Annotated in this window: 55 protein-coding genes and 1 tRNA gene (2 of these 56 cut by a window edge); 15 read left to right on the forward strand and 41 right to left on the reverse strand. The window is 65.9% G+C overall.

Annotated elements, in window-relative coordinates; translation table 11 throughout:
• From rpsB to rpsP, 18 genes are all read right to left on the reverse strand, one after another.
• Positions 1-370 carry the 5' end (the start) of a 30S ribosomal protein S2 gene (rpsB, locus tag J2S71_RS10395; RefSeq protein ID WP_307391589.1) on the reverse strand. It extends 422 nt beyond the left edge of the window, so 370 of the gene's 792 nt are visible here — the first part of the coding sequence; it begins with the start codon at positions 368-370; its stop codon lies beyond the left edge, outside the window.
• A gap of 210 nt (positions 371-580) precedes the next feature.
• Complete coding sequence (locus J2S71_RS10400; RefSeq protein ID WP_307391593.1) at positions 581-1,525, reverse strand: tyrosine recombinase XerC; 945 nt, start codon at positions 1,523-1,525, stop codon at positions 581-583.
• Positions 1,525-2,856 carry a methylenetetrahydrofolate--tRNA-(uracil(54)-C(5))-methyltransferase (FADH(2)-oxidizing) TrmFO gene (gene trmFO / locus J2S71_RS10405; protein WP_307391595.1) on the reverse strand — a complete coding sequence of 444 codons (1,332 nt, stop codon included), beginning with the start codon at positions 2,854-2,856 and terminating at the stop codon, positions 1,525-1,527. Before trmFO ends, J2S71_RS10400 begins: the two co-directional genes overlap by 1 nt.
• Positions 2,835-3,797 (reverse strand): DNA-processing protein DprA, encoded by a 963-nt coding sequence (locus J2S71_RS10410; protein WP_021726045.1) that lies wholly within the window; start codon positions 3,795-3,797, stop codon positions 2,835-2,837. The genes trmFO and J2S71_RS10410 overlap by 22 nt, the downstream gene beginning before the upstream one ends.
• Positions 3,790-5,292 carry a YifB family Mg chelatase-like AAA ATPase gene (locus tag J2S71_RS10415; RefSeq protein ID WP_021726264.1) on the reverse strand — a complete coding sequence of 501 codons (1,503 nt, stop codon included), beginning with the start codon at positions 5,290-5,292 and terminating at the stop codon, positions 3,790-3,792. Before J2S71_RS10415 ends, J2S71_RS10410 begins: the two co-directional genes overlap by 8 nt.
• Positions 5,292-5,858 (reverse strand): YraN family protein, encoded by a 567-nt coding sequence (locus J2S71_RS10420; RefSeq protein WP_307391600.1) that lies wholly within the window; start codon positions 5,856-5,858, stop codon positions 5,292-5,294. Before J2S71_RS10420 ends, J2S71_RS10415 begins: the two co-directional genes overlap by 1 nt.
• Positions 5,859-6,038: 180 nt before the next feature.
• Positions 6,039-6,824, reverse strand: a complete 786-nt coding sequence (gene rnhB, locus J2S71_RS10425) for a ribonuclease HII (protein ID WP_307391603.1) — start codon at positions 6,822-6,824, stop codon at positions 6,039-6,041.
• Between the two features lie 55 nt (positions 6,825-6,879).
• The gene (gene rplS, locus J2S71_RS10430; protein ID WP_021726065.1) at positions 6,880-7,221 is read right to left on the reverse strand and encodes a 50S ribosomal protein L19; all 342 of its coding nucleotides are present in this window, start codon (positions 7,219-7,221) and stop codon (positions 6,880-6,882) included.
• A gap of 616 nt (positions 7,222-7,837) precedes the next feature.
• On the reverse strand, positions 7,838-8,893 hold the full coding sequence (locus tag J2S71_RS10435) for a deoxyguanosinetriphosphate triphosphohydrolase (protein ID WP_307391609.1): 1,056 nt from the start codon (positions 8,891-8,893) through the stop codon (positions 7,838-7,840).
• Between the two features lie 78 nt (positions 8,894-8,971).
• Positions 8,972-11,737 carry a pyruvate, phosphate dikinase gene (gene ppdK, locus J2S71_RS10440; RefSeq protein ID WP_307391612.1) on the reverse strand — a complete coding sequence of 922 codons (2,766 nt, stop codon included), beginning with the start codon at positions 11,735-11,737 and terminating at the stop codon, positions 8,972-8,974.
• Positions 11,738-11,927: 190 nt separating this feature from the next.
• The gene (locus J2S71_RS10445; protein WP_021726223.1) at positions 11,928-12,335 is read right to left on the reverse strand and encodes a kinase/pyrophosphorylase; all 408 of its coding nucleotides are present in this window, start codon (positions 12,333-12,335) and stop codon (positions 11,928-11,930) included.
• A gap of 45 nt (positions 12,336-12,380) precedes the next feature.
• Positions 12,381-14,480 (reverse strand): glycine--tRNA ligase subunit beta, encoded by a 2,100-nt coding sequence (gene glyS, locus J2S71_RS10450; RefSeq protein WP_021726200.1) that lies wholly within the window; start codon positions 14,478-14,480, stop codon positions 12,381-12,383.
• Entirely contained in the window at positions 14,481-15,392 is a 912-nt protein-coding gene (locus J2S71_RS10455; protein ID WP_307391616.1) for a glycine--tRNA ligase subunit alpha, read from the reverse strand.
• Positions 15,393-15,414: 22 nt separating this feature from the next.
• A complete protein-coding gene (lepB, locus tag J2S71_RS10460; protein ID WP_021726064.1) occupies positions 15,415-15,990 on the reverse strand; it encodes a signal peptidase I in 576 nt (191 codons plus the stop codon).
• A 13-nt stretch (positions 15,991-16,003) separates the two neighbouring features.
• Positions 16,004-16,735 carry a tRNA (guanosine(37)-N1)-methyltransferase TrmD gene (trmD, locus tag J2S71_RS10465; protein WP_021726020.1) on the reverse strand — a complete coding sequence of 244 codons (732 nt, stop codon included), beginning with the start codon at positions 16,733-16,735 and terminating at the stop codon, positions 16,004-16,006.
• On the reverse strand, positions 16,732-17,253 hold the full coding sequence (locus tag J2S71_RS10470; protein WP_307391621.1) for a ribosome maturation factor RimM: 522 nt from the start codon (positions 17,251-17,253) through the stop codon (positions 16,732-16,734). The genes trmD and J2S71_RS10470 overlap by 4 nt, the downstream gene beginning before the upstream one ends.
• A 3-nt stretch (positions 17,254-17,256) precedes the next feature.
• A complete protein-coding gene (locus tag J2S71_RS10475; protein WP_040651756.1) occupies positions 17,257-17,532 on the reverse strand; it encodes a KH domain-containing protein in 276 nt (91 codons plus the stop codon).
• 32 nt (positions 17,533-17,564) lie between these two features.
• On the reverse strand, positions 17,565-17,870 hold the full coding sequence (gene rpsP, locus J2S71_RS10480) for a 30S ribosomal protein S16 (RefSeq protein WP_307391623.1): 306 nt from the start codon (positions 17,868-17,870) through the stop codon (positions 17,565-17,567).
• Positions 17,871-18,148: 278 nt separating this feature from the next.
• Here rpsP and J2S71_RS10485 point away from each other — a divergent pair, with 278 nt between their 5' ends.
• Genes J2S71_RS10485 through dinB form a run of 3 tightly spaced genes read left to right on the forward strand, consistent with a single transcriptional unit; the run spans position 18,149 to position 21,424 of the window.
• On the forward strand, positions 18,149-18,829 hold the full coding sequence (locus tag J2S71_RS10485; RefSeq protein WP_307391626.1) for a response regulator transcription factor: 681 nt from the start codon (positions 18,149-18,151) through the stop codon (positions 18,827-18,829).
• A gap of 30 nt (positions 18,830-18,859) precedes the next feature.
• On the forward strand, positions 18,860-20,122 hold the full coding sequence (locus tag J2S71_RS10490) for a sensor histidine kinase (RefSeq protein WP_307391629.1): 1,263 nt from the start codon (positions 18,860-18,862) through the stop codon (positions 20,120-20,122).
• 21 nt (positions 20,123-20,143) lie between these two features.
• Positions 20,144-21,424 carry a DNA polymerase IV gene (gene dinB / locus J2S71_RS10495; protein WP_307391632.1) on the forward strand — a complete coding sequence of 427 codons (1,281 nt, stop codon included), beginning with the start codon at positions 20,144-20,146 and terminating at the stop codon, positions 21,422-21,424.
• A gap of 24 nt (positions 21,425-21,448) precedes the next feature.
• On the opposite strand, the gene rsfS is transcribed toward dinB, so the two are convergent.
• From rsfS to acnA, 20 genes are all read right to left on the reverse strand, one after another.
• Positions 21,449-21,856 carry a ribosome silencing factor gene (gene rsfS, locus J2S71_RS10500; protein WP_307391635.1) on the reverse strand — a complete coding sequence of 136 codons (408 nt, stop codon included), beginning with the start codon at positions 21,854-21,856 and terminating at the stop codon, positions 21,449-21,451.
• Between the two features lie 12 nt (positions 21,857-21,868).
• Entirely contained in the window at positions 21,869-22,501 is a 633-nt protein-coding gene (gene yqeK / locus J2S71_RS10505) for a bis(5'-nucleosyl)-tetraphosphatase (symmetrical) YqeK (RefSeq protein WP_021726233.1), read from the reverse strand.
• Complete coding sequence (gene nadD / locus J2S71_RS10510; RefSeq protein ID WP_021726256.1) at positions 22,501-23,220, reverse strand: nicotinate-nucleotide adenylyltransferase; 720 nt, start codon at positions 23,218-23,220, stop codon at positions 22,501-22,503. The genes yqeK and nadD overlap by 1 nt, the downstream gene beginning before the upstream one ends.
• A gap of 8 nt (positions 23,221-23,228) precedes the next feature.
• Positions 23,229-24,356 carry a glutamate 5-kinase gene (proB, locus tag J2S71_RS10515; protein ID WP_021726011.1) on the reverse strand — a complete coding sequence of 376 codons (1,128 nt, stop codon included), beginning with the start codon at positions 24,354-24,356 and terminating at the stop codon, positions 23,229-23,231.
• Positions 24,353-25,687, reverse strand: coding sequence for a GTPase ObgE (gene obgE / locus J2S71_RS10520; protein ID WP_370873243.1), 1,335 nt, complete (start codon positions 25,685-25,687; stop codon positions 24,353-24,355). The genes proB and obgE overlap by 4 nt, the downstream gene beginning before the upstream one ends.
• Positions 25,688-25,785: 98 nt before the next feature.
• Positions 25,786-26,532, reverse strand: coding sequence for an energy-coupling factor transporter transmembrane component T family protein (locus J2S71_RS10525; RefSeq protein WP_307391643.1), 747 nt, complete (start codon positions 26,530-26,532; stop codon positions 25,786-25,788).
• Positions 26,533-28,299 (reverse strand): ABC transporter ATP-binding protein, encoded by a 1,767-nt coding sequence (locus J2S71_RS10530; RefSeq protein ID WP_307391646.1) that lies wholly within the window; start codon positions 28,297-28,299, stop codon positions 26,533-26,535. It abuts the gene before it with no gap.
• 54 nt (positions 28,300-28,353) lie between these two features.
• On the reverse strand, positions 28,354-28,914 hold the full coding sequence (locus J2S71_RS10535; protein ID WP_307391648.1) for a hypothetical protein: 561 nt from the start codon (positions 28,912-28,914) through the stop codon (positions 28,354-28,356).
• A gap of 228 nt (positions 28,915-29,142) precedes the next feature.
• Positions 29,143-29,394 carry a 50S ribosomal protein L27 gene (rpmA, locus tag J2S71_RS10540; protein ID WP_021726043.1) on the reverse strand — a complete coding sequence of 84 codons (252 nt, stop codon included), beginning with the start codon at positions 29,392-29,394 and terminating at the stop codon, positions 29,143-29,145.
• Positions 29,395-29,428: 34 nt separating this feature from the next.
• On the reverse strand, positions 29,429-29,767 hold the full coding sequence (gene rplU, locus J2S71_RS10545) for a 50S ribosomal protein L21 (protein ID WP_307391652.1): 339 nt from the start codon (positions 29,765-29,767) through the stop codon (positions 29,429-29,431).
• A gap of 106 nt (positions 29,768-29,873) precedes the next feature.
• Complete coding sequence (locus J2S71_RS10550; protein WP_307391654.1) at positions 29,874-30,716, reverse strand: hypothetical protein; 843 nt, start codon at positions 30,714-30,716, stop codon at positions 29,874-29,876.
• Between the two features lie 10 nt (positions 30,717-30,726).
• Complete coding sequence (locus J2S71_RS10555; RefSeq protein WP_307391657.1) at positions 30,727-31,968, reverse strand: FtsW/RodA/SpoVE family cell cycle protein; 1,242 nt, start codon at positions 31,966-31,968, stop codon at positions 30,727-30,729.
• 3 nt (positions 31,969-31,971) lie between these two features.
• Positions 31,972-34,005, reverse strand: coding sequence for a penicillin-binding protein 2 (mrdA, locus tag J2S71_RS10560; protein WP_021726135.1), 2,034 nt, complete (start codon positions 34,003-34,005; stop codon positions 31,972-31,974).
• A gap of 6 nt (positions 34,006-34,011) precedes the next feature.
• Positions 34,012-34,569, reverse strand: a complete 558-nt coding sequence (gene mreD, locus J2S71_RS10565; protein ID WP_021726158.1) for a rod shape-determining protein MreD — start codon at positions 34,567-34,569, stop codon at positions 34,012-34,014.
• A gap of 11 nt (positions 34,570-34,580) precedes the next feature.
• The gene (gene mreC, locus J2S71_RS10570) at positions 34,581-35,594 is read right to left on the reverse strand and encodes a rod shape-determining protein MreC (RefSeq protein WP_021726206.1); all 1,014 of its coding nucleotides are present in this window, start codon (positions 35,592-35,594) and stop codon (positions 34,581-34,583) included.
• Between the two features lie 11 nt (positions 35,595-35,605).
• Positions 35,606-36,652, reverse strand: coding sequence for a rod shape-determining protein (locus J2S71_RS10575; protein WP_021726092.1), 1,047 nt, complete (start codon positions 36,650-36,652; stop codon positions 35,606-35,608).
• 47 nt (positions 36,653-36,699) lie between these two features.
• On the reverse strand, positions 36,700-38,103 hold the full coding sequence (locus J2S71_RS10580; RefSeq protein ID WP_021726013.1) for a tetratricopeptide repeat protein: 1,404 nt from the start codon (positions 38,101-38,103) through the stop codon (positions 36,700-36,702).
• Positions 38,104-38,136: 33 nt separating this feature from the next.
• A complete protein-coding gene (locus J2S71_RS10585) occupies positions 38,137-38,682 on the reverse strand; it encodes a peptidylprolyl isomerase (protein ID WP_021726088.1) in 546 nt (181 codons plus the stop codon).
• A 105-nt stretch (positions 38,683-38,787) separates the two neighbouring features.
• A complete protein-coding gene (locus tag J2S71_RS10590; protein WP_021726150.1) occupies positions 38,788-39,834 on the reverse strand; it encodes a zinc ribbon domain-containing protein in 1,047 nt (348 codons plus the stop codon).
• A 22-nt stretch (positions 39,835-39,856) separates the two neighbouring features.
• Positions 39,857-42,547, reverse strand: coding sequence for an aconitate hydratase AcnA (acnA, locus tag J2S71_RS10595; RefSeq protein WP_307391666.1), 2,691 nt, complete (start codon positions 42,545-42,547; stop codon positions 39,857-39,859).
• A gap of 115 nt (positions 42,548-42,662) precedes the next feature.
• Between acnA and J2S71_RS10600 the strand changes: the two genes are divergently transcribed.
• The 9 genes from J2S71_RS10600 (at position 42,663) to J2S71_RS10640 (ending at position 51,758) form a co-directional block, all read left to right on the forward strand.
• A tRNA-Arg gene (locus J2S71_RS10600) sits at positions 42,663-42,739 on the forward strand.
• A gap of 81 nt (positions 42,740-42,820) precedes the next feature.
• Entirely contained in the window at positions 42,821-43,843 is a 1,023-nt protein-coding gene (gene aroF, locus J2S71_RS10605) for a 3-deoxy-7-phosphoheptulonate synthase (RefSeq protein WP_307391669.1), read from the forward strand.
• 3 nt (positions 43,844-43,846) lie between these two features.
• Positions 43,847-44,731: a prephenate dehydrogenase gene (locus J2S71_RS10610; protein ID WP_307391673.1), complete on the forward strand. Its 885-nt coding sequence runs from the start codon at positions 43,847-43,849 to the stop codon at positions 44,729-44,731.
• Positions 44,728-45,822: a 3-dehydroquinate synthase gene (gene aroB, locus J2S71_RS10615; protein WP_307391676.1), complete on the forward strand. Its 1,095-nt coding sequence runs from the start codon at positions 44,728-44,730 to the stop codon at positions 45,820-45,822. The genes J2S71_RS10610 and aroB overlap by 4 nt, the downstream gene beginning before the upstream one ends.
• Positions 45,819-47,120: a 3-phosphoshikimate 1-carboxyvinyltransferase gene (gene aroA, locus J2S71_RS10620; RefSeq protein ID WP_307391679.1), complete on the forward strand. Its 1,302-nt coding sequence runs from the start codon at positions 45,819-45,821 to the stop codon at positions 47,118-47,120. The genes aroB and aroA overlap by 4 nt, the downstream gene beginning before the upstream one ends.
• A 4-nt stretch (positions 47,121-47,124) precedes the next feature.
• Positions 47,125-48,243 carry a chorismate synthase gene (gene aroC / locus J2S71_RS10625; protein ID WP_307391682.1) on the forward strand — a complete coding sequence of 373 codons (1,119 nt, stop codon included), beginning with the start codon at positions 47,125-47,127 and terminating at the stop codon, positions 48,241-48,243.
• Positions 48,244-48,252: 9 nt separating this feature from the next.
• Positions 48,253-49,398 (forward strand): bifunctional chorismate mutase/prephenate dehydratase, encoded by a 1,146-nt coding sequence (locus J2S71_RS10630; protein WP_307391685.1) that lies wholly within the window; start codon positions 48,253-48,255, stop codon positions 49,396-49,398.
• A complete protein-coding gene (locus J2S71_RS10635) occupies positions 49,398-50,702 on the forward strand; it encodes a shikimate kinase (protein WP_307391688.1) in 1,305 nt (434 codons plus the stop codon). The genes J2S71_RS10630 and J2S71_RS10635 overlap by 1 nt, the downstream gene beginning before the upstream one ends.
• A gap of 96 nt (positions 50,703-50,798) precedes the next feature.
• A complete protein-coding gene (locus tag J2S71_RS10640) occupies positions 50,799-51,758 on the forward strand; it encodes a type II 3-dehydroquinate dehydratase (RefSeq protein WP_307391691.1) in 960 nt (319 codons plus the stop codon).
• On the opposite strand, the gene J2S71_RS10645 is transcribed toward J2S71_RS10640, so the two are convergent.
• Positions 51,755-52,369 (reverse strand): 5-formyltetrahydrofolate cyclo-ligase, encoded by a 615-nt coding sequence (locus J2S71_RS10645; RefSeq protein ID WP_307391694.1) that lies wholly within the window; start codon positions 52,367-52,369, stop codon positions 51,755-51,757. The two genes, J2S71_RS10640 and J2S71_RS10645, sit on opposite strands and share 4 nt — an antisense overlap.
• A 131-nt stretch (positions 52,370-52,500) precedes the next feature.
• Here J2S71_RS10645 and J2S71_RS10650 point away from each other — a divergent pair, with 131 nt between their 5' ends.
• From J2S71_RS10650 to J2S71_RS10660, 3 genes are all read left to right on the forward strand, one after another.
• On the forward strand, positions 52,501-53,190 hold the full coding sequence (locus J2S71_RS10650; RefSeq protein ID WP_307391696.1) for a M48 family metallopeptidase: 690 nt from the start codon (positions 52,501-52,503) through the stop codon (positions 53,188-53,190).
• Between the two features lie 66 nt (positions 53,191-53,256).
• Entirely contained in the window at positions 53,257-54,306 is a 1,050-nt protein-coding gene (trpS, locus tag J2S71_RS10655) for a tryptophan--tRNA ligase (RefSeq protein ID WP_307391699.1), read from the forward strand.
• Between the two features lie 94 nt (positions 54,307-54,400).
• Entirely contained in the window at positions 54,401-55,399 is a 999-nt protein-coding gene (locus tag J2S71_RS10660) for a LacI family DNA-binding transcriptional regulator (RefSeq protein WP_307391701.1), read from the forward strand.
• A 25-nt stretch (positions 55,400-55,424) separates the two neighbouring features.
• Here J2S71_RS10660 and J2S71_RS10665 read toward each other — a convergent pair whose 3' ends face one another.
• Together J2S71_RS10665 and araA are read right to left on the reverse strand one after the other, a co-directional pair.
• A complete protein-coding gene (locus J2S71_RS10665; protein ID WP_307391704.1) occupies positions 55,425-57,032 on the reverse strand; it encodes a xylulokinase in 1,608 nt (535 codons plus the stop codon).
• Positions 57,033-57,118: 86 nt separating this feature from the next.
• A protein-coding gene (gene araA, locus J2S71_RS10670) for an L-arabinose isomerase (RefSeq protein ID WP_307391706.1) crosses the window boundary here: on the reverse strand, positions 57,119-57,536 show its final stretch. 1,079 nt of this gene lie beyond the right edge of the window; only the last 418 of its 1,497 coding nucleotides appear in the window; its start codon lies beyond the right edge, outside the window — the gene reads right to left on this strand; the stop codon is at positions 57,119-57,121.

The following is a 57,536-nucleotide window of genomic DNA, read 5'->3' on the forward strand; positions in this document are numbered from 1 at the left end:
CCTCGACCATGGCCTCGAGCTCCTCCATGCGATCGATGCGGGATCGCATGGTCACGAAGTTGGTGAGCATGCCGCCGAGCCAGCGCTGGTTGATGTAGGGCATGCCGCAGCGCTCAGCCTGCGTGGCGATGGGCTCCTGGGCCTGCTTCTTGGTGCCCACGAAGAGCACGCGCCCACCCTTGGCGGCGGTCTCCTTGAGGAAGGTGTACGCCTTGTCCGCATCCATGACGGTCTGCTTGAGGTCGAGGATGTAGATGCCGTTGCGCTCGCCGAAGATGTACGGGCGCATCTTGGGGTTCCAGCGACGCGTCTGGTGGCCGTAGTGGCAGCCAGCCTCGAGCAGGGTGCGGATGTTGATCTTGACAGCCATGTGCCTACCTCCGTTGGTTGTGCCTCCGCGTGGTGTCGACCCCGGAACATCCACCCAAGTCATGGCTTGTGAGCCTGGGCACCATGGACACCGAGTAGTCACGCGTGCGAATTGATGCCGTGCGGACGCACGACAGCCCAGCATTGTACCAGCAACCAGCAGCGTGTGCCAGCTTCGATGCGGGCACACACAACCTGCGCCATCCCTGGGCTACTCCGCTCGCGGATGCGCCTGCCGCGCGGCATCCTTGAGGCGCTCGATCGAGAGGTGCGTGTAGATCTGCGTCGTGGAGAGGCTGGCATGCCCCAAGAGCTCCTGCACGCTCCTGAGGTCTGCGCCGCCGCCCAGAAGCTCCGTCGCAAAGCTGTGGCGGAGGGAGTGCGGCGTCACGCTGGCGTCCAGCCCCGCCTCCCTGACCCGTCGCTCGAAGGCGTCGCGCAGCGCGTCGGCGCTCATGGCGTTGCCCCGCGTGGAGACGAAGAGGGCGTCGGTTCGCCGTCCCTTGGCATGTGAGAGCAGCTCCTGGCGCGCGCCCGCGACATAGGCGGACAGCCGCCCCATGATCCCCTGATACAGAGGGACGATGCGCTCCTTGGAGCCCTTGCCAAAGAGGTGCAGCTGCGCTTGGGAGGCATCGATGTCCCCCACCGTCAGATGCGCCGCCTCGGCGATGCGCGCCCCGCTGGCATACAGCAGCTCTATGAGGAGCGCATCGCGCCCGCCGGCGGCATCGCCACCGCAGGCATCCAGCAGCCGGGTCACGTCCCCGTCGGAGACCGTATGGGGCAGACGTTGGGCGACTTTGGGTCCCATCAGGGCATCAGCGGCCCCATTCGCGACAAGGCCCTCGCGCTCGAGCCACGAGAAGAACGACCGCACACTCGAAAGGTGGCGGTTGATGGTCTTGGTGGCATAGCCGGCACGTGAGAGCTCGCCAAGGTACCCCCTAAGGTCACGATGGGAGAGCGTGGCGAGCCCGAGACCCCTCCTGTGCAGCCATGCCCCAAATGCCGTGAGGTCACTGGCATAGGCACGCACCGTGTGGGGAGACAGCCTGCGGACGCGCGTCAGAAACGAGACGAAGCCATCCCGCAGGCGTGCGAACTCGTCGGTGGGGGCCAGCACTGGCTCGCGCATGGAGGTCGAGGCGGCCATCAGAAGGTCCCGAAGAGGTCGGGACGCGAGGCAACGAACGCCAGGAGGTCCCTGGTGGCGCGGTCGGCATAGGCCCGGTAGCGTGCGCGCTTCTTGAGGTGAGGACCCTCAAGGGGCGGCACGAGGCCAAAGTTGACGTGCATGGGCTGATAGGGATCCGTGGCCGGGTTGGTGGCATAGGCGACGAGCGACCCGAACGCCGACGTCACGGGCAGTGCGGGACGCTCGAGCCCCTTGAGGTCGGCATAGGTGTTCAGGGCGGCAAACAGCCCCGACGCGATGGCCTCGGTGTAGCCCTCCGTGCCCGTGATCTGCCCCGCAAGGCGCACCGTCGTGCCGGGGATCGCAAAGCTCCCGTCCAGCGCACGGGGCGAGTCCACGAAGGAGTTGCGATGCATGACGCCATAGCGGAAGAACTCGGCGTGCCCAAGCCCGGGGATGAGGCGAAAGACGCGCCGCTGCTCGCCCCATGTGAGGTTGGTCTGGAAGCCAACGAGGTTATAGGCCGTGCGCCCCCTGTTCTCAGCCCTTAGTTGGACGGCCGCCCAGGGACGCCTGCCGCTGCGTGGATCCAAAAGCCCCACCGGCTTGAGGGCACCGAAGCGCAGCGCGTCACGACCGGTGCGGGCGACCTCCTCCACGGGCTGACAGGCACTGAAGAGGTCCCCCTGCTCGAAGTCCCTCAGGATCGTACGCTTGGCACCAAGCAGCTCGTCATAGAAGCGATCATACTCGCCCCTGTCCATGGGGCAGTTGAGATAGTCGCCCGCGCCGGCGTCCTCATAGCGCGACTGTACGAAGGCCACGCCTCGATCTATGGACTCCGCGTCCACGATGGGGGCGGCGGCATCAAAGAACGAGAGGGACGTCGTGCCCAGGCGACGGCAGAGCGCATCGAAGAGCGCCTGCGAGCACAGGGGCCCTGCCGCGATGACGCAGGGGCCATCCGGGACGGCGATGGCCTCGCGGCGCTCGACCTCGATGAGCTCATGCGCACTGATGGCCTGGGTCACGAGGGACGAGAAGCGTACCCTGTCCACCGCCAGGGCCCCACCAGCCGGGACGCTCGCTGCGTCCGCCAGCCCAATGAGCGTCGACCCCATCGCCCCGAGCTCCTCCTTGAGGAGGCCCGCGGCACTGTCATGCCTCAGGGACTTGAAGGAGTTTGAGCACACGAGCTCGGCAAAGTCCGAGGTGTGATGGGCGGGTGCCACGGCATTGGGGCGCTGCTCGACAAGCGTCACGGGCACCCCCCGCCCGGCGAGCGCAAGGGCGCACTCGCTCCCCGCGAGTCCGCCGCCTATGACCGTCACCCTCCTATCGTCTGACATGACGCTCCCCCTCCGCCGTCCTGTGCCAGCTCGTCTCCATGTCGTCTGACCATTCTATCGTGTGCAAGGTAGGCCGACTCCGTCAGGCTGAACCGTCCGTCCGGAAGACGCCGCACCATGCCCTTGCTCTCATAGTCGGCGAGCGCACCGAGTATGCCAACGACGCTCTCCCCCAAAAAGCGCGCGAGGTCATCGGCCCGTGTCGGCTCGGAGATGAGCGCGGACACGATGCGCCCCTCCGTCCTCGGCACGCCCTCGCGTACCATGCGCAGCACCCCGTAGTCCAGCGAGATGCGCTGCTCGAGGTCCATCTCGGAGGGGATGATGTACGCACCGTCCGCTATGAGCTGGTTGGCCCCCATGGATTCCGGCGAGAAGATGCTGCCTGGTATCACGTAGAGGTCACGCCCCATCTGCGCGGCCGCCATGGCCGTGGAGAACGTCCCCGAGTGACGTCCCGCCTCACAGATGACCGTGCTCTGTGAGAGCGCGGCGATGATGGGGTTGCGGCGTGGAAAGGTGTAGCGCTTGGGCGGCGCCCCCCAGGGTTCGAGAGAAATGACGGCACCATACGTTCTGGCGCGCGCGAACACGTCCTCGGAGGAGCGCGGGTAGACCTTGTCGGCACCGGTACCGCTCACCACGATCGTCGTGCCTCCCGCGTCGAGGGCCGCGCGCGCCGAGGCCGCATCGCATCCCAGCGCACCTCCGGAGACGAGCGTGATGCCACTCTCGGCAGCGACCCTGCCGGCCAGCCGTGCGGCAGCGAGGCCATAGGGCGTCGCGCGGCGGGCACCGATGACCGAGAGGCAGCTGTTCGTGAGGGTCGACCGGTCACCCATCCCATAGATGATGTCCGGGGGCTGCTCCAGGGACTCCAGGGATGGGGGCCACCCCTCCTCTCCCCTCCTGAGCTCCCACCGTTCCCCTCCATCAGGCATCTTGCCCTCCCTCCGCACGGTTCCTGTAGCCACTGGCCTCAAGCACATGCTCGCGCCTCACATGCTCGCTCTGCTCGACGTCGGCGATGGTCCTGGCCACACGAGCCATCTTCACGATCGAACGTGCTCCGAGTGCGAGTCGCGACGAGATGCCCTCGAGACAGGTGGCGGCGCGGGTGTCGAAGAGCAACGAGTGAGGCAAGGCGTCAGACGCATCCGTCTCGTGCGGGCGATGGGACGCGAACTCCCGGGCTCCCATGACCTGCTGGCACATCGTGTGGGAGTCCATGCCCGCCTCCGCGCCGATGACCGTCTGCGACGCCGGCCGCATGACGTCCACGCGCATGTCGATGCGATCCATGAGGGGGCCGCCGATTCTGCCCTGGTAGCGTTGTACCTGTGCGGGCGTGCAGCGACAGTCGTGCGCCGGGTCGCCCAGGTAGCCGCAGGGACAGGGGTTGGAGGCGGCCACAAGCTGAAAGTCGCAGGGGAAGCGATACACGCCATCCACCCGTACGATGCGCACCTCCTTGTCCTCCATGGGCTGTCGGAGCGTCTGAAGGACGTTCGTCGCAAATTCCGGCAGCTCGTCCAGGAACAGGACGCCCTTGTGAGCGAGGGACACCTCGCCTGGAAGGACGGGCCTCCCGCCGCCCACCAAGCCACCTGCGGAGACGGAGTGGTGGGGCGCACGGAAGGGCCGCACGCCACGCATGGCGTCGTCCAAGGGCTGGCCCGCCACAGAGGTCACCAGACATACCTCCTCCAGCTCTGGCTCCGTGAGGCTGGGCAGGATGGTGGGCAGCCTCCGCGCAAGCATCGTCTTGCCCGAGCCCGGTGGCCCCACCATGAGAATCCCATGCCCACCTGCGGCGGCAATGGTAAGCGCGCGCTTCGCAGACTCCTGCCCGAACACGTTCGCGAAGTCGAGACCCTCCGTCCCATCGTCCTGCTCCCCTCCCGCAAGGCCATGGGGTACCTCCCCGTCGAGCGTCGAGACGCCCTCCCTGAGGTCCGCCAGCGAGCCAATCGCCAGAATCGCATGGGTCGACGCGCCCGCATGGAGCGCGTCGCGCGCACACGCGAGCGACGCGCCCAGACGATGTGCCAGATGCTGGTAGGCCACGGCGCCACGCGTGAGGGAGACCTCTCCCGCAAGGCCCAGCTCGCCCACGAGCAAACAACCGTCGAGACCCGCCAGGGGGATCTGCCCCGAGAGTGCCAGAATGCCTACCGCAATGGGCAGGTCAAAGGCGGTCCCGCTCTTACGCATCTCGGCGGGAGCGAGGTTCACGGTATAGTGCATGCGCGGGAGCTTGTAGCCGGCCGCCTTGATGGCGCAGCGAACGCGCGCCGCAACCTCCATGGTGCTCGTGCCCGTCATGCCGACGATGGTGATGCCCGGAATGCCACCGGAGGATGCCACTTCGACGGAGATGGGAAGCGCCTCGATGCCCCTCAGACAGGCCGAGGCGACCGTGATCGTGCCCACCATCAGAGGTCACACACGAAGGCGCCGCTGAGATGGCGCACGGTGGCGTCCCTTGCCGCCCTGACCTTGATGGCGATGACGTCAAAGCGCACGAGGCTCTCGTCCGGGTTCTCGACGAGATACTCCAGGGCGATCTTGCGATAGCGCTCCTGCTTGCGCTTGTCGACCGCGATCTCGGGCATGACGTCATCGCCCTCTGAGTCAGCCAGGCGCGCCTTTACCTCCACCATCACGACGCAGCGCCCCTGCCGGGCGACGATGTCCGCCTCGCCTCCGCGATTGCGCATGTTGCGTTCGAGCACATGGTAGCCACGTTGCTTGAGGTACAGCTCCGCCAGGTCCTCGCCGAGCGTGCCCAGCTGCCTTGTGGTCATCTTTCGTGGATCGCCATCGGCCCCCCTCGTGCCGAGCTCGAGCGCCATGGTCCAGGCATGCATGCCCCCATGCCGCGAATCCTCATCGAATCCGTCATCAAACGCATAGTCCTCGAAGGAGTCATCCTCCCACTCGGACGGTTCGACGCCGCCACGCCCGAAGACCGTGCGCGGCCCCCCTCTCCCATCTGCCATGCCTGCTCCTTCCCGTGATGGACGAGCGAGCACTGAGCATGACAGGCATAGCTGGCAGAGATGCCTGCAGAAGCTGCAGGCATCTGCTGACATGGGCATGCCTGTGTCAGATCTACCGAGGAAGGCCACCTACAGAGCGGCGCCAGAAGGGGACAAGGAAAGCACGCGCGAACGGCCCCCTCAGAAGAGGGAGTGTGTCTCCAAGAAGTTCCCACAGAACGAGACGCGATGGATGGGCGTGAGCCCATGGTCACGGATGGCCTGGATGTGCTCCGCAGAGCCATAGCCCTTGCAGGCGGCAAGGTGATAGGCCGGATACTCCCCGTCGTACTCCACCATGAGGGCGTCACGCGTGACCTTGGCCACGATGGACGCGGCCGAGATGCAGGCAATACGTGCATCCCCCCTCACGAGCGTCCTCTCGCGGGGGTGCACATGCACGGGATTTCCATCGATGAGCACGCAGTCGGGATCGACACCGGCATCCTCGATGGCGCCGGACATCGCCATCCGCAGCGCCTGGGGCATGCCCACGGCATCGATGGAGGCAGGCTCGACGTGACAGATGCCGATGGCACGGGCCACCTGGCGAATCCTGTTGGCCAGCCCGGCGCGACGGGCGGGCGCCAGCCGCTTGGAGTCGTTGATGCCCCATACCCTGGGGTCAGGGGGAAGGGCTACCGCACACACCGTCAACGGCCCCGCAAGGGCACCGCGTCCCACCTCGTCCACACCGAGCACGAGGCCATCGCCGCCCATCTCGCCCATGAGGGCGTACATCCCCTCCACGCGCTCGCGCTGCGCCTGCTCGCGCCCGCGGCGGCGGCAGGCGACCTCGACGGCATGCCGCACCTGACGACGGGGATCATGCCCATAGCGCTCGATGAGGTCATCAAGCTCCTCGAGGGGGGCGCCAGCAAGCAGGCCGGCGACCTCCTTGGCCGTTGCGGCATGCGACGCGCCCATTCGCTCCCCCTCCCAAAAAGACCGCCCCGCAGCCGCGGGGCGGCACCGCTGGCTCCTAGCGCCTCTCGCGGATGCGCGCCGCCTTGCCGACGCGGTCACGCAGGTAGTAGAGCTTGGCACGATGGACGTCCCCATGGCGCACGACCTCGAGCTGGGCGATCTTGGGGCTGTGGAGGGGGAAGGTGCGCTCGACGCCGACGCCGAAGGAGATCTTGCGGACGGTGAGGGTCTCGCGGGAGGAGTCGCCGCTCATGCTGATGACGTCGCCCTGGAAGACCTGCTCGCGCTCGCGGTCGCCTTCCTTGATGCGGTAATGCACCTTGACGTTGTCACCGACACGAACCGGCGGGATGTCCTCGCGGATCTGCTGGCGCTCGATGGCGCGGATGTAGTCCATGGTTACCTCGTCTCTAGAGGTGCCGTCGTCCCGTGAGCGGCACGTAGGCTTACACACGGCGAGTCATTATATGGCATGCGCCCCGTCGGGGCAAGGAGGTCCAGGTTCCCTTCCCGCGCTTGGGCACAAAGCGACCACAATGGCCGGGCGCGAGCTATGCCTGGGCGAGCCCCCAGCCGATGGTGCGCTCGCGCATGCCCACGGAGTCGCGGTAGATCCCCTCCTTGCGCATGTCTGGGGTCGACCGAACTCGATGTCGCTCTCGATGGTGTCATCGAAGAGGTAGACGTCCTTGAAGACCATGGAGAAGCTGGAGAGCAGGGCGTCCACCTTCCAGTCGCGCACGTCGTGCGCACACACATGACGGTGGCGACAAACAGGCCGCAGCGCGGGTCAGTCACGGCGAGCATCCGTAGATGGCACCGGTGGTCACGCCCGCCGACGTGACGGTGCCGCGCATCGAGACACCGGAGAGGCCCCCTCGAGAAAGGCGGAGCGGGCGGAGTCGAGTATGGCCGCACGGGTGCCGCCAGCTGGGCCGTCCGTGGCCTCGACGTCGTCCATGGATCCCCCTTCCGATTGCCCCCCAGGGCACCTCATCGCGGCGTTCCCCAGCTCAGCCGCCAGGGCGCTGGTCGGACAGGCTCCAGGCCTTGGGCACGTTGAGCTGCTCGTAGAGCCGGATGGCGTAGCGGTCGGTCATGCTGCTCACGTAGTCTGCCGCCTGGACGTCCACGGAGTCCTCCTCGTGAGAGCGATACTCGGCCGGCATTTCGTATGGATGGCATACGAAGTGCGCAAACAGCTCCTCCACAAGATGCGCCGCCTTGGGCTCCTCCCGCTTGGCCTCACCACGGGAGTACAGGTTCTGGAACAGGAAGCCCCTCATCCTCATCATGGCATCCCACACCACATCGGACATGGCGATCTCGCTGCGCTGGGCACTCGCGCCGACCGCGTCGTGCACCATGGTCTCTATGCGCTCGGACGAGCTTGACCCCAGGATGTTGCGCAGATCCACGGGAAGCGACTCCTCGCTCAGGATGCCGGCACGCTTGGCGTCATCCATGTCGTGGGTCACATAGGCCATGCGATCCGCCCGGGCGACCACCTGGCCCTCGAGCGTGTGGGCCGCCGTTCCTTGGTTGTGGTTGACGATGCCATCTATGACCTCTCGGGTGAGATTGAGGCCGCGACCATCCTTCTCCAGCAAGCAGACGATGCGGGCGCTCTGCTCATTGTGATGGAAGAGCCGTGGATCATCAGGGCCGCAGTGCAGCCTGCGTGCCATGGCGCGCTGGAGCGCCCGCTCGCCGCAGTGCCCGAAGGGCGTGTGCCCCAGGTCATGACCAAGCGCTATGGCCTCCGTGAGGTCGACGTTGAGCCCCAGGGGGAGCGCGATGGCGCAGGCGATCTGGGCGACCTCGAGGGTATGCGTCAGGCGCGTGCGATAGTGATCCCCCTCTGGCGCCAGGAAGACCTGCGTCTTGTTGGCAAGGCGCCTGAAGCTCTTGCTGTGCAGGATCCTGTCGCGGTCGCACTGGAAACAGGTGCGCAGGGGATCCGGCGTCTCCTCCCGCACGCGGCCGGAGCTCTCGTCGGAATGGCAGGCCCGGGGGCTGAGCAGCTCGTGCTCGCGTCGCTCCAGGGTCTCTCGGTCGATGACGTCCATACATGCCTCCCGCAAAAAGGCAGGGGGAGAGGCCCCAAAAAGCCCCTCCCCCGTCACAACGGCTCAGACCACGTGACCCTAGGCGAGCTTCCGGGGCCCGCCGTTGGAGCGAATCTTGGCCTGGGCGCCCGCAAGTCGTGCGATGGGCACGCGGTAGGGCGAGCAGGACACGTAGTCAAGGCCGATGTCATAGTACATCTGGATGGAGTCGGGGTCACCGCCGGTCTCGCCGCACACGCCGCAGACGATGGTGTCGTTGGCGGCATGGCCACCCTTGACGCCCGTCTCGACCAGCTTTGCGACGCCGGGATCCAGCGTCTCGAACGGGTTGGCCTTGAGGATCTTCTTGGCAAGGTACTGCGGGATGAACGCAGACTCGACATCGTCGCGTGAGAAGCCAAAGGTGGTCTGCGTGAGGTCATTGGTGCCAAAGGAGAAGAAGTCGGCATACCTGCCGATCTCGTCGGCAGTCACGGCAGCGCGCGGAAGCTCGATCATGCAGCCGATGGGAATGGAGAGCTCGACGCCCTCGGCCTCCTCGATGGACCCGACGACCTTCTCGATCTGCTCGCGGACGAGCTTGAGCTCCTCGACGGTGGAGATGAGCGGCACCATGATCTCGGGCTTGGGGTCGAGGCCCAGCTTCCTGAGCTTGGCGGCAGCACCGGCGATGGCGCGAACCTGCATGTCGTTGAGCTCGGGATAGACGATGCCCAGGCGGCAGCCGCGCAGGCCGAGCATGGGGTTGGCCTCCTGGAAGGAGTCCAGGCGGGCGAGACGCTCGCGCATGGCCGCAATCTGGGTCTCATTCTCGCCACGACCCTCAGCATGGGCGATCTCGACGGCGAGCTCGCGCGGGTCATCGAGAAACTCATGCAGGGGCGGGTCGAGGAGGCGGACGATGACGGCCCTGCCGTCCATGGCCTTGAACATGCCCTCGAAGTCGCCGGTCTGCGCCTTGAGGAGCTGACCCAGGGCCTGCTGCTTCTGGCCGTCGGTGTCCGCGAGGATGAAGGACTGGATGATCTGCTTGCGCTCGCCCAAAAACATGTGCTCCGTGCGGTCCAGGCCGATACCCTCGGCGCCGAAGTCCACGGAGAGCTGGGCATCCTCGGGATTGTCGGCATTGGTGCGCACGCCGAAGATGCGGCCGCGGGAGGCATCGTGACGGACGTCATCGGCCCATTCGAGCATGGTCTCGAGGTCACCGGTGAGCTCGGGACGCGTCAGGGGCACCTCGCCCACGATGATGTCGCCCGTGGTGCCATTGATGGAGATGATGTCACCCTCGTGCAGGGTGACGCCCGTGCCGGAGATGGTGACCTCCTTCTTGTCGGCGTCGATCTTGAGCGCCTCGGCACCGCACACGCAGGGGGCACCCATGCCACGGGCGATGACGGCCGCATGGGACGTCTTGCCACCGTGGGAGGTGAGGATGCCCTCGGCGGCGACCATGCCCTTGAGATCGTCGGGCGTGGTCTCCCAGCGCACGAGGATGCAGGGCTTCTCGATGTGCTGGTAGTGAACGGCCGCGTCGGAGGAGAACACCACGGCACCCACGGCGGCACCGGGGCTGGCATTCATGCCCTTGGCCACGACGTCATAGGTGGCCTTGGGGTCGAACTGGGGGTGCAGCAGCTGATCAAGCTGATCGGGGGCGACGCGCAGGATGGCCTGCTCCTTGGAGATGCGACCCTCCTCGACCATCTGCATGGCCACCTTGAGCGCGGAGAGCGCGGTGCGCTTGCCCACGCGGGTCTGCAGCATCCAGAGCTTGCCCTCCTGGATGGTGAACTCGAGATCCATCATGTCCGCGTAGTGGTCCTCGAGGATCTCGAACACGTGATAGAGGTCCCTGCCCGCCTGCTCGAGGCCCTTGACCTTGGGGAGGTCGGAGATGGGCTCGGTATTGCGGATGCCCGCCACGACGTCCTCGCCCTGGGCGTTGACCAAGAAGTCGCCATAGCGCTCGTTGGTGCCGTCTGCGGGGTTGCGTGTGAAGGCGACGCCGGTGGCGGAGGTGTCACCCATGTTGCCGAAGACCATCACCTGCACGTTGACGGCGGTGCCGAGGGAGTCGTCGATCTTGTTCTGCTTGCGGTACAGGACGGCGCGCTCGGTGTTCCAGGAGCCGAAGACGGCCTGCTCGGCGAGGCGCAGCTGCAGCAGGGGATCCTGGGGGAACGAGGCCTGGCCACCCGGCGCGACCTCGGGGTGGGCCTGGGAGTCGACGTTCTTGGCGAAGATGCCCTTGAAGGTCTCCGTGAGGCCCTTGAGGTCCTCGGCCGTGAGGTCGGTGTCGAGCCTGACGCCCCTCTCTGCCTTCTTCTCGTTGATGGCATCCTCGAAGAGCTGGCCGTCGACACCCATGACGACGTTGGAGAACATCTGGATGAAGCGACGGTAGGAGTCCCACCCGAAGCGCTCGTTGTTGGTCTTCTTGATGAGGCCCAGGACGGACTCATCGTTGAGGCCCAGGTTGAGGACCGTGTCCATCATGCCAGGCATCGAGAACGGCGCACCGGAGCGCACGGAGACGAGCAGCGGGTCGTCCGCGTCGCCGATCTTCTTGCCCATGCGCCGCTCGAGGTCGCGACGGTACTCGTCGATCTCGTCGAGCACGCCCTCGGGCCACACGTTGCCCGCGCTGGAGTAGGCAACGCAGGTCTGGCAGGTGATGGAGAATCCCGGAGGCACGGGAAGGCCGATGTTGGCCATCTCGGCAAGGTTGGCACCCTTGCCACCCGTGATCCACTTGGCCTCATTGACAGTCTTGCCGGCGACCTCGGTCACGTTGTTACCGTTTTCGTCAACGCCGAAACGGTATACGTGCTTCTCAGCCATATAACACCCCTCATCGTCTCTTGGGCGCATGCTCATGCGTCCCCCCTTATGTGAGGAACTGCCCCGGCAAGGCCAGAGGCAGCTCCCGTGTGCCACATTTTATTCTTTCTCAGCCCACATGCCACTCTCCCGTCACATCTCTGGACGGGCGAAATAGGCGGCGGGCGACAACGAGCTCCAGAGAGCCAGCCTACTGGACGGTGGGAGCCTCGTTGTTGGAGCGACGGCCCGCCTGGTACTTGGGTTCGGTGTCCGTAAGCGTCGAGATGATCGTGATGGCAGGTCCCAAGAGGTCGATGCTGGGAACGCCCCTGCCATCAAGCTCGCGGCGTATGTCCCTGCGGAGGTTGCGGTTCACGATCGTGTGAAAGACGGCAACCGGAACACCGGGAACGATGTTGTCATCAAGGAACTTGGCAACCATGTCCACGGTCTTCACGTTGCCCAGCCGAAGAATCTGGATGCAGCCATCGTCAAACTGGTCGGCGGCGGCCTCCACGACACTCGCGGCGGTCTTGCCACGCGCATCGGAGATGACCAGCACGACAGGCGTGGCGTTCTCGTTGGAGCGTGTAGTCTCGAGCGTGTCCTCAGGCATTGGTGAAGCCTCCCAAATTCGTACCCCGGTGTTGCCAGGAACCATCTACCCCTTCGTGCGGGAGAGGAAGCCGATGTCTGCCACATCGGCGAAGACGGCGGCAAAGCGATTGAGCAGGCGCAGTCGGTTCTCCCGTAGCCCAGTGTCCTCGTCCATGACAAGTACGTCATCAAAGAATCGGTCGATGGGCCCTCTTAGTTCCGCAAGTGCTGCACAGGCCTCCCCATAGGCACCCGTGCTCAACGCATTCTTCACATTCCGGTCACCCCGTTCGCACGCATCGAGCAGAGCGCGCTCCGCTGAACCGAGCCTGCGGACATCGACGGCGGTGCCCAGGGAGGCATCCGCCAGATGGGCGGCGCGGGTATAGGCGGTCGCGAGGTCCTCGAAGACCTCGCGGGCACCGTCATGCGCGTCCTGCAGCGCACGCCCACGGGCAAGGAACTCGGCGGGGTCGATGACGTCCACGGCCGAGACGGCATCGATGATGTCGGGGGAGATGCCCTCGTCGCGCGCGATGATGCGCAGGCGGCCCTTGAAGAAGTCGCGCACCCTGCCCGCGGCCTCGGCCTTGTCGAACGAGAGGCCCTGCTCGAGATAGGCATCGAGCGACGTGGAGACGAGCCTTGCGAGCGAGACCGTGGGAAGCTCCCTCAGCAGGGCGACGCACCCGATGGCGGCACGACGCACGGCAAAGGGGTCGGAGGAACCGGTTGGTGCCTCGTCGATGGCAAAGATGCCACAGACGGTGTCGAGCTTGTCGGCAATGGCGACCGCCTTGCCCACGCGGCCGGAAGGCAGCTCGTCACCGGCGAAGCGGGGTCGATAGTGCTCGCGAATGGCGCGCGCGACCTCGTCCGGCTCGCCCTGCGCCCGCGCGTAGTAGCCGCCCATGACCCCCTGCTGGTTTGTGAACTCCACGACGGCCTGGCTGACGAGGTCGGCCTTGGACAGGTGTGCGGCACGGGCGGCGAGGGGGGCATCCTCCGCATGGCCGGCACCCTCCATGACGGCGGGCGCGATGCGCTCCATGCGATGGGTCTTCTGCAGGACGGTGCCCAGCCTCTCCTGGAACGTCACCGTGGAGAGGCGTTCGACGAAGTCCTCGAGCGGATGCTTGAGATCCTCCTCGAAGAAGAACTTGGCGTCGTCGAGGCGGGCGCGCACGACGCGCTCGTTGCCATCGATGACGGTGGAATCCACGGCGGGGTCGGCGTTGGACACGACGACGAACTCACGGGTGAGCATACCGTTCGCATCATAGAGGGGAAAGTAGCGTTGGTTGGAGAGCATGGAGTCACAGATGATCTCCGGCGGCACATCAAGGAAACCCTCGTCGAAGGTGCCCACAAGCACATGGGGCCACTCGGTGAGGTTGACGACCTCGTCAAAGATGCGCCTGGGCATGTCCACATGGGCGCCACCACGTGCCGCTTCGACCTCGGCGACGCCGGCTCGGATGACCTCGCCACGCTCACGCTCGCCCATGACGTATGCGTCGTGCAGCACGTCCACATAGTGGGCCGCGTCGGGCACGACATGCTCGCCCGGCCCCATCACGCGATGGCCGCGGGTGGTGTTGGAGCTCTCGACTCCTGCATAGCGCACGGGCACGACGTCCGTGCCCAGAAGGCAGCAGATCCACCGAATGGGGCGCACGAAGCCCTGATGCTCGTTCCCCCAACGCTGACTGCGGTAGTTGGGCCACTCGAGGGAGGCGATGGCATCCTCGCAGAGCGCGGAGAGCAGGGGTGCCGCGGGCCTCGAGGCCACGCGATGCTCCGCAAACACGTACTCACGCCCGTCATCGTCAACGCGCCTGATGAGGTCGATGGGATCGACGCCCATCTTGCGGGCAAAGCCCTGGGCGGCCTTCGTGGGCGTGCCGTCCTCGGCAAAGGCGATCCGTGTCGCCGGGCCACGGTTGGTCTCGCTGATCTCCTCCGTGGCCGTGGCGACAGCCGCCACCATCACGGTCAGGCGGCGGGGCGTGGAGAGGGTGCTCACCGCACCGTGTGCGAGGCCCGCATCCGTAAGGGCCCCGTCAACCAGCTCACCGAGCTGCCGCTGCGCATGCATGAGCGGGGCGGAGGGCATCTCCTCGCAGCCGATCTCCAGCAGGAGGTCCTTGGTCGTCTCTGCCATCTAGGCCACCTCCCTCGTGGAGGCGGACGCAGGCGTCTTCGACGCCACCTCCGCGAGGTAGGCCTCGCAGCATGCCTTGGCCACGGCGCGCACGCGCAGGATGTAGTTGGCACGCTCGGTTGCCGAGATGGCGCCGCGCGAATCGAGCAGGTTGAAGGCGTGACTGCACTTCATGACGCAGTCGTAGGCCGGAAGGGGCAGCCTGCGGTCGAGGCAGGCGTGGCACTCGGCCTCGTACTCGTCGAACTTCTCTCGCATGAGCGCGACGTTGGCCACCTCGAAGTTGTAGGTCGAGAACTCGCGCTCGTTCTCGAGGAAGACGTCACCGTACGTCATGGGCATGCCATCGGGCAGGTGGCTCCACACGATGTCGTAGACGGAGTCGACGCCCTGGGCGTACATGGCGATGCGCTCGAGGCCGTAGGTGACCTCCACGGGCACGGGGTCGACCTCGATACCGCCCACCTGCTGGAAGTAGGTGAACTGGGTGACCTCCATGCCGTCCATCCACACCTCCCAGCCGAGACCCCAGGCACCCAGCGTGGGACTCTCCCAGTCGTCCTCCACGAAGCGGACGTCGTGCTCGGCGGGATCGAGGCCGATGGCACGAAGCGATCCCAGGTAGAGGTCCTGGGAGTCGACCGGGGACGGCTTGAGGATCACCTGGTACTGATAGTAGTGCTGCATGCGGTTGGGGTTCTCGCCGTAGCGACCGTCGGTGGGGCGGCGGCAGGGCTGCGCGTAGCAGGTGCGCCAGGCATCGGGTCCCAGCGAGCGCAGGAGCGTGGCCGTATGGAAGGTGCCCGCGCCCACCTCGCTGTCGTAGGGCTGCATGACGGTGCAACCCTGCGCGGCCCAATAGTGCTCAAGGGCCAAGATCATATCCTGAAAGGTAAGTGGCTGTACGCTCATGTGCTCGTCCTCTCCCCCTCCGCTAGAGGGTGCGGAGGTCGTCAAAGGGCCAATAGATGAGTATGGCGCGCGATGTCACGCTCGCGATGGGGACGGCACCAAAGTAGCGTGAGTCGAGCGAGTTGGTGCGGTTGTCCCCCATGACCCAGATGCAGCCATCAGGCACCACGTAGGGATAGGAGATGGGACCAGAGAGATTGCTGGCATGCTCCTCCAGCGGCATGGAGGCCCTGCCTTCGGTATAGCTCTCGTCGCATGCCTGATCGTCCACATACACCGTGCCGCCCCTGAGGTCGACCGTCTGGCCCGACATGGCGATGACGCGCTTGATGAGCGTCTCCCCCGAGCCCGCAGGGTCAAGAAACGTGACGACGTCACCCTGACGAGGCGCACCGAAGCGATAGGAGACCTTCTCCCCCACCACACGGTCCCCCAGTTGGATGGTGTCGAGCATGGATCCCGAGGGAACATAGAAGACGCCAAGGACGAAGGTGAAGAGCAGCCACATGACGAGCACGGTGCCGCCCACCGTCACCAGCCACCAGAGTGCCCCGCCGTCCGCAGGCGTCTCCGTCTCATGCTGCCTGTCATGCCTCATCCTAGCCCACCCCCTAGGGTGCCGTCCCCACCGATGCCACAAACGCCCGCTCCTCATCCGTGAGGGATGCCCCTTCCAAAAGATCGGGGCGCCAGCGGGCCGTACGTTCGAGGGCACTCCTGCGCCGCCACGCATCCACCGCGCCGTGGTCGCCAGAGAGCAGGACGTCGGGAACGGACATGCCCCTGAACGTGGCGGGGCGCGTGTACTGAGCATACTCGAGGAGCCCCTCCGAGAAGGACTCGTCCTTGGAACTCATCTCGTCACCGAGCGTCCCCGGCAGGAGGCGCACGACGGCATCGATCACCACGAGCGCGGCAAGCTCCCCACCCGTCAGGACAAAGTCCCCTAGGGAGAGCGTCTCGTCCGCCAACGCATAGGCTCGCTCGTCCATGCCCTCATAGCGTCCGCACACAAGGAGGATGCGCTCCTCACATGCGAGTCGCTCGGCACGACGCTCGTCAAAGGCGCGCCCACAGGGGGAAAGGAACACTACATGGGGATGGGATGGGCCCCTGCTCGAGAGATCCTCGACAGCCTCGAAGACCGGCTCGCACTTCATGAGCATGCCCTGGCCACCGCCAAAGGGGGCATCGTCCACCGTATTGTGACGGTCGTGCGTCCAATCCCTGAGGTCATAGGCCTCGAAGTCGAAGATATGCCGTCTGCGGGCACGCCCCAGTATGGACTCGTTGACATAGGAGTCAAAGACCTGGGGAACCACCGACAGCGCCTCAAGCATCACGAGGCATTCACCTCCACCAGCCCCCTTGGAAGTCGCACCAGCCACCTTCCCTGCTCGTCCTGTCCCATGACGATGTCCCCTACGACGGGCACGAGCACCTCGCCATAGGGTCCGCGCACGGACCACAGGTCGTTTGCGGGCGTCTCGAGCACGTCCTCGATGGTGCCCACCACGCCGCGGGCTCCGTCGACAACCTCCCTGCCCATCACGACACGCAGGTCGTCCCGGCCCAGGTCGCCGGGCAGGTCATCCTCACGTGCGAGTAGCGAGCGGCCAACGAGGTGGGAGGCGGCATCCATGTCGGTGACGCCCGAGAGGGAGAGCCTCAGGCGCTCGCCCTGTGCCGCGACGCCCGTGATCACAAGCGTCCGTGGCCCCTTGAGGCGGGGTGGCACGAGCCATACGCGCAGACCCTCATGCAGATAGGGGGAGAGGCTGTGGACAACACCTGCCACGACCTCCCCATCTCTGCCATGCGTCCTGCCAATGCGGGCTATGGTCCAATAACGCGTACGCACAAGCTACCCCCGCACCTCCACCTCGACGGAGGTGCCAACGCGCGATCCGAGCGCCCGCGCCAAGGTCCGTATGGCCTTGATCGTGCGACCACGCCTGCCAATGACACGCCCGGCATCATCCGTGGCGCAGCTGATCTCTATCAGGGAGGAGCCCTCGCCATCCGTGACGTCCAACGAGACGGCCCCCTCGTCCGTCACCAAGCCGCATACGATGTACTCGACAAGGTCGGCCACCTGGTCAGACGGCAGCTCGGAGGATGGGGTCGCGACCCCGGCCATGCCGGATTCGACGCTCTGGTCAGCCACGATGCCTACTCCGCGCTCTCGGCTGCAACGGCCTTCTTGGAGAGCTTCCGCTTCTTCTCGGGTGCGGGGGCGCCACCTCTCGCGATGTCGATGAGGTGAGAGACGGTGGTGGAGGGCTGGGCGCCCCTGCCAATCCACTCGTCGATCTTCTCGACGTCAAGGTCGATGGTCTTAGGGTCGGTCAGAGGGTCATAGCGACCAACGAGCTCGATGTAGCGACCATCACGCGGCATGCGGCCGTCAGCGACGACAACGCGGTAGTACGGACGCTTCCTGGCGCCATGACGGGAGAGACGGATCTTGACTGCCAACGTAGGACTCCTTCTATCGTGCGGCGCGTCTGCTGGATAGGTGGGGCGCCGCAGTACCACACAAGCAGCTCTACATGATACGTCATGCGCGAACAGGCGCAAGACAGAGTTTGCAAGAACCAGAATTACACACGGGGACGTTCCGCCGTCTTTAAGGTACGTCCCAAGGAAAAGCTATCTACGTGACGTATGGTCATATGTAGCCTTGTCACAAAGAGACTTGTGCTATGAATGAGTACCATGGATTTCAAGTTCCTGATAGACCAAAGGAGGGTCCTATGAACATTCTTGTGGTCGAAGACGAGAAGAATCTTGCCGACGCCATCGTGCATATACTGAAGGACGAGGGGTTCAACACCAAGGCGGCCTATGACGGCGAAGAGGGCCTCAAGGAGGCCGAGACGGGCATGTACGACGCCATCGTCCTTGACGTCATGCTCCCCGTGCTCGACGGCATCGAGATGACCAAGCGACTGCGGGCGGAGGGCAACTCCATCCCCATCCTCATGCTGACCGCCCGCACCACCACCAACGACAAGGTGCGCGGCCTCGACGCCGGCGCCGACGACTACATGACCAAGCCCTTCGAGTCCCCTGAGCTGCTCGCCCGCGTGCGCGCCCTCACCAGGCGCCAGGGCGAGATGGTCATCGACGAGATCACGTTTGCCGACCTCAAGCTCGAGCTCACGGCGCACGACCTCTCCTGTGGCAACAACAGCGTCCACCTCTCCGGCAAGGAGTTCGCCGTCATGGAGATGCTCATGAGCTCCAATGCGCGCGTCGTCTCCAAGCAGGACCTCCTCACGCACGTGTGGGGCACGAGTGGCGATGCCTCCGAGAACTCCGTCGAGGCCTACATCTCCTTCCTGCGCAAGAAGATCGCGCATCTCAAATCCAAGGTGCAGATCACGACGCTGCGCATGCTTGGCTACCGTCTCGAGGACTTCGGCGCAAAATAGCGGCCGGTAGCCAGGCAGCAGAGGGGCACGATGCTCGCATCGCTCAAGAGAAAGCTCGTCATTGCCATGGTGACGCTCGTGGGACTCGTGCTCACGGGCGTCCTGGTTTCTTCGCTCATCACCGTCTACACCTCCTACCAGCGCGCCATCGACCAGGCCCTCGACTGGGCCATGGACTCCCCCCTCGACAACTCCCAGATCGTGGGCGGTGCCGTGGAGGGCGACCAGCGCTTGGGATCGGGCATGCTCGTCATGGGCGTCGAGGTCGCCAGCGATGGCGTGGTGCTGCAGACGTCCAAGCTCCCCCAGTCCATGGATGCGGGCACGCTCGACCAGGTGATTGGCGAGGCACTCTCAAGTGGCACCAACCAGGGCTATCTCTCCGATGCGCAGATCGCATGGAAGTCAAAGGACCTCGGCGACTCGGGCGGCAAGCGCATCGTCATGGTCAACACCTCCGACGTACACTCGGCATGGCGCTATCAGGCCATACGAAACGGCATCGCCTTCGCCCTGGCGCTGGGCGCCGTCATCATCATCGCCTTCTCGTTCGCGGACTGGGCCCTCATACCCGTCAGACAGTCCATGGAACAGCAGCGCCGCTTCGTGGGAGACGCCTCCCACGAGCTCAAGACGCCGCTCGCCGTCATCATCGCCAACACCGAGATCCTCCAGAGGTCGCCGGACGTCCCCCAACGGGAGCGACGCTGGATAGAGAGCACGGCCCAGGAATCCCACTTCATGCGTGAGCTCATCGGTGAGCTCCTCCAGCTCGAACGCACGGACGAGGGCATCGACGGGGCCGAGTTCGCCTTCAGGCACGACGACATAGACCTCTCGGAGCTCGTCGAATCGTCTGCCCTGGAGTTTGATGCCGTCGCCTTCGAGAAGGGCTGTGTCATCGATCTCACGAGCACCGACGGCATCCATGTGAGGGGCGACGCCGAATGGCTCGGCCGCGTCGTGAGGATCTTTCTGGACAACGCCTGCAAGTATGCGGCACCCAACACGACGATCGCCGTGACGCTCGCCCCACAGCATCACCACAGGGCATCGGTGGTGCAGCTCAGCGTCACCGATCGTGGCACGCCCATCCCCCCCGAGGACCTGCCCCACATCTTCGACCGCTTCTATCGTGCGGACGCATCGCGCACCAAGGGCGATGGGCCCGGCGGGTTCGGCCTCGGGCTCTCCATCGCCAAGGGTATCGTCGAGGCCCATGGGGGTACGGCAGGCGCAACGAGCACAAGGGAGCAGGGCACGACCTTCACCGTGAGGCTACCGACCATCTAGCTCCTTGGGTAGACTGGGGGCATGGGCAGCTCCACGCACACCACGACACCACGCGCCTCCTGGTCGGGACCGGCCATCGGCCTGCTCGACCTGGATGCCTTCTTCGCCTCCGTCGAGCAGCTCGACCATCCCGCATGGCGCGGCAAGCCCGTCATCGTGGGTGGGGACGCCGGGAGCAGGGGGGTGGTCTCCACGGCATCCTATGAGGCGAGGCCGTATGGGGTGCACTCGGCCATGCCCTCGGCACAGGCGCGCAGGCTCTGCCCCGACGCCATCTGGACATGCGGCCACTTCGACCGCTATCGGGCCGTGTCGCACCGCGTGATGGCTCTCATCGAGCGGGAGACTCCCCTCATCGAGCAGGTCTCCATCGACGAGGCCTTCTTCGACGTCTCCCCGGGGCGCTATGCCAACGAGAGCCCCATCGCCATCTGCCAGAGGATACAGGCCTCCGTGGCCAAGCTGGGAGTCACCTGCTCCATCGGGCTGGGTGCCAACAAGACCGTGGCAAAGGTCGCCTCCGAGCGCGAAAAGCCGCGTGGCTTGTGCGTGATCCCCCCATCGATGACGGCTGAGTTCTTGGCGCCGCTCCCCATCCGTGCCATGAGCGGCATAGGCCCGCGCACCGCAGGGCGGCTGAGGGGAATGGGCATCGATACGCTGGGACAGCTCGCCGCGGCGGACGTGGAGGCCATGAGGCGGACCTTCGGCAGCATGGGACCCAAGCTCGTGCTCCGCGCCTCGGGCAGGGAGACGAGCACCGTCCCGCCAGCCACCTACCACGAGGACGCAAAGTCCGTCTCCAACGAGCGGACGTTCGCCCATGACCTTGAGGGACGGGACGCCGTGGAGGCGGCCATAGACCATGTGGGCTCACTCGTAGGGCGCAGGCTGCGGGCACAGGGCATCGTGGGATCGGTGGTCACGCTCAAGCTCAAGACCGACTATGCCCATGGCCACACGGCCCAGCAGCGTCTCGTGGAACCCACCGACGACGAACACGAGTTCTGTGCCGTGGCACGCAGGTTGCTCGACCGCGTATGGGCTGAGGGGGAGCCCGTGCGGCTCGTGGGCGTGGGGATGAGCAGGCTGTCCGCCCCCACGCAGACCCAGCTCTCGCTCTTTGGGGAGCGGGATGCCCCTGAGGCAGAAAGCCGCAGGCTACGGGAGCAGCGCCGCAGCCTGAGCGCCGTCGAGGACGAGATTCGCGCCCGCTTTGGCAGGGACTCCCTCAGCATGGGACGTGACCTGCGCCTCAAGAGCTCGGGCACGCTCCCCTCCTCCATGCGGGGCAAGGGCTAGGCCCAACGCGCCCCCTCGGCACCCTCAGCGCTCCCCCACGGCGTCATCCAGGCTCCCGACAGGCGCTGCCGTCGCCCCCTTGAGATCGAGCGGAATCCGTGGCGCCTCTCCCCACAGTCGCTCGAGTCTGAAGTGGTCGCGCGCCTCAGGCCTGAAGACGTGTGCCACCAGCGAGCCGTAATCCATGACGACCCAGGTGCCGCCCTCGCGCCCCTCCGTCGAGATGGGCTTGATGCCACAGATGGCAGCCACGCTCTCGCGGATGCCCTCGAGGACGGAATCCATCTGGGGGCCGTTGGCCACCGTACAGATGAGGAAGTAGTCGCATACATCCGAGATCCCGGTGAGGTCGATGAGCACGATGTCGGTTGCCTTCCTGCCGTCGGCCGCCGCGGCGGCAACCCGAGCGATGGCGAGGGGTGTCTGGGCCATGGTGATGCCTCCCTAGTGAGTCCTTGCGGCTTCGCGCCGGGTGAGGACCAGGTGATTGTAGATGTCCAGCGTCTTGGGGTAGAGGTAGCGTCGCGTGCGGATGACGTACTCGACGCCCGAGCAGAAGCAGGAGGCATAGGCCTCGGCGAGCGGGGCGCCGGCGCGCACGAGGGCCCGAACCTGGTCGATGCCCTCGCTCGAGGGCCTCAGGGGCTCGATGGCGTCGGCCACGAAGACGATCATGTCAAGGGGCCGCATGTCAGTCGAGCCTAGGGTGTGGAGGGCGATGGCCCGCAGCACCGCATCGGAGAGCCCGGGAACCTCCTCACGCAGGTGCCCCGCCGCCGTGATGCCATGCAGGAGGGGGCACACCAGCTCGAGGTCGACACCCATATCGACGCCCTGCCGACGGGCGAGCGCAAGCTGCTCGTCGTTGGAGAGCACCTTGTCCCAGTCATGCAACGTCCCTGCCACACGTGCCTCGAAGGGATCCTGCGCGTAGCGCAGGGCCATGTCCTCGGCCGTGCGCGCGACCGAGAGCGAGTGCTCGTAGCGCCGCGGCTCGGCCCTCTGCATGTGATCACGCAGGGCCTGTTCGATGCGCCCCAGGAAGCGCCGCTGCTCAACCGTATAGGAGACAGGCATCACTCACCGTCCCTCTGTCCATAGCTCGTGCTCCGCGCACCGTACAGCCTATGCTTGTGGATGTACCCCGTCACGGCATCCGGGGTGAGGTACCGGAGGCTCTGCTGGGCCTTCACGCGCTGCCTGAGATGGCTCGAGGAGATGGCAAGTGCGGGCACCTCGAGATAGATGACCGTGAAGTCATAGGGCGAGCTGTCTATGATCCGCTGTGCGCGCGCGAGGTCGTACCCCGGGCGCGTCACCGCAACGAGCGAGGCGAGGCGGGCCATCTTGTCGGCGTTGCGCCACGAGACGATCTCTGCGACCGCGTCGGCGCCCGTGATGAAGTAGAGCTCCACGTTGTCGGGATACATGGCATGCAGCAGTTCGAGCGTGTCTGCCGTGTAGGTGACGCCCTCGCGGTCGATCTCGAAGCGGGAGACCAGGAAGTGTGGGTTGTCTGACGTCGCCAGCAGGGTCATGGCATAGCGGTCGGATCCCAGGCTCACCTGCTTGTCCCGCTTGAAGGCGGGGATGCCCGCCGGCATGAACACGACGACATCGAGGCCGAGCTCGTCGAACGCCGTCTCCGCGGCGACGAGGTGGCCGTTGTGGATGGGGTCGAAGGTGCCGCCCATGATGCCAAGACGATAGGTGCGCGTGGGATCCCTCCCAAGAAGAGGCAGGTCAGATGTATCGATGACACCCTGCGTGATCCGTTCGAGAACCTGATCCTCCATGGCACCCCCTAGAACACCAAGAGATTGTCGCGATGGATGGCCGGCTGTGCTGCCTCGCCATCCAGGAAGCGCTCGATGACGCCAAGCTTGAGGCCCCGAAAGCGCCTGAGATCCCTGGCGTCGTAGGCGGAGATCCCCCGTCCCAACAGCGTGCCGTCCGTGGCAAGGACGTCGATGACGTCGCCGGCCGAGAAACCTCCCGCCACCCGTGCGATGCCCACGGGCAGAACCGATGCCCCCTCGCTGCACACGGCCTCGCGCGCGCCCTCGTCGAGCGTGAGCGAGCCATGCGGGACCTCTGCGGAGGCCAGCCAAAGCTTGCGCGCCCTCTCGTGCTCCCCCATGCACGGGCCCTCGATGCGCGTGCCCACGGCCTCGCCGCGCACGACGGCGGACAGTATGCCCTCCTGCCGGCCGCGGCAGATGACCGTGGGGACGCCGGCCGCCAACGTCAGCCGTGCCGCACGGAGCTTGCTGCGCATGCCACCCGTCCCCATCAGGGAACCCGTGCCACCCGCCATGGACTCGACCCGTGCGTCCACGTGATCGAGCGTGCGGACGATCCGGGCGGAGGGATCTTGGGAGGGGTTCGCGCTGTACAGCCCATCAACATCGGAGAGGATCACGTAGAGATCGGCGTTCACGCTGGCGGAGACGATGGCCCCCAGCATATCGTTGTCACCAAACGTGAATTCGGCCACCGACACCGTATCGTTCTCGTTCACGATGGGAATGGACCCAAGCTCGAGGAGCCGACCCAAGGTGTTGCGAGCGTTGAGGTAGCCCTGGCGATCGGCAAGATCGCGCCGTGTCAGCAGCACCTGGCCGCACCCAAGGCCATGGCGTGCGAGCTCCTGGGCGTAGGCATCAATGAGCAGGGCCTGCCCCGCCGAGGCGCACGCCTGCAGGCTCGGTGTGTCCGTGGGACGCTCCGTGAGCCCCAGGCGACGGAAGCCTGCGGCAACGGCTCCCGAGGAGACGACGATGAGCCGGTAGCCATGATGGGCAAGCCCGCCCACCTGGTCACACAGGCACGCGATGAAGGCGTGGTCGACCTCACCGGTCCCATCCACAAGCGTCGAGGAGCCTATCTTGACGACGATGACGTTGCGCTCGTCGAACACGTCGAAGCTCACCGCCCGTCCGCCTCTCCCGTCCCATCCCCAGGTTGGGGGGCCAGGACGTCCTCGCCGCCCGCCTCGTCCGCTCCCTCCCCCTCGTACTCGAAGGCATGGCCAAGGATGCGCACCTCGTCTCCCGCAACGCACCCCGCCTCGACGAGCCTTGCGTTGAGTCCCGAGCGCTCGAAGCGATGCTGGAGGTAGACGACGGCCTCGTCGTTCTCCCAGTCCGTCTGAACCACCATGCGCTCGATGTCCGTGCCGGAGACGCGCCACACGTGGCGCTCCTCGCGCGTGACCACGATCTGCCGGTCGCGATGGCGGCGCTCGCGCTCGGCCGCCACGTCCAGCAGCTCCGCGGAACCATCGGACGCGCTGTCGGCGGCACGCAGATCGTGCACCTCGCGCGCGCAGGCACCCACCAGCTCGTCCATGCCCGCACCCGTCACGGCGGAGACCGTGAAGAAGGGTCGCCCGTCCGCCTCCGCGGCAATCCTCAGGCGCTCGACCGCATCCTCGACATCCGGCATGTCGCACTTGTTGGCAACCACGATCTGAGGACGCTCCGCGAGCGTCTCGGCATGGGCCGCCAGCTCGCGATTGATGACTCGATAGTCAGCCACGGGATCGCGCCCCTCATAGCCGCCCGTCAGGTCGACCACGTGCAGGATGAGGGCGCTGCGCTCGATGTGGCGCAGGAACTCATGTCCAAGCCCCCTCCCCTCGCTCGCCCCCTCGATGAGGCCGGGGACGTCGGCCACCACGAACGAGAGGCCGCTCTTGGCGCGCACCATGCCCAGGTTGGGCACGAGCGTGGTAAAGGGATAGTCGGCGATCTTGGGACGGGCGGCACTCATGCGCGCGATGAGCGAGCTCTTGCCCACCGATGGCATGCCCACCAGTGCCGCATCCGCCAGGAGCTTCATCTCCAGCTCGATCCAGTGCTCGCGTGCCGGCTCACCCTTCTCGGCAAAGGCCGGCGCGCGGCGCACCGAGGTCACAAAGTGGATGTTGCCCCTACCACCAGCGCCGCCCGGTGCCACGCACACGCGCTGTCCCGGCGTGACGAGGTCGGCTATCACGTAGAGGGGTTCCATGGCCGTAGGGTCGAGCTCGCGCACCTGCGTGCCCTGGGGCACCTTGAGCACGAGATCCTCGCCATCGCGCCCGTGCCGGCGCGCACCCTGGCCATGTGTTGCGCGGCCTGCGCGGAAGTGATGCTTGAAGCGATAGTCCACGAGCGACGAGAGCTGAGGGTCACACGCGAGGCAGACGCTGCCGCCCGTGCCACCGTCGCCACCATCGGGACCGCCCTTGGGCACGAAGGCCTCACGCCTGAACGACATGCAGCCGGCACCACCATCGCCGCCGCGCACGTTGATGCGAGCAAGGTCAGTAAAGCTGCTTGTGGGCACGTCATCCTCCTTTGCCATCCCTCATGGTACTAGAAGAGGACGCCCAGGGTCACGATGGCCACCGCCGCCGATGCCACCAGCACGTCCGGCATCCCAAAGGGATAGCGCCTGCTCGATGACGTGCGCGAGCGAAGGTAGAACCCGCGCTCCTCGGCCGCCAGCGCCGTGTCGTCCGCCTTGGCGACCGACGAGATGAGCAGCGGCGCAATGAGGGGCAGCATGAGGCGCAGTCGCCGGAGGGGGTTGGGCGAGTCGAATGCCACGCCGCGCGCCGTCTGGGCCTCCATGATCTGCCCCATCTGCTCCGAGAAGATGGGGACGAAGCGCAGTGCCGTGGTGATGGTGAAGGCGTAGCGATAGGGCACGTGCAGGACCTCGACGGCCGCGTTGGCCAGATCCGTCAGGCGCGTCACCATGAGCATCATCACGAGCGGGAGAGCGAAGGCGACGAGCCGGAGCGCCACATGCGCGCCCATGTCCAACCCCCTGTCGGTGACCCAGAGGAAGAGCACCGTGCCCTGGCGGACGAGGGCCGTCTGTACGACGAGCATGAGGGTGCCCAAGCCGGCAAAGGCCCCCAGGAGCCTGAGCGTGTCCGAGGCGATGCCTGCATAGCCGCCCACCAACACGAGCAGGACGATGATACCCACGAGCATGGGGTAGCCGCCTGCCAGGAGCGTCGCCACGCAGACGCAGACGGCAAAGGCGACCTTGGTGATGGGATTCGCCCGGTGCAGGAGCGTCGCTCCCTCATGATAGTCAAGAACGGATGTCACCTAGCCCACCAGCCCCTTCGTGATGGAGACGATGTCCGATACCTCCGTGGCCCCCGAAAACGCCGGGGAGACTCGAGCGTCCAGAGCACGGGCGATGCGCATGACCTCGGGGGCGTCCACGAAGGCCTGGCGCATGAGGGCGTCATCGGAGAACACGCGTCGCGTGTCCCCGTCGGCCACGATGCGCCCCTGCGCCATCACGACGAGGCGGGAGGCGAAGTCGGAGACGACCTCCATGTCGTGACAGACCATGATGACGGCACAGCCCTGCTCGCGCGCCGCCTCGACGGCATCCATGACGACCATGCATTCGTGATAGTCGAGGCCACTGGTGGGCTCGTCCAGGATGAGGACGCGCGGATTGGTGACGACCACTGAGGCGAGCGCCACGATCTGTCGCTGGCCCCGACCCAGTGAGAAGGGGGCGGCGTCGCCCGGCAGCGAGAAGTGCCCGACCGTATCTTCCGCGCGGCGCAGCGCCTCGTCATGGTCGATGCCCAGAAGGCCCAGTGAGAAGGCGACCTCCTCCACGACCGTGTCCTTGCAGATCTGGCGGTTGGGATCCTGGAAGAGCGTGGAGACATGCTGGGCCAGCTCGCTGGTACGCACCTGGCGCGTGTCAAGCCCACAGATGGTGACCGACCCCTCGTCGGGCTTCAGAAGGCCATTCATGAGCTTGGTCATGGTGGTCTTTCCCGCCCCGTTCTGGCCAATGACGGCAAGGAGCTCCTGGGGACGCACGTCAAAGGTGAGCCCCCGCACCGAGGCCGTGTTGCCGGGATAGGCGAATCCCACCTGCGCAAAGGACAGCACGGGGTCGCATGTCGTGGAGGAGGCGAAAGATACCACCGACGCGGGCGAGCCCCCCCGCTGCGCCGCGGACGGCGCCGACGCATCCTCCCCCACCACGTGCGCGATGGCGTCTTCGACCTCGGGTGGCGTGAGACACACTTCCCCCTCGGCAAGCAGACCGAGCGATGCGAGCCTGTTGGAGATGCGGGTGGAACGGGGGCTGTCCACGCCCACACGCCGCAGCTCGCCGGCGTGCGCAAACACCTCGCGCGGCGTGCCGATGCGCTCCACGCGCCCGTCCGCGAGCACGCAGAGGCGCGAGCAGAACTCCGCGAGCAGGGCGACCTTCTGCTCCACGACAAGGACCGTGATGCCCTCGTCGTGGTTGAGCTCGCGCAGCGTCTCGAACACGGCGCGTGACGACACGGGATCGAGGGCCGCCGTCGGCTCGTCGAGCACGAGGATCTGTGGTCGCAGCGCAAGGATGGCGGCGATGGCCACCTTCTGCTTCTGCCCGCCCGAGAGGGTCGAGATGTCACGATGCAAGAGCTCGGCGATGCCGCAGACATGCAGCGCCCACAAGACGCGCGCGGGGATGTCCCCATGGGGCACACCAAAGTTCTCCAGCCCATAGAGCATCTCGTCCTCGACGTTGGAGGCGACCATCTGGGCATCGATGTCCTGCAGGACCGATCCCAGGACCCGAGAGACGTCCGTCAGTCCCACCGTGCAGGTGTCCCGGCCGTCTACGGTGCAGACGCCCTGGAACGTACCGGAGAAGTGATGCGGCACCGCCCCCGAAAGCACATGGGTAAGCGTCGTCTTGCCAGCACCGGAGGGACCGATGATGCCCAGGAACTCCCCGCGCCCCACCGTGAGGGAGACGTCATCCAGGGCAGCGTGGGCGGCACCCTCATAGCTAAAGGACACCCGGTCGAGCGAGACTATCGTTGCTGCGCGCTCCGTACGAGCCACCGCCTCCCGTCACAGGCCACCGCGGCGCCCGCGCACCGCGGCGACACATGACCCCTATCGCTTTGCCGCCTTCTTGAGAGGCAGGTAGAGCACCTGCACGACGATGGCATTGGCCAAGGCCGTGCCAAAGACGATGGGGAGCTTGAGGGCGATAGTCGCAGGGTCAGCCCCCATGGCGAAGGTGCCCACGACCGCAAAGATGAGGCCGGAGACCGTGGTGGTGAGAAAGGCGCCCACGAACGGCAGCACGGACGCCTTGCCCCTCCTGTCCACGGCGCGCGCGAACGCAAGCATCACCAGGATGGCGGGTAGGTCACAGAGATACTCCACGCCCGGGATGGACGTGGTGACCTGGATGACGGTCGCCGCGAGCACGGCAATCACGAGCGCCTGTGGAACGGTTGGGATGAGGATGATGGTCGCGAGACAGTAGGCCGAGATGATGAACTCGGGCTGGATGCCCGTGATGGCCAGCGCCTTGCCTACCGTGAGGTTAAGCACGAACCCCGCCGCCAGCAGGATGGCCACGAGCACCAGGGAGGTCACGTCGAGCTTGCCCGAACGATCCTTGGAGCTGGTGGTGACGGTGCGGGGCTCGCGCTGTTCGTTGTCCATGGGGGCAGTGCCTTTCTCTGAGGGGGCGGATGGCCGCGCGGGCACGGGGTATGGCCGTGGCCACGGCGAGGACAAAAAGGCTCCCGGTCAACCCGGGAGCCGCTGTGGTGCCTATGCATAGGGTAGGTGCACGCCCTCGTCATGACAAGCCCGCAGGCGCAGGCGTACCCATCTTGAAACATAGCCACGGGAGGGGCCTCCGAGGAGACTCATCAGACATGGGAGGGACTAGGCGGTCGTACGCACATGCACGTAGTGCTTCTTGCCCCTCTTGAACTCGACGATGCCATCGGCAAGCGCAAAGAGGGTGTCATCCCTGCCACGACCCACATTCTCCCCAGGGGTGATGTGAGTGCCGCGCTGACGGACTATGATCTGGCCGGCCTTGATGGCCTGACCACCAAAGACCTTGGTGCCCAGACGCTGGGAGTTGGAGTCACGACCGTTACGGGAAGTGCCCTGGCCTTTCTTGTGAGCCATAGCGTACCTGCCTATCTCTGTCTCTATGCCTACGTTACTCGGGCTTCTCGGACGAAGCGGCCGCCATGCGGGGCAGCGAGGAGACCTCGAGTCTGGTGAGCTGCTGACGATGGCCCTTGGTGCGGTGGTAGCGCTTGCGCTTCTTGAGCTTGAAGACGAGCACCTTCTCGTCCTTGAGGTGCTCAAGCACCTCGCAGGTGACCTTCTTCCTCCCGAGGTCGGCAGTGCCAGTGACCGTCTGCGTGCCGTCGCTCAGCATGAGTACGTCAAGCTTGACCTTGTCGCCAGGTTGCGCATCGAGCCTCTCGACGTCGATGACGTCACCCTTGGCAACCTTATACTGCTTGCCCCCAGTGGTAACGATTGCGTACATGTTCTACCTTTCTTGGTGCCTGTAAGTGCAACAGCCAGTGATGTTACCAGCGCAGGGGCGCCCCGTCAACAACAATCGGCCTTCACATGCTTACCGTGCCCTGCGCTCACACGGCTCGGCGGGCACAACCCCTCGTGGCGTGGTGACGCCCATCCACCACGTGGCCGACGATGCATCCAAGCGCCATGCCCGTGACAATGCTGCCCGCATAGCCCACGACACCCCTGAGCGCCCAACCGAGGGGTCCCGTGGGCTGTGGGAGCCTGCGTGCCACCTGCCGATAGACGAGGCCAGCGCCAATGACCCCAACCAGCACCAACGCGTCCCGAACGTCCGATTCCAGCCCATGCGCCGCCAGGACCTCAAAGGCCATGCGCAGCTGATTGGCCGTCATGACCGGCATGTCGGCACCGGGGATGAGCGGCAGGGCACCCACGGCGGCATTCTCACGGGCGCAGCGCGCGATGAAACGGCGCGTCGCCTCGGGACGGCAGAAGGGGAAGCTCGCCGCCAGGGCAAGCTCGCGATGGGCCATGGCGGCAAGGAGCCACGCGGCAAGCGACGGCGCCACCTGGCGCGCATCCGCACAGGGTATGGGCGTCACCTGCGGCGACGCGACGGGTGTCGCCCGCCGCGATGCCGGCAGGAGCACACAGAGCGGGGTCGTGGTCTGCCCCACCTGCGGCAGGGCCCCTGCGGACAGCACGATGCACGCATCCCCTGCCGGCATCAGCGGCGCCGTGCCCAGCGGGCGCACGCCGACATGGGCGCCCGTCCGCTCGGGAACGAGCACGTCCCTCACCGCCGCGGCCAGCCATGCGGGCGTGCGGGGGTCGACGAGCACGCTGATGGTGACATCCTCCCCCGCCCTCGCGAAGACGCGCCTGCCCGTGCCGAGCGCATCAACGACGAGGCCGGGCGCCACGGACTTCCTCCTGCGCTTTGTCACGAGATCACCCCTATGCCGTCTTGGGAATGTGGTGCCATACCGACTGCACCAGCCCCACCGTCATGAGCTGCATGATCATGGACGAGGAGCCGAAGCTGATGAAGGGCAGCGGAATGCCGGTGATGGGCATGATGCCAATGCACATGCCCACGTTCTGCAGGAGCTGGAAGGACCACATCGTCGCGATGCCCACGAGCACGAGCTTGCCAAAGGGAGCCTCGACGCGCTGGGCGAGCGCGATGGTCGAAAAGATGAGCATGCCGAAGAGGCCCAGAAGGACGATGGTTCCGACAAAGCCGAACTCCTCTGCGAGCAGGGCAAAGACGAAATCGGTCTGCGCCTCGGGCAGAAAGCCGCTCCCCGCCTGGGAGGCGTTGCCGATGCCCTTGCCCAGAAAGCCACCGGAACCCACGGCAATCTTGGCCTGTTGGAGGTTGTAGCCATTGCCCGAGGGATCGACGGAGGGGTCGACGAAGACGATGAGTCGATTGAGCTGATACTGCTTCAGCACGTGAGGCAGTCCCGGCGTCACGGAGGTGGCGATGAGGAGCGTCGCAAAGAGCACGATGAGCGCGATCGTCACCAGCACCCAACTGCGCTTGGCACCGGCACAGATGATGATCGCAGCACCCATGACCAGCACGATGAGACCCGTTCCGAGGTCGGGCTGAAGCAGGATGAGCATGAACGGGACGAGCAGCACGCCACAGAGCTTGACGTAGTCGCGCAACGAAGTCATGCGCCCGTTGTACTCGGACGCGAGGGAGGCCATGAGGAGGATCGTGACGATCTTGGCAAACTCGGACGGCTGGAACGTCAGGGGGACGAGCGGCACCTTGACCCAGCCCGTGGCCCCGTTGACGTTATGGCTGAGTCCTGGCACCAGCGGCATGATCATGAGCGCGCAGTCAATGACAAAGAGCACCTTGGACATGTTGACAAGCGCGCGGTAGTCATAGCGCCACAGTCCCAGGGCGAGGATGAGGCCGATGACGATGCCCACCATCTGGCGTGGGAACGATGCCGCGGGAATGGTGAGGGAGGCCGACCAGATGACCACCGCCCCATATATCGTAAGCGCGAGCGCCGCAAGCAGCTGGGGCCGGTAGAAGTTGGAGCGGCGGGAGGAGCTGGCGGCGGAGACGCGTGGGCTCCTCAGGTTCTTGGAGAGCGCGCCTGAGATGCCCGTGGCGATGCCGTGGACGACGGTGCCTAGGGAATGGCCCAGATTGTTGTCGGATCCCGATGCCATGGGCTACCTCACCCCACTCGAGTCGACGGCCGTCGAGGTGTCGGGCTCACCGTATATGGTACCAAGAACGTCACGCACCACATAGAGCGCACCGTCGCTGCCATAGCCACTGTGCTCGATGGTGGCAGCGACGACATACTGGGGGTTGTCGATGGGGCAGTACGCCACAAACCATCCCGTGGGCGTGCCATTGGTCACCTCGGCCGTACCCGTCTTGCCCGCAACCTGCACCGAGAGGTTCGTGAAGTGCGACGCCTGCGCCTCGGACTCATCGTAGATGACGCCCTTGAGGCCGGCATGCACGAGGTCGATATACGTCTTGTCGACATCTATCTGGTAGTTGACCTGATTCCTGTACGCAATGACGCTCCCCGACCCCACGTCGGAACGCACGGACTTGAGCAGGTGGGGCTTCCAGACGATGCCACTCAGAGAGAGCCCCGCATAGACGCAGGCCATCTGGAGCGGCGTCACGAGCAGGTCACCCTGGCCGATGGCGAGGTTCGTGTCATCACCACCCTGCCAGGCGCGGGCGTCCGCGGATGACGAGGAGAAGTACTCCTCCTTCCATTCGGGCGTGGGCACGCGCCCGTAGCCCTCGTTGGGAAGGTCTATGCCCTCACGCGAGCCCAGCCCCCACTGCCTCAGGGTGTCCTGCAGTGCCTCCGGGTCGTCCGAGTAGTAGAACCCCTTGCCGATCTCGTAGAAGACGACGTCGCAGGAGTAGGTGATGCCCGTCTGCACATTGACGGCGCCATGCCCGGTCTTCTTCCAGCAGTACTGGCCATAGCCACTGCCAAAGCCCGTCCAATACCCCGTACAGTAATAGGATGACTCAGGCGTGGCGATGCCGTTCTTGAGGGCTGCCAGCGCCGTGAGGGGCTTGATGGTCGATGCCGAGGGATACTGGCCGGAGATGGCACGATTGAGCAGTGGGTTGTTCGCCGCATCCGAGGAGAGCGCATCCCAGTCATCCGCCGAGATGCCACCCACGAAGATGTTTGGGGAGTACGTGGGGTAGCTTGCCATGGCAAGCACCTCGCCCGTGGTGACGTCCATCGCGATGCAGCTGCCGCCGTTGCAGTCGGAGTGCTGGGCGCGCAGCTTGGAGATCCGGTCCGACAGCGCCTTCTCGGCCGCGGCCTGGATGTCTGCGTCGATGGTGAGCGTCACGTCGGAGCCCGCGCGTGGGTCGACCGCAGAGGCATAGCTGAGGACGGTGCCGTCGGCATCCACATAGACATTCTGCTCGCCCTTGACACCCTGGAGCACGCTCTCATACTCATACTCGACGCCCGCCTGGCCGACGGTGTCCCCCATCTCGTACGCTATGGAACCATCGTCTGATGAGCCCATGGCCTTCACCTGGTCGGACGTGATGGCGCCCGTATAGCCGAGCACATGCGCCGCAAGGCTGCCCCTGGGATAGAGCCGCTGCGTGCGTTGCACGACCTCCACGTCGGGAAACACGTGCGGATGGGCCTCGATGTAGGCAACGACGCGACGTGAGACGTCCTGTGCCACCGTGCGCATGCTCTGCGCGCCACCCGTCGCGTCCTGGATGTTGCGGCGCACGGCCGTGGGGGGCATGCCAATGAGGTTGGCCAAAAGGGTGACGGTCATGTCGTTGTCAGCCACGTCGGACTTGGCGACGACGCAGAGGCTGGCGCGGTTGGTGACCAGCTCCTTGCCATTGCGATCGAGGATGCGGCCGCGCGGTGCCGTGACCGAGATGGTGCGCGTACGGTTCCTCTCGGCCTGTGCGCTGTACTCGTCCTGGGAGACAAGCTGCATGGACCACAGGCGTGCCAGCAGGATCGCGAGAATGGAGCCAGAGAAGACGTGCAGCCCCGACAGACGTGACTTGAAGCCCGACTCGCTGGAGGTGTCGGAGCCGCCCGACGCCGTGGGAACACCGCCGCCGATGTCCAGCTTGAAGTGCTCGTCTGAGCGGCGCCCCAGGAGGAGGAAGGCCGCGATGAGCGCCACGAGGAGAACCACGAGCACGATTATGACGATGACGATGGGACTCACCATGCGCCCCTAGAGCCTACCCAGACTGTACCTGCCCGAATGGCGCGTATGCCGGGCACCAAGGGGGCCATGGTGGGAGGGGCCACGCGAAAAGAGGTACGCGAACGGTATGAAGGCGATGCACGTCAGGAAAAAGGTGGGCAGGCTGCGGTACACGAACATGTCAACCACGGAGGCAGCCTGGCCCACGAGGAGCATGGCGAGGTTGTAGGCGAGGCTCACGGCGGCGCACACGATCACAAAGAGGATGATGGCGGCGGAGGTGTCGTCCTGCAGGCGGTTGCGGCTCTCCATCCCCATCAGGAACGCGGCGATGGTGAGCAGCAGCGCCATGAGGCCGATCGGACCTGTCGTGCAGAGGTCGAAGACGAGGCCGGCCACAAAGCCGAGCGCCACGCCAAAGCGGCCACCAACGGTGAGCGAGACGATGGCGCAGTAGATGAACGCGAAGTTGATGTGCCCGTTGGCGACGGAGAGGTAGGGCGCAAATCCCACCTGCAGCACAAGACACACGATGGCGAGGATGAGGCCATCGTGTCGATGCTTGTTGGAGTCATTGACCTGCACGCTGCCCTCCCCTACTGTCCCGACGTGCGCTTGGGGCCCGAGGCGGCATCCGTCCCCGACGCACCCGGGGACGCGGGGGAATCGCTGCCGGACGAGTCGCCACCCACGACGGCCGCATCCTGGGAGTCGGCCTCGGCGATGTCTTGCGAGCTGGCCTCCTGCTCCTCGGTGAGCGACGTGATGACGAGAACCTCCTCGAAGTTCTCCGTCGACGAGGCCGGGGTGACCTCGATGTCATAGTAGAGCGCGCCATCGGAACGGTTGACGCTCGCGACCTTGCCAAGGGGCAGCCCCTTGGGGAACACCCCACCCAGCCCGCTCGTGACGATCGTGTCCCCCACATTGACCGTTTGGTCGGTGGAGATGAGCGTGAGGTGCAGCGTGCCATCGGTGGACCCCTTGAGCATGCCCTGGGCGCGTGAGGATTGCACCATGGCCGAGACGTCCGAGTTCTCGTCCGTGACGAGGCGTACCGTCGAGGAGGCCGCATCGCATTCGATGATCTGGCCGATGGCACCACCCGCGTCGGTGACGGGCATGCCCACGGCCAGGCCCGAGCTCGTCCCCCTGTCAATGACGACCGTGCGCGTCCAGGAGTCCGTGGACGCAGAGATGATGCGAGCGGCCTGGCTCTGAAGGTTGTACGCGTTCTTGAGCTCGAGGAGCTGCTGCAGGCGCGTGGCTGCCTGTGCCTCCTCCTCGAGCTCGGCATTCCTGCTCGCGAGCCTCTCGTTCTCTGCCCTGAGGTCGGAAAGCGACTCCTGGTTCGCGGTCAGGTTGGAGAACACGTTGCCGAGGCCCTGAAAGGGAAGGGACGCGACGGAGCCCACGATGCGAATGGGCGTCGTGACCGTCATGAAGGCACCGCGGACGGTGGTGAGGGCACCCGAGCCGTCCTCGCGCACGCTCATCGTGAACATGACGAGGGACACGATGACAAGCATGATGAACAGCCTGCCACCTGATCCCGAATCGCGCCTTTTGATCCCTGGTGCCTCGTCACGCCCAGAGCCAAAGAAAGCCATGGTCGCTCCCGTTACAGGTTGGCGCTCTGGACGAAGCCGCCAGACAGTGCATTGGCCTCGAGGACCTTGGCACATCCGTTGACGACGTTCTCGAGCGCGGTAGGGCTCACGTTGACGGGGACGCCCGTCTCGTCTCGCAGGCGCTGGTCGAGCCCGCGCAGGAGCCCTCCGCCGCCCGTGAGGAGCACGCCATAGTACATGAGGTCGCTTGCCAGGTCGGGTGGCGTCACGTCGAGGGCGTCCTTGACAGCCTTCGTGACCTCATCGAGAGGCCTGTCGAGCGCGCGGCGAATCTCCTCGGACTCGATACGCACCGTCTTGGGCATGCCCGTAAGCACGTCGCGACCGTTGACCTCAACGTCCAGCTCCTCGGCAAGGGGCGCCGCCGAGCCAACCTTGATCTTGATGTCCTCGGCCGTCCGCTCGCCGATGGAGAGGTTGTACGCGTCACGGACGTGCTCGAGGATCGTCTGGTCGAACTCGTCCCCCGCAGTGCGGATGGACTGTGAGACCACGATGCCGCCCATGGCGATGACGGCCACCTCGGTGGTGCCACCGCCGATGTCTACGACCATGGAGCCCGTGGGGTCCTCGATGGGCAGGTCGGCACCGATGGCGGCGGCCATGGGCTCCTCGATGAGGTAGGCCTGGCGGGCGCCTGCCGAGATGGTGGCCTCGAACACGGCACGCTTCTCCACGGACGTGACGCCCGAGGGCACGCAGACAACGACGCGCGGGCGCGGTGACCACGGATAGCGACGTACGCCGCGCGCCTTCTCGATGAAGTAGCGAAGCATGACCTCGGTGACGTCGAAGTCGGCGATGACGCCGTCCTTGAGGGGCCGTTCGGCGATGATGGAGCCAGGCGTGCGGCCGATCATGCGCTTCGCATCCGCGCCGACGGCGAGCACGCGATCCGCGCTTTGGTCGATGGCGACCACGGAGGGCTCGTTGAGTACGATGCCCTGGCCACGGGCGGCCACCAGCGTGTTGGCCGTACCGAGGTCGATTGCCAGATCGCCGTCATACTCGCCAAAGAGGGAATCGAGAATCGACATGTCTCACATTTCCAATCACGGGCCGGGGTGCCCCGGGCTCCAGGATCCTAGTCGTTGCCGTTGCCAGAGCCGCCGTCGTCGGATGTGCCATTCGACGATATGGTACCAGCCTGAGCGCCGCCCTGCGCAGACGGCGCGTCCGAAATGCTGGGCGAATCAGAGCCCTGCGACGCATACACGGTGGAGATGTCGGATATCTTCCAGCCGATGCCATCACGCTTGAGCTCGACCTTGTACTGCTGCTCGCCACCGGCAGGCAGCTTGACGCTCACGATCATGGTGGAGGACTGCATGGACTGGTCCTGGCCCTTGATCTCGACACTCGACCCTGAGGTGGGCAGAAGCCGCCTCATCTGCTCGCGGTCATCGCTCGAGACGCTCGAGGCGACGTACTGCGAGACGTCGCCGCCATTCGCGGTGGTCTGGAAGAAGCCCTGGACGACGCTCTCTTGGGTGGGCCAGCCATACCCACGGTAGTAGGCGTAGCCCGCACCGGCGGCGGCGAGCACCAGCAGGATGAGGATGACCAGGAACACCCTGAGGCCACGATGGCCGTGCTTGCGCCTGGCCTTGCGCTCCCTCTTGGCCTGGGCGACGATGTCCTCCTCGCTGATGGAGAAGAAGCCCGTGTCCTCGGGCGAGGGCATGACCTCGCCCGTCTTGCCCGTGGGGTCGAGCGGGTCGATGGCGTTGGCGCCTGCGTAGCCGGCGGCCGCCAGGAAGGCGTCGGTCTCGGATGGGTCTCCCCCATCGGCGGCATCGACGGACTTGCGCGCGGCCTCATAGGCGGCCTGCGCTTCGGGCCTCAGCGTGAAGCCCGGCGTCGCGAGGGCATGGCCAAACGAATCGACGGCCTCGCTCATGCGGTTGGCGGCCACGTATGCCAAGCCCAGATCGGCATAGATGGCGGACTTCTCGTCGCTCGCCGCCACGAAGTCGAGGGCGGTGCGATAGGCCTCGACGGCATCGACCGCACGCCCCAGTGACAGGAAGCAGCCACCCAGGTCTTGGAGGGCGCGCGAGGGATTGGGGTTGGCCTCGTCGATGGCGGCGCTCCTGAAGGCGACCGCCGCATCGCGGATGTTGCCCAGGGCCCGGTTGGCGTTGCCCAGGGCCGTGTAGGCCTTGTAGGGCGTCCTATAGGACTCGTCCTTGGTGGCCACTACGAGGGCCGCGACGGCCTCCTGGGGCCTGCCCGCGGCCAGAAGCGCGCGGCCCCTGTTGCAGGAGAGGGCACCCTTGTGACCATAGGAGGCGTCATGCAGCGCATCGGCATAGTCGCGGGCGGCATCGTCAAAGCGGTTGAGCCGCATCATGCAGTTGCCCAGCATGTGATCGATGGCACCGGAGACCTCGCCGGGGTCCTTGGCCTCCGCGAGGAGCTGCGCGGCCGAAAGGATGTCCCCCTGCTGATAGGCTGCCTTGCCTGCCTCGAATTTCTCTTGATTCACGATCAAAACCTCCCGTATGGGTGTTCCTGGGCGCTAGGCCTGCTCGATGCGCACGGACTCGATGACGTCGCCCGCACGGAGCCGGGAGATGACGTCGAGGCCAGCGATGGTCTGTCCGAAGACGGTGTAGCCTAAGTCCAGCGCGTGCTGGGGCCCCAGGCAGAAGTAGAACTGCGAACCCGCGGAGTCAGGGTCCTGGGAGCGCGCCATGGCAAGCGCCCCGTCATCGTGGCTGTTGCGGGGGTTGGTGGAGAACTCCTGCCGTATGGAGTAGCCAGGGCCACCCGTGCCGGGCATCCCATCGGGGCCGGGCCGGCCAGCCGCCACATCCTCGCACGACATCGCGCGCGTGGTGGGACAGCCTCCCTGGATGACAAAGCCCGGTACGTAGCGATGGAACTTGAGCCCATCGTAGAAGCCCGCGGACGCAAGCTCACAGAAGTTTGCCACATGGATGGGCGCGCCCTCGGCGTCGAGCCGAGCACGGATCTCGCCCTTCGAGGTCCTGAAGACGGCGACCTCGGCACCCGTGGGCGTATAGCTGGGTGTATGGAGCGCGTTGTTCCCACAGAGACCCATAGGCCCTCCCCTCATGAGCATGCGACGTTTCTGGGTGCATTCATCCGATTCATTCTATCAGCAGCGATATTATTTCACACATTCGGCAGACCCACCAGGGCCCACCTACTTCTCTTGGGGCTTCCATCCGTCGTAGTGCTCGTCGAACTGCCTCTTGTACGAGTCGCCGTCGCGCAGATAGCCATCGATCTCCTGCGCATGGGAGGAAGGATTCGCCATCTGCATGGCCTTCTTCCAGGCGCTGTTCAGCACATCGGTGCGGTTGCGGAGCCAATTGGCAAGGGTCTTCATGTTATCGAGGTCGTCGGCGTAGGTCCCCGACGTGACATCGATGTCCGAGAGGCTCGATATGAGGTTGCTCACGTCGAGGGAGAGCTGGTAGGCCTCGTTTCGGGCATTCGTGCGCTCGTCTGAGTCTGCGGTGGCCGCAAGCGTCCGGTAGCTCTGCTCGTCCGCATCGGCACGCTCCTCGAGATCCTTGAGCCGACCATACACATCGCTGAGCTTCCTGTAGGTGGTGGCATCGCCACTCTCCACCTCGCCGGCATCCGTGGAACCACCATCCTGGCCCTTGAGCTCCGTCACGATGCCGGGAAAGCCCGCCATGGAGGTGTCCGCCTCTGACTTGGCGCGGGAGTCGGAGGCGTTGGGGTCCCAGGGGTGCGTGAGGAAGAGCACGCCGCCACCCACGAAGAGCAGCGCTGCCGCTAGGGCCACCACCAGGGTGCGCACGCGCAGCGCACCGGCACGCTGCAGCCCGTCGTTGCCCGAGACGGGCTCGGCCGGCAGGGCGCTCACGATGCGCGGCACGAAGGCGGTGTCCTCACTCTCAAAGCGCTCGTCAGCCACGTCCTCGTCGGGTTGAGGGGCGTCGGTGTCGTCCGCGGGCGCCTCGTCGGCGTCGGTACCTTCCCCCTCGCCGCTCACGATCTTGAGGCGCGACACGTCAGACGCGCGAGCATGCTTGGGACGCGCGACGGGCATGCCACAGTGCGGGCACACGTCCTCGCCGTCGGGGACCAGGGAGCCACAGCTGGGACACCAGGTGCCCTGAGGGGGCACCACAGATGCGATCCGCCCCATGTCGGCATGGCAGGCAGGGCAGCGCACGGCATCGTCCGGGACGCTTGTACCGCAGTTGGGGCAGATCACACGTGACTCCTCTCTCCCTGCGCTACGCCGGACACGCACCCGTCATGCGCTCAAGGATATAGGGAAGGATACCCCCAAACGCCAGGAACCTGCCCTCGGTGGGCGTGTCCACGCGCACGATGCAGCCGAAGCGCGTCACCTTCCCGTCCCCCGCCGTGGCCGTCACCTGACAGACGGGGTGCCTGGGAAGCCCCTCGGTGAGGTCGACCTCCTCGATGTCGTAGCGCTCCCGCCCCGTGAGTCCCAGCGAGCGTGCGGAGTCACCATCCATGAACTGCAGGGGAAGCACGCCCATCTGCACGAGGTTGGAGCGATGGATGCGCTCGAAGCTCTCCGCGATGACGGCGCGCACCCCCAGCAGCAGCGGGCCCTTGGCTGCCCAGTCACGGCTCGAGCCAGATCCATACATCCTGCCCGCCACCACGATGGCGTCCACGCCACGCTCCCGGTAGTGCTCCGCGGCCGCGAAGATCGTGGCCGCCTCGCCCGTGAGCAGATCCTCGGTCCACCAGCCCCGGACGCCTCCCGCCAGGGCGTTCTCCAGGCGCACGTTGGCAAAGGTGCCCCTCGTCATGACCTCGTGGTTGCCCCGCCTGGAGCCATAGGTGTTGAAGTCCCCCTCGGCGACGCCGTGGGCACGCAGGTAGTCCGCCGCCGGTGCCGTGGGAGAGATGGCGCCGGCGGGAGAGATGTGGTCGGTCGTGACGAAGTCCCCCAGGAAGGCGAGGGTGCGGGCGCCCGAAGCCCCCCGCATGGGCTCGTGCCGGGCAATCTCGAAGTAGGGGGCACGACGGACGTAGGTGGAGGCGGGGTCCCACGAGAACGTGTCGCCCTCTGCGACCTTGAGCTCCCTCCAGGCGGGGGAGCCCTCGAAGAGCCCACGCGCACCCTCCTCGAAGAGCTCGGTCGTAAGCACGCCCGCAAGCGCGGCGCTCACCTCGTCGTTCGTGGGCATGAGGTCGTCGAGCATGACCTCCTCGCCCTGGGCGCCTCTGCCCACCGGCGTGTGCGAGAGGTCGACGTCGAGGGTGCCGACGAGCGCATAGGCCACCACGAGCGCAGGGGCGGCAAGGTAGTTCTGCGCCACGTCGGGCGAGATCCTCCCGTCGAAGTTGCGATTGCCCGAGAGGATGCTTGTGAGCTCCATGTCCCCGGCCCGCTCACTGAGACCCACGGCGATCCCGCCCGAGTTGCCGATGCAGCTCATGCATCCGAACCCGCAGGTATAGAACCCAAGCTCGAAGACGTGGCGGGCGAGGCCCGTGCGCTCGAGCAGAAGCTCGGTGGCATGGCTGCCCGGCGCCAGGATGCGCTTGACCCATGGCTTGGCGGAAAGCCCGTGCTCGCGGGCCTTCTTGGCCAGCAGCCCCGCGGCGACCATCATCGCCGGGTCGGTCGCCGTCGTACAGCTCGTGATGGCGGCAATGGCAAGGGCGCCCCGATGGAGCTGATGGGTCTCCCCCGCCATGGTGATCTCGAAGGTCTCGTCGAAGTCGCCCAGGCCGTGCGCCTCTGCCGTATGTCGCACGGCATCTTGCAGCGTTGCGGGCGTCACATGGTTGTGGGGCCGCGACGGGCCAGCCAGCGAGGTCCCCACGGTGGCGAGGTCGAGCGTGAGCGTGCGGGCGTAGCGACGCTCCCCGCCCGCGCCAAAGACGCCCTCCGCCTCGAAGTAGGCACGAACGAGATCGACCTGATCGTGAGCGCGCCCTGTCAGGCGCAGGTAATCGAGGACGTTCTCGTCCACGGGGAACAGCGTGGTGGTGCAGCCATACTCAGGTGTCATGTTGGCGACGCAGGCGCGCTGCGTGGGCGTGAGCGACGAGACGCCGGGCCCTGTGACCTCAACGAGGTTGCCAACCACCTGGGCGTCACGCAGTAGCTTGGCGACCGTGAGGGCGACATCCATGCCCGAGACGCCGTCATGGAGCGCGCCCGTGAGCCTCAGCTCCACGACGGCGGGAACCAGCAGGGAGATGGGCTGGCCGAGCGACGCCGCCTCCGCCTCGATGCCGCCCACGCCCCAGCCCAGCACGCCCAGGCCATTGGCCGTCGTCGTGTGGGAGTCGGTGCCCACGAGCGTGTCAAAGCAGGCCATGGACCGCTCGGAAAGGGCGTCCGTCGTGACGACCTCACTGAAGCGCTCTATGTTGAGCTGGTGGCAGATGCCTCCCCCGGGCGGCACGATGCGCACGTTGCCAAACGAGCGGCTCGCCCATTTGAGGAAGGCGAAGCGCTCGGCGTTGCGCTCGGCCTCACGTGCCTCGTTCTCGCGCCTGGCATCGGAACGTCCCGCGCAATCGGCGGTCACGGAGTGGTCCACGACGAGCGTGCAGGGTATGCGTGGGTTCACCGTCCTGGGGTCTCCCCCCCGCTCGACCATGGCGTCGCGCATGGCCGCGAAGTCCACGAACACGGGCACGCCGGTAAAGTCCTGGAAGAGCACGCGGGCAGGCATGAACTCGATCTCGTCGCCCTGCTCGCCGGAGAGGCCGGCGGACACGATGGCATGGACGAGCTCTCGTGCGCGCTCGTCGCTCTCGGCCCGGCGGATGCAGTTCTCCAGGAGCACCACAAGCGCCCGTGGCAGAAGGCCCACGCCCGGAATCCCGCTCACGTCATAGAACGACACGGTCCGTGAGCCGACCCGCATGTCCTTGGGCATGCGGGCGGCTCGGACTGCGACGTCAAGCTCATTCTGGCCCAGCTTCATAGCGCGTCTCCCCCTCCTGGCGACATCCGCACCGACATGTTTCAGGCTAGCTTGTTTTCGAGATTATCCCGCATCGTCGAGACGCCGCGGCACATTCGCTATAATTGGCAACAATGGCCCCATAGCTCAGTGGATGAGAGCGTTCGCCTCCGGAGCGAAAGGTCGTGGGTTCGAATCCCCCTGGGGTCACCAGCACCTGGCCGGCCGATGCCTTCGGGCACCGGCCTTCTTACTATCTACCTGGGCATCCCGCCCAGCCAAGGAGCCTTTTGCATGATCACCATCGTCAAGGAGTCGGCAACGCCCGCACAACTCGAGCACTTCGTGAGCTGGACACAGGATCGCGGCTTCAGGACCAACGTCTCCCAGGGCGAGAACGAGACCATCGTGGGCATCATCGGTGACACGAGCAGGATCGATCCCCTCCTTCTGGAGCCCATGGGCATCGTGGAGGAGGTGCGCTGCGTCTCCGACCCCTTCAAGAAGGCGAACCGCACGTTCCACCCCGAGGACACCGCCATCGACTGCGGCCATGGCGTGCGCATCGGTGGCGGCAACTTCCACGTCATCGCCGATCCCCGCTGCGTCGAGGGCGAGAGCATCCACCGCATTGCCGAGGTGGCCAAGGCCGCGAGAGCCACGCTGCTCCGGGGCAGCCCCTATCGTTCGAGCACGAATCCCTACTCGTACCAGGGCATGGGTGCGGCAGGGCTCGGGCTGCTCGCGCGGGTGGGCCACGACGTGGGCATGCCCATCATGGACGAGGTCATGGACACACACGACGTGGGGCTCTTCGTGGACAAGGGCATCGACGTCATGCAGATCGGCACGAGGAACGCCCAGGACTTCGCGCTCCTGCGGGAGGTGGGCAGGACACGGGTGCCCGTGCTCCTCAAGCGCGGAAGGTCCGAGACCATAGACGAGTTACTCATGGTGACGGAGCACGTGATGAGCGAGGGCAACTCCAGGGTCATGCTCTGCGAGCGAGGCATCCGCACCTTCGAGGCGCGCACCCGCTACACCTTTGACGTCAACGCCATCCCCACCCTCCATCGCCTCTCGCACCTCCCCGTCATCGCCGACCCCAGCCACGCCGCCGGCTCCCGGCGCTACGCCGCGCCCGTCGCCCCTGCGGCGTGCGCCGCCGGGGCGGACGGCCTCATGGTCGAGGTGCACGACAACCCCAACGAGGCACGGTCGGGCGGGGCCACGGCGCTCACGCCCGAGGGGTTCGCCACGACCATGCGACGCGTCTCCCTCGTGAGGGATGCCGTCACGACCAGGCTGGAGGCATAGCGCATGGGTACGCGGGAGAGAGGGCACGTCGGAACGTTCGTGAGCGGCCGCGTGGGCATCGTGGGGCTGGGGCTCATGGGGGGTTCGTTCGCACGTGCCCTGCACCAGGGCGGCCGCGAGGTCTATGCCAGCAACCGCACGCGGGCCACGCTCGAGCTCGCCATGATCGACACCGTGGACGCGGAGCTCACCAATGACACCATTGGGACCTGCGAGCTCGTCATCCTCGCCGGCTATCCGCAGATGACCATCGACTGGATCGTTGGTCATCAGGACCTCGTGGCACCCAACGCCATCGTCATAGACACCGTGGGCGTCAAGCGCACCATCTGCTCCGCCTGCTTCAGGATCGCCCGGGGGCATGCCTGGCACTTCGTAGGCTGCCATCCCATGGCAGGCACGCAGTACTCCGGCTATGCCCACTCGCGCGCCAACATGTTCAAGGGTGCCCCCATGGTGATGGTGCCACCCGAGGACCTGGATGACCTTGCCCGCCTCGACCTCCTCGACCGTGTCGAGCGGCTGCTCGAGCCGTGCGGCTTCGGTCGCTTCACGGTGACGAGCGCCGAGCGGCACGACGAGGTCATCGCCTTCACCTCGCAGCTTGCCCATGTGGTCTCCAACGCCTACGTGAAGAGCCCCTCGGCCCGCGACCACAAGGGATTCTCGGCAGGGTCCTATCGCGACCTCACCCGCGTGGCGCGCCTCAACGCGTCCATGTGGCGAGAGCTCATGCTTGACGACGCCGACAACCTCTCGACGGAGATCGGCATGCTCATAGACAACCTCGCCGCCTACAGGCAGGCGCTCGATACGCACGATGGCGAGCGGCTCGAGGAGCTGCTCTCTGAGGGTGACCGCATCAAGAGGAAGATTGAGGGACGATGAGCGATACCAGGGTCATCCAAGTGGACACGCCGTCCAGGTCCTACGAGGTCCTCGTGGGCCAGGGCATCCTCGGCGAGGTGGGACCGCGCGCCGCCAGGCTCATCAGGGGTCGCAGGGCGCACGTCATCTCCGACTCCAACGTCGCCCCCCTCTATGCCGATGATGTCACCGGCTCGCTGCGGAGGGCGGGCTTCACGACGGACGTGCAGGTCTTCGAGGCGGGCGAGGCCAGCAAGGACATCCATACCCTCTCCGCCCTTCTCGAGGGCCTCGCCGCTGCCGAACTCACCCGCGATGACGTGGTCGTCGCCGTGGGCGGTGGCGTGACGGGCGACATCGCAGGCCTTGCCGCAGCCCTGTACCTGCGAGGGTGTGCCGTCATACAGGTGCCTACCTCGCTCTTGGCAATGGTCGACTCCTCGGTGGGTGGCAAGTGTGCCATCGACCTCGCAGCCGGGAAGAACCTCGCGGGAGCGTTCTTCCAGCCAACGCTCGTCATCGCCGACGTCGAGTGCCTGGATACGCTCACCCACGAGCAGCTCACCGATTCGTGCGGCGAGATGATCAAGCACGGGGTCATCCGTGACGCGACGCTGTTCAGGAAGCTCGCCGAGCAGCCCCTCAACGCCGACGGCGCCAGGCATGCCATGCGCGCGGCCCTCATCGCCCGCAACGTCGAGATCAAGCGCGACGTCGTCGACGCGGACGAGCGCGAGGGTGGCGTGCGGCAGATCCTCAACTTTGGACACACCATCGGCCACGCCATCGAGGCGGCAAGCGACTTCACCCTCGGGCACGGCTCGAGCGTGGCGGCAGGCATGTGCTGCATGGCGCGCGCCGCGGCTGCGTGCGGATGGTGCCCGCAGGACGTGGCGGACGACATCGAGCGTGTCGTGGATGCCTACGGGCTTCCCACGGACACCAGGCTCTCCCATGGACGCATCATGTCGCTCGTGCTGCACGACAAGAAGCGCCATGGGGACTCCTTCAACGTCGTGGTGCCGCGCGCCATCGGCGTGGTGGAGATCAGGACGGTCAGTGCCCAGGAGCTCGCCGACCTGGTTGACCTGGGCTGCGGTGTGTCGCGATGAGGGTCACCATCGAGCCCTCCCCCCTCGCTGGGACGATAGGGGCTATCGTCTCGAAGTCCGTGGCGCATCGCCTGCTCGTGCTCGCCGCGCTCAGGGATAGGACGACCACGCTGCTCTGCCCCACCACATCAAGGGACATCGACGCCACGGCTACCTGCCTGTCGGCATTGGGCGCACGCGTCACGCGCACGCGCATCGGCTTTCGCGTGGTGCCGATCCCCCGAGACGGGGCGGGGCTGAGGATTCCCGAAGGGGCACACCTCGACTGCGGCGAGTCCGGCTCCACGCTGCGCTTCATGCTCCCTGTGCTCTGCGCTCTCGGGGGCGGCAGCATCCAGGGACACGGCAGGCTGGCCAAGCGTCCGCTCTCGCCGCTATGGGAGGAGCTCTGCGCGCACCATGCCCGCCTCTCGGCACCGGGGTCGTTTCCCCTCACCGTCTCGGGCCCACTCACCGGTGGCACGTTCACGCTCCCCGGCACGGTCTCGTCGCAGTTCGTGACAGGTCTCCTGCTCGCCGCGTGCATACTCACCGAACGCGTGACGATACTCGTGGAGCGGCCCATCGAGTCGCTCTCCTACATCAGGCTCACGCTGGATGCCCTGGGCACCTTTGGCGTGGGCGTCACGGAGGCGGAGACGTCACGTGGTGGCAGGGACTACCTCTCGCTCACCATCGCCGCGGACGCGCGCCCCGCAGGTCCCGACGAGGTGCGGGTGGAGGGCGATTGGTCCTGTGCGGCCTCCTGGCTCTGCGCTGGCGCCCTCGGCCGTGGCATACGGGTCTCCGGGCTGGAGGGGCGCTCCCACCAGGGAGACCGCGCCATCCTCCTGACGCTGGCCTCGCTGGGCGCGCACGTGCGGCAGGAGGGCACGACGGCCGAGGCGCGCGGAGGCGCGCTCACGGGTCGCACCATCGACGCCGCCGACGTGCCCGACCTCGTACCGCCCCTCGCGGCGGTGGCATCCACGTGCACGGGGACCACACGCATCATCCATGCCGAGCGTCTGAGGCTCAAGGAGTCAGACCGCCTCGAGACCGTCTCGTCAGCCCTGAACGCGATGGGTGGCATGGTCTCCATCAATGGGGACGGCCTTGCCATCCACGGCGTCCCACGCCTCAGAGGGGGCATCGTGGATGCGGCCAATGACCATCGCATCGCCATGATGGCGGCCGTGGCCGGCGCCACCGCCACAGGCCCCACCACCATCCTGGGCGCAGAGTGCGTACGGAAATCCTACCCCGCCTTCTTCGATGACTTCAGACGCCTTGGCGGCACGGCGACGGAAAGTGAGTAGCAGCATGCCATCCTCCTTTGGGAACACCCTGCGCGTGAGCATCTTTGGGCAGTCACACTCGGCTGGGATCGGCTGCGTGGTGGAGGGGCTCCCCTCCGGCCATCACGTCGACCTCGATGCGCTTGCCGCCTTCATGGCGCGCAGGGCGCCCGGACAGGGCAGCTGGACCACGCCGCGCGCGGAGCCCGATGCCGTCAAGGTCGTCGCTGGGCTCAATGTGCGGGGAGACACCTGCGGCGCACCGCTTGCCCTGCTCATAGAGAACACCAACACCCGCTCGCAGGACTATGATAGGCTCCTCACCCATCCCCGGCCCGGTCACGCGGACTGGCCTGCCCAGGCGAAATGGGGCGGCAGCCAGGACGTCCGCGGTGGCGGGCACTTCTCGGGCAGGCTCACGGCGCCACTGTGTGCCGCAGGTGGGATCGCCCGTGCCATCCTGGGCGAACGCGGCGTGCGTGTGGCGGCACACCTTGCGAGCATTGCGGAGGTGGAAGACGAGCCCTTCGCCCCCCTGCCCGGCACCGTGCTCGACCGACAGCTGGAGGCGGTGACCGCGGCGCGGCCCCTCACCACCATCGACTCTGCCGTGGCGAGGCGCATGGCGCAGGCCATCGATGCCGCGCGCGGGGACCAGGACTCCGTTGGCGGGACCATCGAATGCGTGGCCACCGGACTTCCCGCGGGTGTGGGCTCGCCCATGTTCGACGGCCTGGAGAACCTGCTTGCCCGGGCGCTCTTTGGCATCCCCGCCATCAAGGGCGTGGAATTCGGTGCGGGCTTTGCAGCGGCCCGCCTGCGCGGCAGCGAGGACAACGACCCCTGGCACACCGATGGGTCCGAGGTGATGCCCACGAGCAACAACGCGGGGGGCATCCTGGGGGGCCTCAGCACCGGTGCCCCCATCATCCTGCGCGTCGCCATCAAGCCCACCTCGAGCATCAGCCGTCCCCAGCAGACGATTGACATGGTGCGCGGAAAGGATGACACCGTGGAGGTCGCCGGGCGCCACGACCCCTGCATCGCACCGCGCGCCGTCCCCGTGGTGGAGGCCACCTGCGCGCTTGCCCTGCTGGACGCCTGGCTCTCCTTCCCTCCCGAGCACGCCCGACGCAACGCCTAAGGAGCACCTGTGGAAGACCTCCGACAGATTCGCCAGGATATCGATAGGATCGACCGCCAGATGGTGGATCTCCTCGTAGAGCGCATGGACTGCGCCGACAGGGTTGCGGCATACAAGGCGGCCCATGGCATCCCCGTGCTCGACCGCTCGCGTGAGCGTGCCGTCGTGCGCTGCGCCATGCAGCGCGCCCCAGAGGGCCTCAAGGACCAGACGGCCGTCCTGATGGAGCTGCTCATGTCCATCTCCCGTGCCCGACAGTCCCAGCACCTGGGCACCGACACGCACATCTCCGATGCCATCACCCAGGCCCTCGGCGCCATGCCGCGATCGTTTCCCACCAGCGCGTTCGTGGCGACGCAGGGTAGCGAGGGCGCCTACCAGCAAATCGCCGCCGATCGTCTCTTCCGCCATGCGGACATCACCTACTTCGACAGCTTCGAGGGCGTCTTCAAGGTTGTCGAGGAGGGCCTCTGCCAATACGGCATACTGCCCTTGGAAAACAGCACGGCCGGTTCGGTCAACCAGGTCTTTGACCTCATGATGCGCCACGACTTCCACATCGCGCGCAGCTGTCGCGTGAAGATAGACCACAACCTGCTCGCCAAGCCCGGCTGCACCCTGGCGGACATCACGGACGTCTACAGCCATGAGCAGGCCATCAGACAGTGCGAGGGGTTCCTCGCGGGGCTCGGGGGCGTGTGCGTCCATGCCTGCGAGAACACCGCCTCGGCCTCGCGCAGGGTCGCAGAGAGCCCGGACAGGGGCATCGCCGCGCTGGCGTCGCGGGCGTGCGCCGACCTCTACGGGCTCAACGTGCTCGCCCGCAACGTGCAGGACCAGGACAACAACTACACGCGCTTCGCGTGCATCGCCAAGGACCTCGTCATCTACCCGGGCGCGGACAAGACGACGCTCATGCTCGTGCTTGACCACGAGCCAGGCGCCCTCTACAAGGTGCTCGGCACCTTCTATGCGCTCGACATCAACATCACCAAGCTGGAGAGCCGTCCCATCCCCGACCGCGACTTCGAGTTCATGTTCTACTTCGACCTTGCCGCAGATGCGACGTCCCCCGAGTTCCTCAGGCTCATGCGCACCCTCGAGGGCAGCTGCCAGGAACTGCGCTATCTGGGTAGCTATGCGGAGGTCATCTGATGCCCGCCGAGAGCCCATCGTCCCAAGTGGATGCGCCCTTTGGCCTTCTGGGTCGTACGCTGGGGCACAGTTGGTCGCCAGCCATTCACACGGAGCTGGGGTCGGCCCCCTATGAGCTCTTCGAGCGTGAGCCCGAGGACGTCGAGTCATTCGTCCGCGCCGGAAGCTGGCGTGGCATCAACGTGACCATACCCTACAAGCGCAGGGCCTTCGAGCTTGCCGACGAGGCAAGCGTGCGGGCGCGACGCCTCGGTGTGGCCAACACGCTCGTGCGGAGGCCTGACGGCAGCATCTATGCCGACAACACGGACTACGCCGGCTTCGCGTGGATGCTCGACAGGTTCGCCCGTCGCGTGTGGGGGGCTCCCGCCGAAGGGGCGCTCGCGGGCACAAGGGCGCTCGTGTTGGGATCGGGGGGGGCGAGCCAGGCCGTCCAGGCCGCGCTTTCCGATGCCGGCGCCCACGTGACGGTCATCTCCCGCACGGGCGCGAACACCTACGACACCCTCGTCGAGCGACAGGGTAACACGACCCTCGTGGTCAACGCAACGCCCGTGGGCATGTGTCCCACCTGCCCCGCCTCGCCGCTCTCAAGGCACCATCTGGATGGACTGCCCCATCTCGGCGGCATCCTGGACGTGGTCTACAACCCCCTGCGCACGGGGCTCTGCCTCATGGCGGAGGAGCGCGGCATCCCCTGCGAGTCGGGCCTTGCCATGCTGGTGGGGCAGGCCGTCCGATCCAGCGAGCTCTTCCAAGGAGGCACGATTCCAGGCAAGCGCATGGATGCCCTGGTCGCCTCCCTGCGCGCACGCCGCCTCAACGTGGCCCTCATAGGCATGCCTGGCTCAGGGAAGAGCAGCACGGGCAGGAGCCTGGCCCGTCTGATGAGGCGCCCCTTTGTCGACCTCGACGAGGCCATCCGGCTCAGGCAGGCATCGCCCGAGGACATCATCAAGCGTGACGGCGAGGATGCCTTCAGGGCCATCGAGACTGCCGTCGCCAGCAACTATGGTGCCCGCTCGGGCATGGTGATCGCCTGTGGTGGCGGCATCGTCACGCGTCCCGAGAACTATTGGCTCCTTCACCAGAACGCGACCATCGTTCTCATCAGACGCCCGCTTGACGAGCTCTCGAGCGAGGGCCGCCCCCTCTCCATCTCGCGGGGCATCGAGGCCCTGGCCGCCGAGCGCACGGCCCTCTACGAGCGATGGGCGGACGTCACGATCGACTGCACGGGGTCGGCCGCATCGGACGCGCAACTCATACAGAGACTCCTCTCCCATCCCTCATCTGCGTTTTGAGACCCCGACGCTCGCCGAAAGTATGACAAGGTACCTTTGCGGCGCTGCCTATACTCGGAACGGTGACGGTACGCATGAATGGCGGAGGTGCCCGGTATGGATGTGGATGCAGTGGCGAGCAAGGTGCTCCAAAGCGTTGGCGGCGCACAGAACGTCGTCTCCAGCACGCTCTGCATGACACGCCTGAGGCTGGCACTCGTCGACCCAGACAAGGTTGACCAGACGGCCCTCTTTGACGTCCCTGGCGTGCTGGGCATAACCAAGCGGGGGCACAGCGGCATAGAGGTGGTCTTTGGCCCCAATGCGGTGCACAGCGTGTACGACGCCGTGTCACAGCTCTGCGGGACGAATGGGGGCGTGGACACCGAGGATGCCCCGGCCAACCAGGAGCACCGTCTCAAGGTGAGCGTCATTCGAGGGTCGCATGGCGAGGAGGACGTCGGGACACTCGTCTCCTCCACGCTTGATGCGGACGACGAGGACGACGCCCATGACGAGGTGGACTTCCTTGCGTCGCTGCTGGCGGACGTCGAGGAGGAAGAGGACGAGGGCGAGCCCACGGGGCGGCCCGCCCTGCTTGTCGTGAACGGCCCCAACATCAACATGCTGGGCATTAGGGAGCCCGACCTCTACGGTAGCGAGAGCTTTGACACCCTCCTCGAACTGTGCCACACGACGGCGCACGAGGCTGGGTTCGCTCGCTGCACCTGCTTCCAGTCAAACCATGAGGGAGACATCGTTGATACCATCCAGGACGCCTATGGCGTCTTTGATGGCATCGTCATCAACCCCGCAGCGTACACGCACACCTCGGTTGCCCTCCTTGACGCCCTCAGGGCTGTCTCGATACCCACCATAGAGGTTCACATCTCACGGGTGGATATGCGAGAGGACTTTCGACAGGTCTCCTACCTGCGTTCCGCCTGTCTCGAGACCATCGCGGGCGAGGGCATCCAAGGCTATGCGCACGCCATCAGAAGCCTTGCCGACCATCTGGGGGACGCACGGGAGGGTGGCAGCCCCCTCACGCCGCATCCCCACACGGGCAGGGGCTAGGCCAGATCGTGCTTCCTGCGGCACTGCCAGATGGCGGCATCGCTCACGAGCATGTCGACAGGCACGTCGTGCGCTTCTATGGGAAGGGGGCTCCCGCTTACCTGCAGGCTGCGGGCGACGCCCACCTTAAGTCCGGGATACCACCTCAGGAAGTTGTCATAGTAGCCTGCGCCGTAGCCTATGCGATAGCCGCGCGCGTCAAAGACCAGACCGGGCACGAGGCAGACCGACTCCCTGTCATTCGTGTCCAGAGGCTCACTGTGACGTGGGTGCGGCTCGAGGAAGCCACGAGGGCCCCGCCTGAGATGGGAGAGGGAGTCCACCCGCACAAACCTCAGCGACCGCTCGTCGTTGGTTGCCTTGGGCAACCCGACGGCAACGCCCCGAGAGAGGGCGTCCTCCATGACGGGCATGCAATCGACCTCGCCGCGATAGGGGACATAGCCCAAGAGCACATGCGCACGGCGCAGTTCGGAGAGGTTGATCAGATGGACGAGAAGCTCGCTGTCCATACGCTTGCGTATGCGGGACGAAAGGCCATCGCACGCAGTGATGTAACCATTACGCAACGCATCCTTGCTGGCGTCCTCACCCCGAGAGCTTGCCATCATCCCATCTCCTACGCAATGTACAAAACAATTGAGGCTACGATAGCCTAGACTCCTGATCAAAGTTCTGTCAAATGGCGAAGCACACGAAAAGATGGTCAATGGTCGCATGTGGTGGGACAGAGCGCGAGCGCATGGTTCGCATGGGCCCCTATGACGTAGCGCTCCATCGTGGCGGCGTGCGCCACATCAACATGCGCGTGCGTCCCGACGGCACGCTCCGCATCAGCGCGCCTCTGCGCGTGGGTGCGCAAGACCTTGAGCGCATGGTGATGGGGCACGCCGATTGGATTGACGGGCGACTTCGGGAGATGAGGGACCGCTCCCTGCACGAGCGAACGCGCTGGCAGAATGGTAGCCGCATAGTCCTGCTCGGAACCACGTACGTCCTCTCGGTTCAGGTGGCGCCACGCCGCCTCGCGCGATTGGATGGGGATGTGCTGTGGGTGGGTCTCCCCGAGGGGAGCCCATACGTGGACGGCGTCCGCGCCACCGTCGACGCGCTGGCCAAGCGCATGCTCGCGGACAGGCTCAAGGAGCTCTTCTATCGGTATGAGCGCGCGATGGACGTACGTCACGCACGCACGCGCATACGTCGCATGACGAGCCGCTGGGGTTCCTGCAACGTACGCACGGGCGACATCACCATCAACCTTGAGCTGGCCTACCGCGAGCCCCCCTGCCTGGAGTCCGTGGTCGTCCACGAGCTCTGCCACCTGCTTGAACCCAGCCACGACCAGAACTTCTACAGGCTCATGGGCCTATACCATCCCCATTGGAGCGAGGCGCGCGCCCAGCTGCGCGACGATCCCCCGCAGCGATGAGGGCGCATCGCTGCCTCCGGTGCCGTATCATGGGGAGCGTCGCACATCGGATGACGAGGAGCATACATGCCAAACGAGGGCAGCTACGAGGCGGCATTGCGCCGCAGCAACCAGATCCGGGACGACCTCGGGGCCAACCCCGACAGGTACCGCGTGCTCACGGGCGACCGTCCCACCGGACGACTCCATCTTGGCCACTACTTTGGCACCATCAAGGAGCGCGTTCGCCTGCAGGACCTGGGTGTCAGCACCAGCATCATCATCGCGGACTACCAGGTCATCACCGACCGTGACACCACCGAACACGTCCGGGACAACGTCTATAACATGGTCATGGACTACCTCGCCTGCGGCATCGACCCCGCCAGGACCATGATCTTCACGCACTCTGCCGTGCCGGCGGCAAACCAGCTCATGCTGCCGTTCCTCTCGCTCGTGACCGAGACGGAGATGAGGCGCAACCCCACCGTCAAGGCCGAGCAGGCGGCATCGGGCCACGCCCTCACGGGACTCCTGCTCACCTACCCCGTGCACCAGGCCTGCGACATCCTGTTCTGCAAGGGCAACATCGTGCCGGTGGGACGCGACCAGCTCCCCCACATCGAGATGGCGGCAAGGATCGCCCGCCGCTTCAACGAGCGCTATGGCAGGGTCTTCCCCGACGTGGCGGGCCTCCTCACGTCGACGCCGCTCATCCCCGGCCTCGACGGCCGTAAGATGAGCAAGAGCTATGGCAACGCCATCTCCATCAGCATGACGCCAGAGGAGACGGCCAGGCTCATCAGGAAGTCCAAGACCGACTCCGAGCGCACCATCACGTTCGATCCCGAGAACCGTCCCGGCGTGTCCGCACTGCTCACCACTGCCGGCATCTGTACCAACCGCGACCCCGCAGACATTGCCGCGGAGATCGGTGGGGGCGGTGCCGGTCAGCTCAAGCAGTACGTGACGCAGGCCGTGAATGACTGCTTCGCCCCCATCCGCGAGCGGCGCCACCAGTACGAGGGCGACCTGGACTACGTCAGGGACGTGATCCATGACGGCAACCGCCGTGCCAACGAGATTGCCACCAGGACGCTCGACGAGGTGCGCGAGGTCATGGGCATGGTGTACTAGGGCATGAGCCGTGGGCCTTCGATGCCGCGGGCCTGCTCCGCTCGATAGGGTACAGTGTAGTAAACACTGATATAAACGTTTTTTGGACTGAATCATGGGCGTCTCGATCCGCGACATAGCCAGAGAGACCGGCTTCTCGCCGGCAACGGTCTCCAACGCGCTCAACCATAAGCACGGCGTGAGGCGAGAGACCTCCAAGGCCATCCTCAGCGCTGCGCAAAGGCTGAGATACAACCTCCCAAGCCGTCTCACGCGCATCCAGTTCGTGATCGTCCGAAAAAGCGGCCTCGTCCTCGACGAGTCGGACTTCCATCCTGCGGTCATCAATGGCGTCGAGCGTGAGGCCCGAAAGAATGGCCTGGGCACGGGCTATGTGACCATAGACCTGAGCGATCCCGACTCCTCCCTGCAGATGCGACGGCTGTGCCAGGATGTCGGTTCGGGCATCGTCCTCTTGGGAACCGAGATGGACGAGGAGGACTACAGGCCGCTTCACAGCCCATCCGTTCCACTTGTCATCGTTGACGGTTGGTGCTACCACGACTTCATCGAGTCCATCGTCATCTCGAACGAGAGCTCCTCGTACCGTGCGGTGCGCTACCTCATCTCCCACGGGCACGAGCGCATCGGCTACCTCAAGGGCGACCCCGTCATCCGCAACTTCCCCCTGCGCGAGCGAGGCTGCAGGCATGCCCTCGCCGAGGTTGGCCTGTCCTTTGATGACAGGTACTGCGTGACCGTGGGCACCACGCTCTCCCTGGCCTATCGGGACTCCAAGAGGTGGCTGGACACCAACCCCGAACTCCCGACGGCGTTCTTCGCTGAAAACGACGTCATGGCCTGTGGCATGATGCGCGCCCTGCTCGAGCGAGGCATCCGCGTTCCCGAGGATGTCTCGCTGGTGGGCTTCGACGACCTGCCCATTGCCACCGTCATGCTTCCCGCCCTCACGACGATCCACGTTCCCAAGCACGACATGGGGATCATGGCCGTACAGAAGCTCATGGCACAGGTCAAGAGCCCCCAGAGCTTTGTGTGCACAACCCACATCTCGACCTCGTTCGTCGAGCGGGACAGCGTGAGAACCCTCTAGCACACGAGCCTGTGACGAGTCGGCCTCAGGCAAAGTGTCGTTCGGCGGCCTTCTCGACCTCGTTGCCCTTCGTGAAGTCCTTCAGAAAGGTTCTGTAACCCGCCACATCGTCCGCGTCGGGCCCAATCGTGACGCTCTCCATGTTCGAGAAGACGCGCCGGGACAGGAAGTCGGCGAGAGACTCTCCCTCTCCCCCATTGAGCATGTAGGATGCGGCTAGCGCCTGACCCCAGGCACCGCCCTCCCCTGCCGTCGCCATCACGGTCACGGGCACGTCAAGCGCGGCCGCGAGGATCGTCTGGGCGACCCCGGGCGTCTTGAACATGCCACCATGCGCATAGAGCCTGTCGATCCGCACGTCCTCGGCCTTGAGGGCCTCATGGCCTACCGCAAGCGCCCCGAAGGCGGCCATGACGTTCATGCGCATGAAGTTCGCGATGGTGAAGCGTGCGTTTCGCTTGCGCATGAAGAGCGGGTGGCCCGTCCGCACGCCCATGACCGTCTCTCCGGAAACGAACGGCAGACTCACGAGGCCACCCGCGTCCCTGTCGGCGCCAAGCGCCGCATTGAAGAGCGTGGTGTAGACGTCGTCCCTGTCCACGGGGGTTCCCATGGTCTGGGAGTAGTCCATCAGGAACTCGACCCAGTCGTTTATGTCGGACGTGCAGTTGTTGCAGTGAATCATCGCAACGGGATCGCCAACGGGCGTCGCCACCAGGTCGATCTGGGACAGCGTCGCATCCCTGAGGGGATGCTCCAACACCACCATCGAGAAGACCGACGTGCCTGCGGACACGTTGCCCGTACGCCGGGCGACGGAGTTCGTGGCCATCATACCGGTGCCGGCGTCTCCCTCCGGTGGACAGAGGGGACAGCCCGCCTCGAGGTCACCCCCCACATCCAGGAGGTGTGCGCCCGCATCGCTCAGGCGCCCCGCCTCTGACCCCGCAGTCAGTACTTCGGGCAGCAGGTCCCCGAAGCTCTGCCTGACCCCCCTCTGGGCCAGGGCCCTGTCAAGGCTGTCCAGCATCGCTGCATCGTAGTCCCTGGTGAGGGAATCGATGGGGAACATGCCCGAGGCGTCACCAACGGAAAGCACCCGCTTGCCCGTAAGCCTCCAATGGGCATACCCCGCGAGCGTCGTGAGGAAGGAGACGTGCGGCACATGCGCCTCCCCATCAAGCACCGCCTGATAGAAGTGGCTGACGCTCCAGCGCTCGGGCACATGGAACCGAAGGAGGTCGGACAGCTCGCGGGCCGCCTGGGCCGCAGTCGTGTTGCGCCAGGTGCGAAAGGGAACCAGCAGCGTGCCCTCGGCGTCAAAGGGCAGGTACCCATGCATCATGGCCGAGATGCCCATGGCCCCGATGCGGCGGAGCGTCATCCCGTAACGAGCCTTGACATCCGCCTTGAGGGAGGCGTAGGCGGCTTGCATGCCACCCAGCAGCTCCTTTTCAGGGTAGGTCCAGTAGGTGCCGTCAAAGCTGTTTTGCCAGTCGAAGGTGCCTATGGCCACTGGTTCGTTGGCAGAGTCGATGAGCACCGCCTTGATGCGCGTGGAGCCATACTCCAAGCCGAGAACGCACGTGCCCGCGTCGAGGTCGTACTTGATGTCCTGACTGTCTCGTGCCATAGTCCTCCTCCTTGTGGAAGGGACCGCGTCCCAGGGGGGAGCGCGGCCGGGGATGTGCTCAAGCCGCCATGCGAGCGATCCAGGGCCTAGCGGTAGCAGATCTCGCCCAACTTGAGGTCGCGCTGAAAGTCGCGCAGGTTGGTGTTGGCGTCGATGATGACGGGCTCGATGCCCATGAGCTCCGCCCAGTCGGCCATCTGATCGGCAGAGAGGTCGAAGGACATGGCCGTATGGTGGGCGCCGCCCGCATAGATCCAGGCCGTGGTACCCACCCTGAGGTTGGGGCGAGGCTCCCAGAACAGGGTGCCGGTCGGCAGCAGGGGCATGGGCCTCTCGACCTTCTTGCAATCGACGTCCTGAATGATGAGACGGAAGCGGTTACCCATGTCAACGAGGGACGTGGCGATGGCAGGCCCCGTCTTTCCCGTGAAGATGAGGCGTGCGGGGTCCTCGCGCTCGCCCATGGAGAGTGGGGTCACGCGCATGGCGATCCTCCCCTCCGCA

This window comes from Olsenella profusa DSM 13989 (assembly GCF_030811115.1).
In the GTDB taxonomy this organism is placed as follows: domain Bacteria; phylum Actinomycetota; class Coriobacteriia; order Coriobacteriales; family Atopobiaceae; genus Olsenella_F; species Olsenella_F profusa.

Bases quoted from the DNA above. Each gene is read 5' to 3' on its own strand.
- J2S71_RS10585 (WP_021726088.1), bottom strand. From the start codon at position 38,682: ATGGGTCTCTGTGGGAACAACGCGCTCCATACACCCAGCTATACGCCC.
- J2S71_RS10410 (WP_021726045.1), bottom strand. From the start codon at position 3,797: ATGCCTGATGGAGGGGAACGGTGGGAGCTCAGGAGGGGAGAGGAGGGG.
- J2S71_RS10640 (WP_307391691.1), top strand. From the start codon at position 50,799: ATGGATGTGGATGCAGTGGCGAGCAAGGTGCTCCAAAGCGTTGGCGGC.
- J2S71_RS10485 (WP_307391626.1), top strand. From the start codon at position 18,149: ATGAACATTCTTGTGGTCGAAGACGAGAAGAATCTTGCCGACGCCATC.
- J2S71_RS10555 (WP_307391657.1), bottom strand. From the start codon at position 31,968: ATGGCATCGGGATCCGACAACAATCTGGGCCATTCCCTAGGCACCGTC.
- J2S71_RS10455 (WP_307391616.1), bottom strand. From the start codon at position 15,392: ATGAGCGTACAGCCACTTACCTTTCAGGATATGATCTTGGCCCTTGAG.
- J2S71_RS10650 (WP_307391696.1), top strand. From the start codon at position 52,501: ATGGTTCGCATGGGCCCCTATGACGTAGCGCTCCATCGTGGCGGCGTG.
- J2S71_RS10475 (WP_040651756.1), bottom strand. From the start codon at position 17,532: ATGGCCGGGGTCGCGACCCCATCCTCCGAGCTGCCGTCTGACCAGGTG.
- aroA (WP_307391679.1), top strand. From the start codon at position 45,819: ATGAGGGTCACCATCGAGCCCTCCCCCCTCGCTGGGACGATAGGGGCT.
- J2S71_RS10575 (WP_021726092.1), bottom strand. From the start codon at position 36,652: ATGTCGATTCTCGATTCCCTCTTTGGCGAGTATGACGGCGATCTGGCA.
- mreC (WP_021726206.1), bottom strand. From the start codon at position 35,594: ATGGCTTTCTTTGGCTCTGGGCGTGACGAGGCACCAGGGATCAAAAGG.
- rnhB (WP_307391603.1), bottom strand. From the start codon at position 6,824: ATGGGCGCGTCGCATGCCGCAACGGCCAAGGAGGTCGCCGGCCTGCTT.
- aroC (WP_307391682.1), top strand. From the start codon at position 47,125: ATGCCATCCTCCTTTGGGAACACCCTGCGCGTGAGCATCTTTGGGCAG.
- J2S71_RS10420 (WP_307391600.1), bottom strand. From the start codon at position 5,858: ATGGCAGATGGGAGAGGGGGGCCGCGCACGGTCTTCGGGCGTGGCGGC.
- J2S71_RS10660 (WP_307391701.1), top strand. From the start codon at position 54,401: ATGGGCGTCTCGATCCGCGACATAGCCAGAGAGACCGGCTTCTCGCCG.
- yqeK (WP_021726233.1), bottom strand. From the start codon at position 22,501: ATGCCTGTCTCCTATACGGTTGAGCAGCGGCGCTTCCTGGGGCGCATC.
- aroB (WP_307391676.1), top strand. From the start codon at position 44,728: ATGAGCGATACCAGGGTCATCCAAGTGGACACGCCGTCCAGGTCCTAC.
- dinB (WP_307391632.1), top strand. From the start codon at position 20,144: ATGGGCAGCTCCACGCACACCACGACACCACGCGCCTCCTGGTCGGGA.
- trpS (WP_307391699.1), top strand. From the start codon at position 53,257: ATGCCAAACGAGGGCAGCTACGAGGCGGCATTGCGCCGCAGCAACCAG.
- glyS (WP_021726200.1), bottom strand. From the start codon at position 14,480: ATGGCAGAGACGACCAAGGACCTCCTGCTGGAGATCGGCTGCGAGGAG.
- obgE (WP_370873243.1), bottom strand. From the start codon at position 25,687: ATGTCGTTCAGGCGTGAGGCCTTCGTGCCCAAGGGCGGTCCCGATGGT.
- J2S71_RS10645 (WP_307391694.1), bottom strand. From the start codon at position 52,369: ATGATGGCAAGCTCTCGGGGTGAGGACGCCAGCAAGGATGCGTTGCGT.
- J2S71_RS10435 (WP_307391609.1), bottom strand. From the start codon at position 8,893: ATGGACGTCATCGACCGAGAGACCCTGGAGCGACGCGAGCACGAGCTG.
- J2S71_RS10490 (WP_307391629.1), top strand. From the start codon at position 18,860: ATGCTCGCATCGCTCAAGAGAAAGCTCGTCATTGCCATGGTGACGCTC.
- rplS (WP_021726065.1), bottom strand. From the start codon at position 7,221: ATGGACTACATCCGCGCCATCGAGCGCCAGCAGATCCGCGAGGACATC.
- J2S71_RS10635 (WP_307391688.1), top strand. From the start codon at position 49,398: ATGCCCGCCGAGAGCCCATCGTCCCAAGTGGATGCGCCCTTTGGCCTT.
- rplU (WP_307391652.1), bottom strand. From the start codon at position 29,767: ATGTACGCAATCGTTACCACTGGGGGCAAGCAGTATAAGGTTGCCAAG.
- acnA (WP_307391666.1), bottom strand. From the start codon at position 42,547: ATGAAGCTGGGCCAGAATGAGCTTGACGTCGCAGTCCGAGCCGCCCGC.
- trmFO (WP_307391595.1), bottom strand. From the start codon at position 2,856: ATGTCAGACGATAGGAGGGTGACGGTCATAGGCGGCGGACTCGCGGGG.
- lepB (WP_021726064.1), bottom strand. From the start codon at position 15,990: ATGAGGCATGACAGGCAGCATGAGACGGAGACGCCTGCGGACGGCGGG.
- rpmA (WP_021726043.1), bottom strand. From the start codon at position 29,394: ATGGCTCACAAGAAAGGCCAGGGCACTTCCCGTAACGGTCGTGACTCC.
- J2S71_RS10445 (WP_021726223.1), bottom strand. From the start codon at position 12,335: ATGCCTGAGGACACGCTCGAGACTACACGCTCCAACGAGAACGCCACG.
- ppdK (WP_307391612.1), bottom strand. From the start codon at position 11,737: ATGGCTGAGAAGCACGTATACCGTTTCGGCGTTGACGAAAACGGTAAC.
- nadD (WP_021726256.1), bottom strand. From the start codon at position 23,220: ATGGAGGATCAGGTTCTCGAACGGATCACGCAGGGTGTCATCGATACA.
- J2S71_RS10610 (WP_307391673.1), top strand. From the start codon at position 43,847: ATGGGTACGCGGGAGAGAGGGCACGTCGGAACGTTCGTGAGCGGCCGC.
- J2S71_RS10415 (WP_021726264.1), bottom strand. From the start codon at position 5,292: ATGGTGGGCACGATCACGGTCGCCTCGGCCTGTCTGAGGGGCATCGAG.
- mrdA (WP_021726135.1), bottom strand. From the start codon at position 34,005: ATGGTGAGTCCCATCGTCATCGTCATAATCGTGCTCGTGGTTCTCCTC.
- rsfS (WP_307391635.1), bottom strand. From the start codon at position 21,856: ATGGCCCAGACACCCCTCGCCATCGCTCGGGTTGCCGCCGCGGCGGCC.
- J2S71_RS10400 (WP_307391593.1), bottom strand. From the start codon at position 1,525: ATGGCCGCCTCGACCTCCATGCGCGAGCCAGTGCTGGCCCCCACCGAC.
- J2S71_RS10535 (WP_307391648.1), bottom strand. From the start codon at position 28,914: ATGGACAACGAACAGCGCGAGCCCCGCACCGTCACCACCAGCTCCAAG.
- J2S71_RS10665 (WP_307391704.1), bottom strand. From the start codon at position 57,032: ATGGCACGAGACAGTCAGGACATCAAGTACGACCTCGACGCGGGCACG.
- aroF (WP_307391669.1), top strand. From the start codon at position 42,821: ATGATCACCATCGTCAAGGAGTCGGCAACGCCCGCACAACTCGAGCAC.